The organism is Streptomyces sp. NPDC096176 (genome assembly GCF_044763255.1).
GTDB lineage: Bacteria > Actinomycetota > Actinomycetes > Streptomycetales > Streptomycetaceae > Streptomyces.
The window spans coordinates 509,298-565,389 of record NZ_JBIWFV010000006.1; the positions used below are offsets into that span (position 1 = coordinate 509,298).

Annotated in this window: 53 protein-coding genes (2 of these 53 only partly in view); 35 read left to right on the forward strand and 18 right to left on the reverse strand. The window is 69.7% G+C overall.

The window, feature by feature from the left end; all coding sequences use genetic code 11:
- Both ACIQ7Q_RS19960 and moaA read left to right on the forward strand, forming a co-directional pair.
- Positions 1–1,579 carry the 3' portion of a cation acetate symporter gene (locus ACIQ7Q_RS19960; protein WP_403863407.1) on the forward strand. The gene continues 59 nt to the left of window position 1, outside the view, so the window shows 1,579 of its 1,638 coding nt (coding positions 60–1,638); its start codon lies off the left edge, out of view; its stop codon occupies positions 1,577–1,579.
- Positions 1,580–1,740: 161 nt separating this feature from the next.
- Positions 1,741–2,730, forward strand: a complete 990-nt coding sequence (gene moaA, locus ACIQ7Q_RS19965) for a GTP 3',8-cyclase MoaA (RefSeq protein ID WP_403863409.1) — start codon at positions 1,741–1,743, stop codon at positions 2,728–2,730.
- Here the strand turns inward: moaA and ACIQ7Q_RS19970 are convergent.
- Both ACIQ7Q_RS19970 and ACIQ7Q_RS19975 read right to left on the reverse strand, forming a co-directional pair.
- A complete protein-coding gene (locus ACIQ7Q_RS19970; RefSeq protein ID WP_403863611.1) occupies positions 2,713–2,958 on the reverse strand; it encodes a hypothetical protein in 246 nt (81 codons plus the stop codon). The two genes, moaA and ACIQ7Q_RS19970, sit on opposite strands and share 18 nt — an antisense overlap.
- Positions 2,959–3,161: 203 nt before the next feature.
- On the reverse strand, positions 3,162–3,530 hold the full coding sequence (locus ACIQ7Q_RS19975) for a DUF3099 domain-containing protein (protein WP_403863412.1): 369 nt from the start codon (positions 3,528–3,530) through the stop codon (positions 3,162–3,164).
- A gap of 227 nt (positions 3,531–3,757) precedes the next feature.
- On the opposite strand from ACIQ7Q_RS19975, the gene ACIQ7Q_RS19980 reads away from it, so the two are divergent.
- A complete protein-coding gene (locus tag ACIQ7Q_RS19980; RefSeq protein WP_403863415.1) occupies positions 3,758–4,036 on the forward strand; it encodes a GlsB/YeaQ/YmgE family stress response membrane protein in 279 nt (92 codons plus the stop codon).
- Positions 4,037–4,121: 85 nt separating this feature from the next.
- On the opposite strand, the gene tyrS is transcribed toward ACIQ7Q_RS19980, so the two are convergent.
- The 3 genes from tyrS to ACIQ7Q_RS19995 are packed head-to-tail and all read right to left on the reverse strand — an operon-like array spanning position 4,122 to position 8,363.
- Positions 4,122–5,390 (reverse strand): tyrosine--tRNA ligase, encoded by a 1,269-nt coding sequence (gene tyrS, locus ACIQ7Q_RS19985; RefSeq protein WP_403863614.1) that lies wholly within the window; start codon positions 5,388–5,390, stop codon positions 4,122–4,124.
- Between the two features lie 58 nt (positions 5,391–5,448).
- Positions 5,449–6,843 (reverse strand): metallopeptidase TldD-related protein, encoded by a 1,395-nt coding sequence (locus ACIQ7Q_RS19990; RefSeq protein WP_403863418.1) that lies wholly within the window; start codon positions 6,841–6,843, stop codon positions 5,449–5,451.
- Complete coding sequence (locus tag ACIQ7Q_RS19995; protein WP_403863421.1) at positions 6,840–8,363, reverse strand: TldD/PmbA family protein; 1,524 nt, start codon at positions 8,361–8,363, stop codon at positions 6,840–6,842. The genes ACIQ7Q_RS19990 and ACIQ7Q_RS19995 overlap by 4 nt, the downstream gene beginning before the upstream one ends.
- Before the next feature lie 227 nt (positions 8,364–8,590).
- Between ACIQ7Q_RS19995 and ACIQ7Q_RS20000 the strand changes: the two genes are divergently transcribed.
- The 3 genes from ACIQ7Q_RS20000 to ACIQ7Q_RS20010 are packed head-to-tail and all read left to right on the forward strand — an operon-like array spanning position 8,591 to position 21,257.
- Complete coding sequence (locus ACIQ7Q_RS20000; protein ID WP_403863424.1) at positions 8,591–13,828, forward strand: DEAD/DEAH box helicase; 5,238 nt, start codon at positions 8,591–8,593, stop codon at positions 13,826–13,828.
- Positions 13,825–16,839 (forward strand): helicase-related protein, encoded by a 3,015-nt coding sequence (locus tag ACIQ7Q_RS20005; RefSeq protein WP_403863427.1) that lies wholly within the window; start codon positions 13,825–13,827, stop codon positions 16,837–16,839. Before ACIQ7Q_RS20000 ends, ACIQ7Q_RS20005 begins: the two co-directional genes overlap by 4 nt.
- Positions 16,836–21,257: an Eco57I restriction-modification methylase domain-containing protein gene (locus ACIQ7Q_RS20010; RefSeq protein WP_403863430.1), complete on the forward strand. Its 4,422-nt coding sequence runs from the start codon at positions 16,836–16,838 to the stop codon at positions 21,255–21,257. Before ACIQ7Q_RS20005 ends, ACIQ7Q_RS20010 begins: the two co-directional genes overlap by 4 nt.
- A gap of 70 nt (positions 21,258–21,327) precedes the next feature.
- Here the strand turns inward: ACIQ7Q_RS20010 and ACIQ7Q_RS20015 are convergent, their stop codons facing one another.
- Entirely contained in the window at positions 21,328–21,528 is a 201-nt protein-coding gene (locus ACIQ7Q_RS20015) for a DUF397 domain-containing protein (protein ID WP_403863434.1), read from the reverse strand.
- Entirely contained in the window at positions 21,525–22,379 is an 855-nt protein-coding gene (locus ACIQ7Q_RS20020) for a helix-turn-helix domain-containing protein (RefSeq protein WP_403863617.1), read from the reverse strand. The genes ACIQ7Q_RS20015 and ACIQ7Q_RS20020 overlap by 4 nt, the downstream gene beginning before the upstream one ends.
- A gap of 205 nt (positions 22,380–22,584) precedes the next feature.
- On the opposite strand from ACIQ7Q_RS20020, the gene ACIQ7Q_RS20025 reads away from it, so the two are divergent.
- Positions 22,585–23,004 carry a hypothetical protein gene (locus ACIQ7Q_RS20025; protein WP_403863437.1) on the forward strand — a complete coding sequence of 140 codons (420 nt, stop codon included), beginning with the start codon at positions 22,585–22,587 and terminating at the stop codon, positions 23,002–23,004.
- A 2-nt stretch (positions 23,005–23,006) separates the two neighbouring features.
- On the opposite strand, the gene ACIQ7Q_RS20030 is transcribed toward ACIQ7Q_RS20025, so the two are convergent.
- Positions 23,007–23,750: an NUDIX hydrolase gene (locus ACIQ7Q_RS20030; protein WP_403863440.1), complete on the reverse strand. Its 744-nt coding sequence runs from the start codon at positions 23,748–23,750 to the stop codon at positions 23,007–23,009.
- A gap of 620 nt (positions 23,751–24,370) precedes the next feature.
- On the opposite strand from ACIQ7Q_RS20030, the gene ACIQ7Q_RS20035 reads away from it, so the two are divergent.
- The 8 genes from ACIQ7Q_RS20035 to ACIQ7Q_RS20070 all read left to right on the forward strand — a co-directional run bounded on the left by ACIQ7Q_RS20035 (position 24,371) and on the right by ACIQ7Q_RS20070 (position 29,290).
- Positions 24,371–24,637: a hypothetical protein gene (locus ACIQ7Q_RS20035; protein ID WP_403863443.1), complete on the forward strand. Its 267-nt coding sequence runs from the start codon at positions 24,371–24,373 to the stop codon at positions 24,635–24,637.
- The gene (locus ACIQ7Q_RS20040; protein WP_403863446.1) at positions 24,606–25,133 is read left to right on the forward strand and encodes a DUF6879 family protein; all 528 of its coding nucleotides are present in this window, start codon (positions 24,606–24,608) and stop codon (positions 25,131–25,133) included. The genes ACIQ7Q_RS20035 and ACIQ7Q_RS20040 overlap by 32 nt, the downstream gene beginning before the upstream one ends.
- A gap of 16 nt (positions 25,134–25,149) precedes the next feature.
- The gene (locus ACIQ7Q_RS20045; RefSeq protein ID WP_403863449.1) at positions 25,150–25,998 is read left to right on the forward strand and encodes a helix-turn-helix domain-containing protein; all 849 of its coding nucleotides are present in this window, start codon (positions 25,150–25,152) and stop codon (positions 25,996–25,998) included.
- A gap of 164 nt (positions 25,999–26,162) precedes the next feature.
- Positions 26,163–26,582: an ATP-binding protein gene (locus tag ACIQ7Q_RS20050; RefSeq protein ID WP_403863452.1), complete on the forward strand. Its 420-nt coding sequence runs from the start codon at positions 26,163–26,165 to the stop codon at positions 26,580–26,582.
- Positions 26,576–26,893 (forward strand): hypothetical protein, encoded by a 318-nt coding sequence (locus ACIQ7Q_RS20055; RefSeq protein WP_403863455.1) that lies wholly within the window; start codon positions 26,576–26,578, stop codon positions 26,891–26,893. The genes ACIQ7Q_RS20050 and ACIQ7Q_RS20055 overlap by 7 nt, the downstream gene beginning before the upstream one ends.
- A gap of 155 nt (positions 26,894–27,048) precedes the next feature.
- Positions 27,049–27,216 carry a hypothetical protein gene (locus tag ACIQ7Q_RS20060; RefSeq protein ID WP_403863458.1) on the forward strand — a complete coding sequence of 56 codons (168 nt, stop codon included), beginning with the start codon at positions 27,049–27,051 and terminating at the stop codon, positions 27,214–27,216.
- Between the two features lie 86 nt (positions 27,217–27,302).
- Positions 27,303–28,499 (forward strand): JmjC domain-containing protein, encoded by a 1,197-nt coding sequence (locus tag ACIQ7Q_RS20065; RefSeq protein ID WP_403863461.1) that lies wholly within the window; start codon positions 27,303–27,305, stop codon positions 28,497–28,499.
- The gene (locus ACIQ7Q_RS20070) at positions 28,433–29,290 is read left to right on the forward strand and encodes an aldo/keto reductase (protein ID WP_403863464.1); all 858 of its coding nucleotides are present in this window, start codon (positions 28,433–28,435) and stop codon (positions 29,288–29,290) included. The genes ACIQ7Q_RS20065 and ACIQ7Q_RS20070 overlap by 67 nt, the downstream gene beginning before the upstream one ends.
- Here the strand turns inward: ACIQ7Q_RS20070 and ACIQ7Q_RS20075 are convergent.
- Complete coding sequence (locus ACIQ7Q_RS20075) at positions 29,278–30,135, reverse strand: hypothetical protein (RefSeq protein ID WP_403863467.1); 858 nt, start codon at positions 30,133–30,135, stop codon at positions 29,278–29,280. The two genes, ACIQ7Q_RS20070 and ACIQ7Q_RS20075, sit on opposite strands and share 13 nt — an antisense overlap.
- Positions 30,136–30,358: 223 nt before the next feature.
- Between ACIQ7Q_RS20075 and ACIQ7Q_RS20080 the strand changes: the two genes are divergently transcribed.
- The 8 genes from ACIQ7Q_RS20080 to ACIQ7Q_RS20115 all read left to right on the forward strand — a co-directional run bounded on the left by ACIQ7Q_RS20080 (position 30,359) and on the right by ACIQ7Q_RS20115 (position 37,290).
- A complete protein-coding gene (locus ACIQ7Q_RS20080) occupies positions 30,359–30,811 on the forward strand; it encodes an ATP-binding protein (RefSeq protein WP_403863470.1) in 453 nt (150 codons plus the stop codon).
- 47 nt (positions 30,812–30,858) lie between these two features.
- The gene (locus tag ACIQ7Q_RS20085; RefSeq protein WP_403863473.1) at positions 30,859–33,093 is read left to right on the forward strand and encodes an McrB family protein; all 2,235 of its coding nucleotides are present in this window, start codon (positions 30,859–30,861) and stop codon (positions 33,091–33,093) included.
- A complete protein-coding gene (locus ACIQ7Q_RS20090; protein ID WP_403863477.1) occupies positions 33,090–34,361 on the forward strand; it encodes an McrC family protein in 1,272 nt (423 codons plus the stop codon). Before ACIQ7Q_RS20085 ends, ACIQ7Q_RS20090 begins: the two co-directional genes overlap by 4 nt.
- 50 nt (positions 34,362–34,411) lie before the next feature.
- A complete protein-coding gene (locus ACIQ7Q_RS20095; protein WP_403863480.1) occupies positions 34,412–34,696 on the forward strand; it encodes a type II toxin-antitoxin system Phd/YefM family antitoxin in 285 nt (94 codons plus the stop codon).
- A 5-nt stretch (positions 34,697–34,701) separates the two neighbouring features.
- Positions 34,702–35,088 carry a type II toxin-antitoxin system VapC family toxin gene (locus ACIQ7Q_RS20100; RefSeq protein ID WP_403863483.1) on the forward strand — a complete coding sequence of 129 codons (387 nt, stop codon included), beginning with the start codon at positions 34,702–34,704 and terminating at the stop codon, positions 35,086–35,088.
- Between the two features lie 149 nt (positions 35,089–35,237).
- Positions 35,238–35,957 (forward strand): 3-oxoacyl-[acyl-carrier-protein] reductase, encoded by a 720-nt coding sequence (gene fabG / locus ACIQ7Q_RS20105; protein ID WP_403863486.1) that lies wholly within the window; start codon positions 35,238–35,240, stop codon positions 35,955–35,957.
- A 4-nt stretch (positions 35,958–35,961) separates the two neighbouring features.
- Positions 35,962–36,729: an enoyl-ACP reductase FabI gene (gene fabI / locus ACIQ7Q_RS20110; RefSeq protein ID WP_403863489.1), complete on the forward strand. Its 768-nt coding sequence runs from the start codon at positions 35,962–35,964 to the stop codon at positions 36,727–36,729.
- Positions 36,730–36,843: 114 nt separating this feature from the next.
- Positions 36,844–37,290, forward strand: coding sequence for a hypothetical protein (locus ACIQ7Q_RS20115; protein WP_403863492.1), 447 nt, complete (start codon positions 36,844–36,846; stop codon positions 37,288–37,290).
- Here ACIQ7Q_RS20115 and ACIQ7Q_RS20120 read toward each other — a convergent pair.
- A complete protein-coding gene (locus ACIQ7Q_RS20120) occupies positions 37,253–37,939 on the reverse strand; it encodes a FadR/GntR family transcriptional regulator (RefSeq protein ID WP_403863495.1) in 687 nt (228 codons plus the stop codon). The genes ACIQ7Q_RS20115 and ACIQ7Q_RS20120 overlap by 38 nt on opposite strands.
- Before the next feature lie 95 nt (positions 37,940–38,034).
- Here ACIQ7Q_RS20120 and ACIQ7Q_RS20125 point away from each other — a divergent pair, with 95 nt between their 5' ends.
- The 4 genes from ACIQ7Q_RS20125 (at position 38,035) to ACIQ7Q_RS20140 (ending at position 40,471) form a co-directional block, all read left to right on the forward strand.
- Positions 38,035–39,315 (forward strand): CynX/NimT family MFS transporter, encoded by a 1,281-nt coding sequence (locus ACIQ7Q_RS20125; RefSeq protein ID WP_403863498.1) that lies wholly within the window; start codon positions 38,035–38,037, stop codon positions 39,313–39,315.
- A 4-nt stretch (positions 39,316–39,319) separates the two neighbouring features.
- Entirely contained in the window at positions 39,320–39,436 is a 117-nt protein-coding gene (locus tag ACIQ7Q_RS20130; RefSeq protein WP_086025608.1) for an SGM_5486 family transporter-associated protein, read from the forward strand.
- Between the two features lie 200 nt (positions 39,437–39,636).
- Positions 39,637–39,846, forward strand: coding sequence for a hypothetical protein (locus tag ACIQ7Q_RS20135; RefSeq protein WP_403863500.1), 210 nt, complete (start codon positions 39,637–39,639; stop codon positions 39,844–39,846).
- Positions 39,847–39,919: 73 nt separating this feature from the next.
- Positions 39,920–40,471 carry a SixA phosphatase family protein gene (locus tag ACIQ7Q_RS20140; RefSeq protein ID WP_403863502.1) on the forward strand — a complete coding sequence of 184 codons (552 nt, stop codon included), beginning with the start codon at positions 39,920–39,922 and terminating at the stop codon, positions 40,469–40,471.
- 76 nt (positions 40,472–40,547) lie between these two features.
- Here ACIQ7Q_RS20140 and serB read toward each other — a convergent pair whose 3' ends face one another.
- Positions 40,548–41,774, reverse strand: a complete 1,227-nt coding sequence (gene serB / locus ACIQ7Q_RS20145; RefSeq protein WP_403863504.1) for a phosphoserine phosphatase SerB — start codon at positions 41,772–41,774, stop codon at positions 40,548–40,550.
- A 319-nt stretch (positions 41,775–42,093) separates the two neighbouring features.
- Between serB and ACIQ7Q_RS20150 the strand changes: the two genes are divergently transcribed.
- A complete protein-coding gene (locus ACIQ7Q_RS20150) occupies positions 42,094–44,646 on the forward strand; it encodes an FHA domain-containing protein (protein ID WP_403863507.1) in 2,553 nt (850 codons plus the stop codon).
- Positions 44,647–44,759: 113 nt separating this feature from the next.
- On the opposite strand, the gene ACIQ7Q_RS20155 is transcribed toward ACIQ7Q_RS20150, so the two are convergent.
- The 3 genes from ACIQ7Q_RS20155 to ACIQ7Q_RS20165 form a co-directional block, all read right to left on the reverse strand.
- Complete coding sequence (locus ACIQ7Q_RS20155; RefSeq protein WP_403863510.1) at positions 44,760–45,473, reverse strand: transglycosylase SLT domain-containing protein; 714 nt, start codon at positions 45,471–45,473, stop codon at positions 44,760–44,762.
- A gap of 262 nt (positions 45,474–45,735) precedes the next feature.
- Positions 45,736–46,845, reverse strand: a complete 1,110-nt coding sequence (locus tag ACIQ7Q_RS20160) for an S-adenosylmethionine:tRNA ribosyltransferase-isomerase (protein ID WP_403863512.1) — start codon at positions 46,843–46,845, stop codon at positions 45,736–45,738.
- Positions 46,842–47,540 carry an SDR family NAD(P)-dependent oxidoreductase gene (locus ACIQ7Q_RS20165; RefSeq protein ID WP_403863515.1) on the reverse strand — a complete coding sequence of 233 codons (699 nt, stop codon included), beginning with the start codon at positions 47,538–47,540 and terminating at the stop codon, positions 46,842–46,844. The genes ACIQ7Q_RS20160 and ACIQ7Q_RS20165 overlap by 4 nt, the downstream gene beginning before the upstream one ends.
- Before the next feature lie 223 nt (positions 47,541–47,763).
- Between ACIQ7Q_RS20165 and ACIQ7Q_RS20170 the strand changes: the two genes are divergently transcribed.
- From ACIQ7Q_RS20170 to ACIQ7Q_RS20180, 3 genes are all read left to right on the forward strand, one after another.
- The gene (locus tag ACIQ7Q_RS20170) at positions 47,764–48,909 is read left to right on the forward strand and encodes a GAF domain-containing sensor histidine kinase (RefSeq protein WP_403863518.1); all 1,146 of its coding nucleotides are present in this window, start codon (positions 47,764–47,766) and stop codon (positions 48,907–48,909) included.
- Positions 48,902–49,546 (forward strand): response regulator, encoded by a 645-nt coding sequence (locus tag ACIQ7Q_RS20175; RefSeq protein WP_403863521.1) that lies wholly within the window; start codon positions 48,902–48,904, stop codon positions 49,544–49,546. The genes ACIQ7Q_RS20170 and ACIQ7Q_RS20175 overlap by 8 nt, the downstream gene beginning before the upstream one ends.
- 139 nt (positions 49,547–49,685) lie before the next feature.
- On the forward strand, positions 49,686–49,934 hold the full coding sequence (locus ACIQ7Q_RS20180) for a chaplin (RefSeq protein WP_403863524.1): 249 nt from the start codon (positions 49,686–49,688) through the stop codon (positions 49,932–49,934).
- Between the two features lie 155 nt (positions 49,935–50,089).
- Here the strand turns inward: ACIQ7Q_RS20180 and ACIQ7Q_RS20185 are convergent, their stop codons facing one another.
- Positions 50,090–50,890, reverse strand: a complete 801-nt coding sequence (locus ACIQ7Q_RS20185) for a hypothetical protein (RefSeq protein WP_403863526.1) — start codon at positions 50,888–50,890, stop codon at positions 50,090–50,092.
- Positions 50,891–51,044: 154 nt separating this feature from the next.
- On the opposite strand from ACIQ7Q_RS20185, the gene ACIQ7Q_RS20190 reads away from it, so the two are divergent.
- The 4 genes from ACIQ7Q_RS20190 (at position 51,045) to ACIQ7Q_RS20205 (ending at position 54,378) form a co-directional block, all read left to right on the forward strand.
- On the forward strand, positions 51,045–51,836 hold the full coding sequence (locus ACIQ7Q_RS20190; RefSeq protein WP_403863529.1) for an ABC transporter ATP-binding protein: 792 nt from the start codon (positions 51,045–51,047) through the stop codon (positions 51,834–51,836).
- 74 nt (positions 51,837–51,910) lie between these two features.
- Complete coding sequence (locus tag ACIQ7Q_RS20195; RefSeq protein ID WP_403863532.1) at positions 51,911–52,339, forward strand: NfeD family protein; 429 nt, start codon at positions 51,911–51,913, stop codon at positions 52,337–52,339.
- Positions 52,340–52,562: 223 nt separating this feature from the next.
- A complete protein-coding gene (locus ACIQ7Q_RS20200; protein WP_403863535.1) occupies positions 52,563–53,525 on the forward strand; it encodes an SPFH domain-containing protein in 963 nt (320 codons plus the stop codon).
- 79 nt (positions 53,526–53,604) lie between these two features.
- On the forward strand, positions 53,605–54,378 hold the full coding sequence (locus ACIQ7Q_RS20205; protein ID WP_403863536.1) for a sulfite exporter TauE/SafE family protein: 774 nt from the start codon (positions 53,605–53,607) through the stop codon (positions 54,376–54,378).
- An 80-nt stretch (positions 54,379–54,458) separates the two neighbouring features.
- Here the strand turns inward: ACIQ7Q_RS20205 and ACIQ7Q_RS20210 are convergent, their stop codons facing one another.
- The 3 genes from ACIQ7Q_RS20210 to ACIQ7Q_RS20220 form a co-directional block, all read right to left on the reverse strand.
- Positions 54,459–54,983 (reverse strand): HNH endonuclease, encoded by a 525-nt coding sequence (locus ACIQ7Q_RS20210; RefSeq protein WP_403863539.1) that lies wholly within the window; start codon positions 54,981–54,983, stop codon positions 54,459–54,461.
- A gap of 203 nt (positions 54,984–55,186) precedes the next feature.
- Positions 55,187–55,723 (reverse strand): YbhB/YbcL family Raf kinase inhibitor-like protein, encoded by a 537-nt coding sequence (locus tag ACIQ7Q_RS20215; RefSeq protein ID WP_403863541.1) that lies wholly within the window; start codon positions 55,721–55,723, stop codon positions 55,187–55,189.
- 54 nt (positions 55,724–55,777) lie between these two features.
- Positions 55,778–56,092: the end of a sporulation protein gene (locus ACIQ7Q_RS20220; RefSeq protein WP_403863544.1), read on the reverse strand. Its footprint extends 468 nt past the window's final position; only the last 315 of its 783 coding nucleotides appear in the window; its start codon lies off the right edge, out of view — the gene reads right to left on this strand; it ends in the stop codon at positions 55,778–55,780.

Consider the following 56,092-nt stretch of genomic DNA (forward strand, 5'->3'; position numbering starts at 1 on the left):
CATCACCCTCTTCGCGGCCTTCGTCGTCGCGACCCTTTTCATCACCGTCTGGGCCGGCCGGCAGACCAAGGACGCCGCCGACTTCTACGCGGGCGGCCGCCAGTTCACCGGCTTTCAGAACGGCCTCGCCATTTCCGGCGACTACATGTCCGCCGCCTCGTTCCTCGGCATCGCCGGGGCGATCGCCCTCTACGGCTACGACGGTTTCCTCTACTCGATCGGCTTCCTGGTCGCCTGGCTCGTCGCCCTGCTGCTCGTCGCCGAGCCGCTGCGCAACTCCGGCCGGTACACGATGGGCGACGTCCTCGCCTACCGGATGCGCCAGCGCCCGGTCCGTACCGCCGCCGGCGCCTCCACCATCGTCGTCTCGATCTTCTACCTGCTCGCGCAGATGGCGGGCGCGGGCGTCCTCGTCTCGCTGCTCCTCGGCATCACCAGCGACGCCGGGAAGATCGCGATCGTCGCCCTGGTCGGCCTGCTGATGATCGTCTACGTGACCATCGGTGGCATGAAGGGCACCACCTGGGTGCAGATGGTCAAGGCCGTCCTGCTCATCGCGGGCACCCTGCTGATCACCTTCCTGGTGCTGTGGAAGTTCAACTTCAACATCTCCGACCTGCTCGGCGAGGCCGCGGCGAAGAGCGAGGTCGGACAGAAGGGCAATGCCGACGCCTTCCTCGAGCCCGGCCTCAAGTACGGCGTCGACGGGATGACCAAGCTCGACTTCATCTCCCTCGGCATCGCCCTCGTCCTTGGCACCGCCGGACTCCCGCACATCCTGATCCGCTTCTACACCGTGCCCACCGCGCAGGCCGCACGTAAGTCCGTGAACTGGGCCATCGGCATCATCGGGGCCTTCTACCTCATGACCATCGCGCTCGGCTTCGGCGCCGCCGCGATCGTCGGGCCCGCCGAGATCAAGGCGTCCAACCCGGCCGGCAACACCGCGGCCCCGCTCCTCGCCCTGCACATCGGCGGCGTCGACTCGACCTGGGGCGCGATCCTGCTCGCCGTGATCTCGGCGGTGGCGTTCGCCACGATTCTCGCCGTCGTCGCAGGACTGACGCTGGCCTCCTCGTCGTCGTTCGCCCACGACATCTACGCCAACGTCATCCGCAGGGGAAAGGCCACGGAGAAGGAGGAGGTCAGGGCCGCACGCTGGGCGACCGTCTTCATCGGCATCGTCTCCATCGCCCTCGGCGCGCTCGCCCGCGACCTGAACGTGGCGGGTCTCGTCGCGCTCGCCTTCGCGGTCGCCGCCTCCGCCAACCTGCCCACGATCCTCTACAGCCTGTTCTGGAAGAGGTTCACCACACAGGGCGCCCTGTGGTCGATCTACGGAGGCCTCGCCTCCTCGGTGCTCCTGGTGCTCTTCTCGCCGGTCGTCTCCGGAAGCACCACCGCGATGTTCCCGAGCGTCGACTTCGCGTTCTTCCCGCTGTCCAACCCGGGACTCATCTCCATCCCGCTGGGATTCCTGCTCGGCTGGCTCGGCTCGATCCTGAGCAAGGAGAAGCCCGACGAGGGCAAGTACGCCGAGCTCGAGGTCAAGTCCCTCACCGGCATCGGCGCCCACTGAGGAGGAAACCGACACACGCACGTCAGCGGCCGCGTCGTAGGGTCCTACGACGCGGCCGCTGCCCACCTCGTGGCAAACGGCCCTCTGGATTTGTCAGCGCTGTCGCGTAGGCTCGCAGTGGCGAGATTCTGTACGACTTCCGGATGGGGAGGGGGCCCACAGTGCTCATCGACACCTTCGGCCGTGTGGCCACTGACCTGCGCGTTTCGCTCACGGACCGGTGCAATCTGCGGTGTACGTACTGCATGCCGGAAGAAGGCCTGCAGTGGCTGGCAAAGCCCGATCTGCTGAGCGACGACGAGATCGTCCGGCTGATCCGTATCGCCGTCACCGATCTCGGCATCACCGAGGTCCGCTTCACCGGCGGCGAGCCGCTGCTGCGCCCCGGACTGGTCGGCATAGTGGAGCGCTGTGCCGCCCTCGAGCCCCGCCCCCAGATGTCCCTCACCACCAACGGCATCGGGCTGAAGCGCACGGCGGCCGCCCTGAAGGCCGCCGGCCTGGACCGGGTCAACGTCTCGCTGGACACCCTGCGGCCCGACGTCTTCAAGACCCTCACCCGCCGCGACCGCCACCACGACGTCCTGGACGGCCTCACAGCCGCCCGCGAAGCCGGCCTCACCCCCGTCAAGGTCAACGCCGTCCTGATGCCGGGACTCAACGACGACGAGGCGCCCGACCTCCTGGCCTGGGCCGTGGAGAACGATTACGAGCTGCGCTTCATCGAGCAGATGCCGCTCGACGCACAGCACGGCTGGAAGCGTGACGGAATGATCACCGCCGGTGACATCCTCGAGTCCCTGCGCACCCGTTTCACCCTGACACCGGAAGGCGACGCCGCGCGCGGCTCCGCGCCCGCCGAGCGGTGGGTCGTCGACGGCGGACCGCAGCGGGTGGGCGTCATCGCCTCCGTCACCCGCCCGTTCTGCCGCGCCTGCGACCGCACCCGGCTCACCGCCGACGGTCAGGTACGCACCTGCCTCTTCGCCACCGAGGAGACGGACCTGCGGGCCGCGCTGCGCTCGGAGGCGCCCGACGAGGAGATCGCCCGCATCTGGCGGCTGGCGATGTGGGGCAAAAAGGCGGGATCCGGCCTCGACGACCCGTCGTTCCTCCAGCCCGAGCGGCCCATGTCAGCCATCGGCGGCTGACCCGGCCCCCTTACCGCGCTCCCACTCCTCCAGCGTCACGACATCCTTCAGGAAGCCGCGCACACCAAGGAACTGCGAGAGGTGCTCCCGGTGTTCGTCGCAGGCCAGCCATGTCTTGCGGCGGTCGGGGGTGTGCAGCTTCGGGTTGTTCCAGGCGAGGACCCAGACGGCGCCTGTGCGGCAGCCCTTGGCCGAGCAGATCGGGGATTCTTCACTCACCGGATGCATCACCGGATCATTGTCCCAGCATGGCGACGCCGAGCAGCCACGGGGGGAGCTGCCCGGCGTCGGTCCGTCGCTCCGACGGGGGATGCGGAGCGCGTAGGCAGTATGTCACGGGTAACAGGGTGCGGTGCACCGGAACTTCATGATTGATCTGAGCTTTTCCTGAGCTTTGCGGAGCCTCCCGGCCCCGCCGCCCCGGCCCGCCGTCAGCTCTGCCCGGCCGCCGGACGCTCCCGCTCGAAGGTCCCTGTCTCCGTTTCCCCCGCACTGTGCGCCCCGGCCGACTCGATCATCGGACGCTCCGGTGGCGGAAGGTACGTCGACGGCAGCGAAGGGGCGTTCTCCCGGCCCGCGTTGGCGATGACAACCGCGATGTACGGCAGCAGAATGCCGAGCGCCAGCGCCACGATCGCCACATGACGCTCCACGTTCCACAGCACGGCCGCGAGGATCACCGACACCGTGCGGACCGACATCGAGATCACATAGCGGCGCTGCCGGCCGCGCACATCGTCGGCGAGGCCCCGGCGTGCTTCCGTGATCCGGAAGACCTCTGCTCCGTCGTGCTTCCGCATCGCTGTCCACCACCCGATTCCCGCGCCGGACGTTCCCGGACATCCCCTGCTTCGACCCCATCCACGGTACGCCCGGCCTGCGCCGTCTTCGAGAGCGGGCCGGCCCCACGACTGCGTGGCCCGTCTGCGCCGTCAGCCGTACGGCGTCCCCCGACATGCGCCGTACGGCTCACGGGCCGACACTGGCGACGTAACTGCTCACGCAGAGGCCGTACAAGGAGGCACCCATGGGCTGGTTGTGGGCGATCATCGTGGGATTCGTGCTGGGCCTGATCGCCAAGGCGATCATCCCGGGCAAGCAGCACAGTCCGCTCTGGCTGACCACCATCTTCGGCATCATCGGCGCCGTCATCGGCAACGCCGTCGCCCGTGGATTCGGCATCGCGGAGACCAGCGGTATCGACTGGGGGCGGCACGCGCTCCAGCTCGTCGCGGCCATCATCGTCGTCTTCCTGGGAGACATGGCCTACAGCTCGGTCCGCGGCAGAAAACGACACCGCGTCTGACACCACATGGCCGACCCCACACACGGCCGAGGCCGGGCGGGCACTGAGCCCGCCCGGCCTCGGCCGTGTCACGTCGCGTTGTCGGTCAGCCGGCCGTGACCTCGACCGCCGCCAGGTTCTTCTTGCCCCGGCGCAGCACCAGCCAGCGCCCGTGCAGCAGCTCGTCCTGCGACACCACGGCGTCCTCGGCGGTCACCTTCACGTTGTTCACATAGGCGCCGCCCTCCTTCACCGTGCGGCGGGCCGCGGACTTGCTCGGCGCCAGACCGACCTCGGCGAACAGATCGACGACCGGCAGCAGCTCTCCGACCCGGGCGTGCGGCAGCTCGGCGAGCGCCGCACGCAGCGTCGCCTCGTCCAGATCGCCCAGCTCGCCCTGCCCGAACAGCGCCTTCGAGGCGCTGATCACCGCGGCGCACTGGTCGGCCCCGTGCACCAGCGTCGTCAGCTCCTCCGCCAGCGCCCGCTGGGCGGCGCGCGCCTGCGGGCGCTCCGCGGTCTGCTTCTCCAGCTCCTCGAGCTCCTCGCGGCTCTTGAAGCTGAGGATGCGCAGGTACCGGTTGATGTCCCGGTCGTCCGTGTTCAGCCAGAACTGGTAGAACGCGTACGGCGTGGTCATCTCCGGGTCGAGCCAGAGCGTGCCGGTCTCGGACTTGCCGAACTTGGTGCCGTCGGCCTTGGTCATCAGCGGGGTGGCCAGGGCGTGCACCTCGGCGTCGGGCTCCAGGCGGTGGATCAGGTCCAGGCCCGCGGTGAGGTTGCCCCACTGGTCGCTGCCGCCCTGCTGCAGGACGCAGCCGTACCGCCGGTACAGCTCCAGGAAGTCCATGCCCTGCAGCAGCTGGTAGCTGAACTCCGTGTAGCTGATGCCCTGCTCGGACTCCAGACGCCGCGCGACCGAGTCCTTGGTGAGCATCTTGTTGACACGGAAGTGCTTGCCGATGTCCCGCAGGAACTCGATCGCGGACATGCCCGCGGTCCAGTCCAGGTTGTTCACCATGACCGCGGCGTTGTCACCCTCGAACGAGAGGTACGGCTCGATCTGCGAGCGCAGCCGGTCCACCCACTGCGCGATCGTCGCCGGGTCGTTCAGCGTGCGCTCCGCGGTCGGCCGCGGGTCGCCGATCTGGCCCGTCGCCCCGCCCACCAGCGCCAGCGGCCGGTGACCGGCGAGCTGGAGTCGGCGCACGGTCAGCACCTGCACCAGATGCCCGACGTGCAGGCTCGCCGCGGTCGGGTCGAAGCCGCAATAGAACGTGACGGGACCGTCCGCGAGCGCCTTGCGCAAAGCGTCCTCGTCGGTGGACTGGGCCATCAGCCCGCGCCACTTCAGCTCGTCGACGATGTCCGTCACGTCTCTCATGTCTCCTTCGGTGAGTGCGTCCGCGACTGAACCACGGACCCACCCGAGGTTATACGCCCTGGCTGATCGAACTCATATTGAAATCCGGCACCCGCAGCGGGGGCATCGCGGCCCGGGTGAACCAGTCGCCCCACTCACGCGGCAGCGTCTTCTCGGTGCGCCCGGCCTCGGTGGTCCGCGACAGCAGGTCGACGGGCGACTCGTTGAAGCGGAAGTTGTTGACCTCCCCGACGACCTCCCCGTTCTCCACCAGATACACGCCGTCCCTGGTCAGACCGGTCAGCAGCAGCGTCGCCGGGTCCACCTCCCGGATGTACCACAGGCAGGTCAGCAGCAGGCCGCGGGCCGTGGCGGCCACCATCTCGTCCAGTGATCGCTCACCGCCGCCGTCCAGAAGCAGGTTCCCCGTGCCCGCTGCGACCGGCAGGCCGGTCAGGCCCGCGCTGTGCCGCGTGGTGACCAGGTGCTCCAGTTTCCCTTCCCGTACCCAGTCCGTCGGCCCGAGCGGCAGGCCGTTGTCGAAGACGGAGGCGTCGTCGCCGGAGGAGTGCGCGATCACGAACGGGGCGGACTCGAGCCCCTGCTCGTTCGGGTCGCTGCGCAGGGTCAGCGGCAGCGGGGACAGAGTCTCCCCGACGCGGGTGCCGCCGCCGGGCTTGGAGAAGACCGTGCGGCCCTCGGCGGCGTCCCGGGCGGCGGAGGACCACAGCTGGTAGATCAGCAGATCGGCCACCGCGGTGGGCGGCAGGAGCGTCTCGTACCGCCCGGCGGGCAGCTCGATCCTGCGCTCCGCCCAGGCCAGCCGCTGCGCCAGCTCGGCGTCCATGGCCGCCGGGTCCACGTCCTTGAAGTCCCGCGTCGAGCAGCCCGCCCAAGCGGAGCGGGCCCGGTCCGGAGACTTGGCGTTCAGCTCGAGGGTGCCGTTGGGCTGGTCGTGCCGCAGCCGCAGGCCCGTGGAGGTGCCGACGTACGTGGACGTCATCTCGTGGTTGGCGAAGCCGTACAGCTCACGGCCGCCTGCCCTGGCCCGGGCGAAGGCCTCGCCGAGCGCGGGCGCGAAGTCCGCGAACACGGCCGAGGTGGTCTCCGGGGGCGCGTCCGTGAAGTCCGGGGACGCCGGAGTGCCTTCAACGAGCGGCTGGGCGTCCTCGGCCGGCCCCGCTGCGCGGGCCGCGGCCTCCGCGGCGCGCACCAGCGGCTCGAGGTCGGCGGCGGTCACGGCGGACCGGGACACCACACCGGATGCAGTGCCCTCCGAGCCGTCGACGGTGGCGATCACGGTGAGGGTACGGCCGCGAGTGACGCCGTTGGTCGTCAGCGCGTTCCCGGCCCAGCGGAGGTTGGCGGACGACTCCTCGTCGGCGATGACGACGCAGCCGTCGGCCGTGGACAGCTCGAGAGCCCGCTCGACGATCTCGTGCGGCTTGCTGGTACGGGGGCTCATCGCCCGGCCTCCTGCGTCGTGTTGAGGATGTTGACGCCCCGGAAGAGGGCGGAGGGGCAGCCGTGCGAAACGGAGGCGACCTGGCCGGGCTGGGCCTTGCCGCAGTTGAAGGCGCCGCCGAGCACATAGGTCTGCGGGCCGCCGACCTGCTCCATCGAGCCCCAGAACTCGGTCGTCGTCGCCTGATACGCCACGTCCCGCAGCTGCCCGGCCAGCCGGCCGTTCTCGATGCGGAAGAATCGCTGGCCCGTGAACTGGAAGTTGTAGCGCTGCATGTCGATCGACCAGGACCGGTCGCCGACCACGTAGATCCCGCGCTCGACCCCGCCGATCAGGTCCTCCGTCGACAGTCCGCCCGGGTCCGGTTGCAGCGACACGTTCGCCATCCGCTGCACCGGGACATGAGCGGGGGAGTCGGCGTACGCGCAGCCGTTGGAGCGGCCGAGGCCGGTCAGCTTCGCGATCCGCCGGTCCAGCTGGTAGCCCACGAGCGTGCCGTCCTTGACCAGGTCCCAGCTCTGCGCCTCGACGCCCTCGTCGTCGTAGCCGATCGTCGCGAGGCCGTGCTCGGCGGTCCGGTCACCGGTCACGTTCATCACGGAGGAGCCGTATGCCAGCTTCCCCAGCTGGTCGAAGGTCGCGAACGACGTCCCCGCGTACGCGGCCTCGTAGCCGAGCGCCCGGTCCAGCTCGGTGGCGTGGCCGATCGACTCGTGGATGGTGAGCCACAGGTTGGACGGGTCGACCACCAGGTCGTAACGCCCGGCGTCGACGCTCGGTGCCCGCATCTTCTCCGCGAGCAGCGCCGGGATCTGCTCCAGCTCCGCGTCCCAGTCCCAGCCGGTGCCGCGCAGATACTCCCAGCCGCGGCCCGCCGGGGGCGCGATCGTGCGCATCGAGTCGAACTCGCCGGTCGTCTCGTCGACGGCGACCGCGGTGAGCTGCGGGTGCAGCCGTACGCGCTGCTGGGTGGTGACGGAGCCGGCCGTGTCCGCGTAGAACTTGTTCTCGTGGACGGTCAGCAGCGAGGCGTCGACGTGAGCCACCCCGTCGGCCCGCAGCAGCCGGTCGCTCCACTCGGCCAGCAGCGCGGTCTTCTCCTCGTCGGGCACGGTGAAGGGGTCGATCTCGTACGACGAGACCCACGTCTTCTCCGCGTGCACCGGCTCGTCCGCCAGCTCCACCCTCTCGTCGCTGCCTGCCGCCGCGATCACCTTCGCCGACAGCTTCGCCATCGCCACCGCCTGGCCCGCGACCCGCGCCGCGGCGTCCATGCTCAGATCCACCCCGGACGCGAAGCCCCACGCACCGCCGTGCACGACGCGCACCGCGTACCCGAGGTCCGTGGTGTCGGAGGAACCGGCGGGCTTGGCGTCCCGCAGCCGCCAGGACGCACTGCGTACGCGCTCCAGCCGGAAGTCGGCATGCTCAGCCCCGAGCGCACGGGCGCGGGCGAGCGCCGCGTCGGCTAGCGCCCGGAGCGGCAGCGCGGTGAACGTCTGATCGATGTCGTGGGGCACGGCTGATTTTCCTCCAGGCACTCACCGGGGTCGCTACGGCACGCAGTGAATCATGGTGCGGGGGCACCGTGTCCGGTATTACGTACGGCACCGGGCATGTGGGCCGACCATTCCCGGGAAGAGGCACTACCCGGGGCAGTAGGCTGTCCCGGTTGCCGTGCGCTCCCGACACGTGGCGGAGCTCGGCCGCAGTGTGAGGGAGCGAGATCAAGGGGGCCGAGCCATCGATGGACGTCTTCGGTGTTCACCACGACCTCATCGCCGAGTACGAGGCGTTCACCAGCTCCCTCGTCGCCGTGCGGGACCCGGACATCGAGACTCACCTTGCCGGTGAGCGCGAACGCAAGACCCGCTGGCCCGACCCCAAGCTCGCTCTGAACCCCACCTTCCGCAGCGCCGGAACCGTGGCGGCGATGTGCGACGAGGGGCTGCTCCATCCGATGTGCCGCGACTACTTCCGGCACAAGAAGCACCCGAACGACCCCGGGAGCCGCACGCTCTCCCTCCACCGGCACCAGCGTGAAGCCATCACCGCGGCCGATCGCGGCGACTCCTACGTGTTGACCACGGGCACCGGCTCGGGCAAGAGCCTGACCTACATAGTCCCGATCGTCGACCGGGTACTGCGGCACCCGAATCCCGACGGGATCTCGGCGATCGTCGTCTATCCCATGAACGCGCTGGCCAACAGTCAGCTCCACGAGCTGGAGAAGTACCTCACGTGGGGTGTCCCCGACGGCAGCCGCAAGGTGACCTTCGCGCGGTACACCGGCCAGGAGGACTCCGAGCAGAAACTCCAGGTCCTGCGGAACAAGCCGGACATCCTACTCACCAACTACGTGATGCTGGAGTACCTCCTCACCCGCCCCGACGAGCGGCGGGAGCTGATCGGCGCCGCCCGGGGCCTGCGCTTCCTCGCCCTCGACGAGCTGCACACCTACCGCGGCCGCCAGGGAGCCGACGTCGCCCTCCTCGTCCGCCGGCTGCGGGACGCCTGCGAAGCGCCCGACCTCCAGTGCATCGGGACCTCGGCCACGATGGCCACCGGCGTGACCTTCGCAGAGGCCCGCGAGGAGATCGCCAAGGTCGCCACACGCCTCTTCGGCACGGAGATCCGGCCGGACCGCGTCATCGGCGAATCTCTGGAGCGCTCGACCGACCCCGGTCCTGACGCCGTGCCCGGGGTTCACCCCCGTGAGCCCCTGGCCGACGCGGTGCGCCGCGCTGCCGCCACGCCCCACGAGCTCCCGGCCGAGTACAACGCCCTGAGCCGCGACCCCCTCGCGGTCTGGGTCGAGGACACCGTGGGGCTGGCCGTCGAGGAGCCCAGTGGCCGGCTCGTCCGCCGCCCTCCGCTCACGATTCCACAGGCGTCCGCCCTGCTCGGTGACGCGAGCGGGGAGCCCGCCGAGGTCTGTCACCGGGCCATCGAGACCGTGCTGCACGTCGGCGCGAAAGCCAAGCACCGGGAACTGGAGAGGCCCCTGTTCGCCTTCCGGCTGCACCAGTTCCTGTCCAAGGGTGACACCGTCTATGTCAGCCTCGAACCGCCCGGCCACCGCCACCTCACCAGCCAGTACCAGACCCGCGTCCCCGACCACCGCGACAAGCCGCTCGTCCCCCTGCACTTCTGCCGTGACTGCGGCAAGGAGTACCTGGTGGTCACCCGCCCCGCCGAGCACGAAGGCATGGTGTTCGAGGCCCGGGAGGACCCGGACGCCCCGGCCGCCGACGGCGACGGATTCCTCTATGTCAGCGGCGACCGGCCCTGGCCCGACGCGCATGACGAGGACGCCGTGTTCCGGCGCCTCCCGGCGAGCTGGGTCGAGACGGACGACGACGGCCGGTCGACGGTCCTGAAGGCCCGGTCCGGTGATCTTCCCGAGGAGGTGTGGATCGGCCCGGACGGCCGGGCCACGGAGCCTGGCACGGGCCTGCGGGCCTGGTGGATCGCCGCCCCGTTCCGCTTCTGCCTGCACTGCCGCACCTCGTACGAGCAGCTGCGGCTCAAGGACCTCGCCAAGCTGGGCACCTTCTCCGCGGAAGGCCGCAGCTCCGCCGTCTCCCTGATCAGCTCTCGCGTCGTACGGTCCCTGCGCGAGCAGCCAGACCTGACGAAGAAGGCACGGAAACTCCTCACCTTCGTCGACAACCGGCAGGACGCCAGCCTCCAGGCCGGACACTTCAATGACTTCGCCCTGGTGAGCCAGGTGCGCGGTGCCCTGTACCGGGCCCTGGAGACCGCGGGGGAGCAAGGACTGACCTACGACCGGCTGCCCCAAGCCGTGTTCGACACCCTCGCCCTCCCGCTGGAGACCTATGCCAGGGTGCCGACCGCCAAGTTCCACCAGCGCGACCTCGCACACTCCGCTCTGCGTGAGGTACTCGCCTACCGCGTCTACGCCGACCTGGAGCGCGGCTGGCGTGTCACCATGCCCAACCTCTCCCAGACCGGCCTGTTGCGCTTCGACTACACGTCCCTCGCCGAGATTGCGGAAGATCCCGAGTGCTGGGAGGGCTGCCATCCACTCCTCACCGGCGACACGGCCGCCCACCGCGGGCAACTGGCCCGTGATCTCCTCGACGAACTGCGGCGCTCCCTCGCCGTGGAGGTGGAGTGCCTCACTCAGGAGGGATTCGACCGGCTCGGCAGTATCAGCGAGACGCATCTCGTCGCCCCCTGGGCCCTGTCCGCACGTGAACCGCGGGTTCGTTCCCGCCTGGCCTACGCGGGCCGCGGTCAGACCGGCGCGGCGGCCGACACCGTGCACCTCAGCGGTCTCGGCGGATACGGCCGCTACCTGCGCCGCATCGGCCAGTTCGCCGCCCTCCCCGGCCAGGCGGGCAAGCGCATTCCGGTCGCCGACGCCGACGCGGTCATCCGCGATCTGATGCGGGTGCTGCGTGAGTGCGGGCTGCTCGCCGTCGTCCAGGAGGAGCGTGACGGCTCCTACGGCCACCAGCTGCGCGCCTCCGCCCTGCGCTGGCTCCCCGGCGACGGTACGAGGCCCGAACCGGACCCGGTGCGCAAGGTGACCGACGTGGAGGCCGACGTCCGCGTCAACCCGTACTTCCGCGATCTCTACCGCGCCGGGGCCGCCGGGCTCACCGGCATAAGGGCGCACGAGCACACAGCACAGGTGGACTCCACGACCCGCCGCCTCCGTGAGGACGCGTTCCGTGAAGGCGACCTGGAGATCCTCTACTGCTCGCCGACGATGGAGCTGGGCGTGGACATCGCCGAGCTGAACGCGGTCGGGATGCGCAACGTCCCGCCGACCCCGGCGAACTACGCCCAGCGCTCCGGACGTGCCGGCCGCAGTGGCCAGCCGGCGCTCGTCACCACCTATTGCTCGACCGGCTCCCCTCATGACCAGTACTACTTCCGCCGCCCGGGTCTCATGGTGTCCGGCAGCGTTACTCCGCCCCGGCTCGACCTGGCCAACGAGGAACTGATCCGTTCCCACGTCCACTCGATCTGGCTCGCCGAGACGGGCGTCCACCTCGGCAGCCGCCTCACTGACGTGCTCGACGCGGAGACGGCGGACGCGGACGGCCGGTGGCCGCTGGACCTGCTGCCGCGGGTACGCGACGACCTTGACAGCGAGACCGCCCGGTTGCGCGCCATCAGCCGCGCCACCGAGGTCCTCGCCCCCCTACGTGACGAGCTCTCGGAGTCCTCCTGGTGGTACGAGGGCTGGGTCGAGCGCACCGTCCGTCAGGCGCTCGGCAGTCTCCACGAGGCCTGCGAGCGCTGGCGCCGTCTGTACCGCACCGCACGCAGCGAGGTCGAGCAGCAGCACCGCCGGGCCAACGACCTCTCGCTCAGCCGCAGGGACCGCGACCGCGCGGCAGGCCGGCGTGCCGAGGCCGAGAACCAGCTGAAGCTGCTGCGCAACGAGGCCGACAGCGCGTCGTACAGCGACTTCTACACCTACCGATACTTCGCCTCCGAAGGGTTCCTGCCCGGCTACTCCTTCCCCCGCCTGCCCCTCGCGGCCTACGTCCCCGGCGAGCGTTCCGCCGGAATGTACGGGCAGCGCAACGGCGCCTACATCCAGCGCCCCCGCTTCATCGCGATCGGCGAGTTCGGGCCCGGCGCGCTGATCTACCACGAGGGCAACCGCTACACCATCGACCGCGTGACCGTCCCGATGGGCGACCGACCCGGGCAGGTGGCGACGAGTGACGTCAGGCTCTGCGAGGCCTGCGGCTACTGGCACGACCGGCTCGAGGGCGCCGACCGATGCGAGAACTGCGCCGTCCCGCTCCACCGCACCCTGCCGAAGCTGATGCAGCTCACGCAGGTGCACGCCGAGCCCCGCCGCCGGATCTCCTCCGACGAGGAGGAGCGCCTCAAGCGGGGCTTCCACCTGCGGACCGTCTACCGGTACTCGCCCGGCGGCGTGTACCAGGCCCAAGTACGCGGCGCGGACGGGGCGCCGCTGGCGGAGGTCGCCTACGGGGACTCGGCGAGCGTCCGTGTCCTCAACCTCGGCTATCGCAAACGCGACGCACAGGACCGATCGGGCCAGGGGTTCTGGCTGGACCCGGTCACCGGCAGGTGGCTGTCGGAGAGCAAGGCGGCCCGCCTGGCCCAGGAGGAGTCCGCGGAGGAGGAGTCGCTGGCGTCGTTCGACCGGGCGCAGCGCACCCTCCAGGTCATCCCCTATGCCCAGGACACCAAGAACATCGCCGTGATGAGGCTGGCCGAGCCGGTCGACGACATCACCGCGGTCTCCTTGCGCTACGCGCTGGAGCGCGGGATCGAGGCGCACTTCCAGCTGGAGGACTCGGAGCTGGAGAGCGAGGACCTCCCCGACGCCGAGAGGCACGGCCGGACCCTCTTCGTCGAGAGCGCCGAGGGCGGAGCGGGCGTGCTGCGCCGCCTGTACGACGACAAGAAAGCCCTCGCCCTGGTGGCGCGGGAGGCCCTGCGGATCATCCACTACGACGAGGACGGCAAGGACCTCGACCGGGCGGACGGCGCGGCCGAGCGTTGCGAACTCGGCTGCTACGACTGCCTGTTGTCGTACTCCAACCAGGGCTTCCACCGGCGCATCGACCGGCACCGGGCCGCGCCGTGGCTGGTGGCACTGGCCCGGTCCCTGACGAGGGACGAGTCCCGCCCGGAGCCTTCGACGGCACCCGCTCCTCACCGGCAACCGGTACCGGACACACCCGTCGAGGCGTTCGTACGCCTCCTCGCGGACGGCGGCCACCGCACCCCCGACGAGACGGCCACCGGGGTCGCGGACGTGGTCTACCACCTCCCCGGCGCCGAGGTCGCGGTGTTCCTGGAGTACGACGGCGCCCGCCGGCTCGGCGAGCAGGACGAGTACCGCATGATGGACGACGGCTGGCTGGTGATCAGGGCCGGAGCCGAACCCGACTGGAAGGACACCGTGCGCGCATACCCGGACGTCTTCGGCATCGGCCGCGACCACAGGGGAGGCGACCGATGAGTGCCACGGTCGAGCGTGCGCCCGGCACCCTGGTGCGCGCCCGGGACCGCGACTGGGTCGTCCTTCCGGGCACCACCGAGGATCTGGTTCTCGCCCAGCCCCTGGACGGGGACCGGGAGTTCGTCGCCGCCCTCTTCCCCGACGAGGTCAGCGAGCCGGGCTTCGGCCGTCCTCCCGCCCTGCCCGGCGAAGCCGGTGACTTCGCGTCCGCCTCGCTGCTGCGCACCGCTCTGCGCATCGCCTCCACCGCGGGCGCGGGCCCCTTCCGCTCACTCAACGCCGTCGCCGTCGAGCCGCGCCGGTACCAGCTGGTGCCGCTCATGATGGCGCTGCGCATGGACCCCGTACGCCTCCTGATCGGCGACGACGTGGGCATCGGCAAGACCGTCGAGTCGGCGCTGATCGCCAGGGAACTCATGGAGCAGGGCTCCGCCCGCAACATGACCGTGCTCTGCTCGCCCTCGCTCGCCGAGCAGTGGCAGCGCGAGCTGCGCGACAAGTTCGGCATGGACCCCGAGCTGGTCCTGCCGTCCACGGCCGCACGCCTGCAGAAGGCGATCGACGACCCCGACCGGTCGATCTTCGACCACTATCCGGTCACGGTGGTCTCCACCGACTTCATCAAGCAGGACGAGCGCCGCGACACGTTCCGCCACCACTGCCCGGACGTGCTGATCGTCGACGAGGCGCACACCTGCGTGGGAACGGGCGGCAACGAGCAGCAGAAGCGGTACGAACTGCTCTCCGCGCTCGCCGACCGCACCGAACGCGACCGCCACCTCATCCTGGTCACCGCCACCCCGCACAGCGGCGACCCGCAGGCGTTCGCGAAGCTCACCGGTCTCCTCGACCCTTCCCTGCGCACCCTGGACACCACCCGGTCCGCCGACCGCGACAAGCTGGCCCGCCACTTCGTGCAGCGCCGCCGCCACGACATCAAGCGGTACGTCGGCCAGGACACGCCCTTCCCCGAGGACCGGGACACCCAGGACGCCCTCTACCGGCTCGACACCGACTACGCCCGCTTCGTCGCCGACATCCTCGCCTACACCCGCCATCAGGTACGCGGCGCCGACGGCGACCACCACCAGCGCATGTCCTGGTGGACGGCGCTCACCTTGCTGCGCTGTGTCCTGTCCTCGCCCGCCGCGGCCGCCGCGACCCTGCGCACCCGCTCCCTGATTGCCGCCACCCGCACCCCGGCCGAGGCCGACAAGCTGGGCCGGGCCGCCGCCTTCGAACTCACCGACGACGAGACCGCCGAGGGCATGGACGTGGTGCCCGGCTCGCTCCCCGACGAGGACAGCGCCACCCCGGGCAAGCCTCCCAAGGGGCGCACGAGCGAGGCCCAGGCCCTGGCCGACTTCGCCGACCGGGCGGACGCCCTCGCCGGCCCCGAGACCGACGCCAAGCTGCGCACCCTCGTCGACCGGGTCAAGCGGCAACTGGTCGACGGCTATGACCCGATCGTCTTCTGCCACTACATCCCGACCGCCGAGTACGTGGCCCGGCACCTCAAGGAGGAACTGGGCCGCAGCGCCAGCGTGGAGGCGGTCACCGGCACCCTGCATCCCGACGCCCGGCAGGCCCGCGTCGACGAGCTGACCGCCCGGCGCGGCCGGCACGTCCTCGTCGCCACCGACTGCCTCTCCGAGGGCGTCAACCTCCAGGAGCACTTCGGCGCCGTCATCCACTACGACCTGTCCTGGAACCCGACCCGCCACCTCCAGCGCGCGGGCCGCGTCGACCGGTTCGGCCAGCCCCGCCGCCGTGTTCGCGAGATCACCGTCTACGACACGGACACCGGAATCGACGGCCTCGTCCTGAAGGTGCTCATCCAGAAGCACAAGGACATCGCCGACCAGACCGGTGTGGCCGTCCTCGTCCCCGACCAGGGCCGGGGCGTCCTCGAAGCCCTCGCCAGCGCGCTGCTGCTGCGCGGCCGGCAGCCGGAGGGCCAGCTCACTCTCGACTTCGAGGACGACCCCGACTTCGGCCGGGCCCGCGAGGCCCTCCACAAGGAGTGGGAGTCGGCTGCCGAACGGGAGTCGAAGGTACTCACCAAGTTCGCCCACTCCGGTCTGCGGCCCGAGGAGGTGGAAGCCGAACTGGACGCGCTGCGCCAGGCGTTGGGCGACCCCGGTGACATCGCCACGTTCACCCGCGAGTCCCTGGCCCAGCTGGGCGCCCAGCCGATCGGCGACGCCCGCGGCCGGGGCTTCAAAGCCCCCGTCGACCCGCTGCCCACCGGCCTCAAGCACGCCCTCGGCTTCTACGAGGACGCCGACCAGAGTGCCGCACCGGGCGGAGCGGCCAGGGCGAAGGCCAAGGGCCGCGCCAAGACGGCCGCCCGCGACCTCGTCTTCCGCGAGGACCTCCCCGTCGCCCGCGGCGAACACGCCCTGTCCCGCACCGACCCGGCGGTGCGCGCCCTCGCCCGCTACCTCCTCGACGCGGCCGTCGACACCGGCCTGCCGCCCGAGGAACGCCCCGCCCGCCGCCTCGGTGTGATCCGCACCGCCGCCGTCGACCGCCGCTCGGTCCTGCTGCTCGCCCGCTACCGCTTCCGCCTCACCCTTCCCGGCCGCACGGTCACGGACGAACCACGCGTCCTGGTCGCCGACGACGCCCAGGTCCTCGCCTGGCGCACCGGTGACGACGGCAGCCGCGCCTGGCTGTCCGACGAGGAGACCGCCGCCCTGCTCACCGCCACCCCCGACCTCAACACCCTGCCCGCCCTGCGCGACCAGCAGGCCGCCCGGGCGGCCGACGAGCTCGGCGACGACGAGATCAACGGCCACCTGAAGGCCCGCGGACAGCTCCTCGCGGACCGCCTCCGCGACGCCCACCAGCGGGTCCGCGAAGCCGCCGGCCAGCGTGGCCGCGAGCGCGGCGCCGCCGCCGTACGCCGCATCGACGTCCGACCGTCCGGCAAACCCGACCTGCTCGGCGTGTACGTGTACCTCAGCGCCCCGGCCGCACAGCAGCCCGCCCCCGGAGGAGACCGGTGACCGCCCTCGCTCCCGACCGCCTCCCCGCCTCCGCCGCCGTACGCGTCGAGGGCGGCCTGCTCTCCGCCGACCTCCTCGCCAAGATCCGCGCCGGCGACCCCGAACTGCCCGGCAGCGCCCCCGCCGACTACGGGCTCGGGCGCGGCGTGCGCATCGAGGACGCCGCGAGCCGCAAGTGGAACGCGCTGCGCGCCGCATACACCTCGCTCCAGGAGGAGCTGAAGGAACTCGACGGCAAGACCGACCCGACGAAGGCGACCCGCGTCTGGCTGCTCACCCTCCTGGAGGAGCTGGGCTACGGCCGCCTCGCACCCCGGCGCGGCGGCATCACGCTGCCCGGCCGTGAGCCGTACCGGGTCAGCCACCAGTGGCAGGACCACCTCCCCGTCCACCTGCTCGGCTGGACCACCCCCTTGGACCGCTGGTCGGCGGGCAGCGCCCGCGTGCCGCAGTCGATGATGCAGGAGCTGCTCAACGCCTCCCCGGACCACCTGTGGGGCATCCTCTCCAACGGCAAGGTGCTGCGCCTGCTGCGCGACTCCACGGCCCTCGTCGGTTCCGCCTACGTCGAGTTCGACCTCGAAGCCATCTTCGGCGGCGGGGACTTCTCCGACTTCCTGCTGATGTACGCCCTGCTCCACGCCTCCCGCCTGGAACTGGTGCCCAAGCCGGAGAAGAAGCGCCGGGGCGCGTCGGCAGCCGCGCCGGAGGACGAGGAAGAGGCCGACGAGGAGGGCGAGGACGAGGGGGACGTCCTTGCGGCACCCGACGAACTCCCGCTGACCCCCGCGGACTGCCGCCTCGAATGGTGGCGCGACTTCGCCGTCGAGACCGGCATCCGTTCCCGCAACCTCCTGCGCGACCAGGTCGCCAAGGCGCTGAACGTCCTCGGCACGGGCTTTCTCCAGAACAACCCGGCCCTCGCCGAGGCGATCACCGCCGGAGGCCGCCGTGCCCTCGACGACTTCCACCACGAGCTGCTGCGCCTCGCCTACCAGCTGATCTTCCTCTTCGTCGCCGAGGACCGGGATGCGCTGCTCGTACACCCCGGCCGCAAGGCCACCAAGGCGGAGGCGAAGGCGAACCAGGCGGCCCGCGAGCGCTACGCCCGCTACTTCTCGACCGCCCGCCTGCGCCGGATCGCCTCCCGCCGGAAGGGCGACCACCACACCGACCTGTGGCAGGGCCTCAAGCGGGTCCTCGACGCCCTCGGCACCATCGGCGGGGAACCCACGCTGGCGCTGCCCGAACTCGGTGGCCTCTACTACCTCCCCGAGCCGGACGAGATCGACCAGGACGGCCAGTCCACCCGCCTCCCCTGCAGCCCGGAGCCGCTGCGCGCGGCGAAACTCCCCAACGAGCGCCTGCTGGAAGCGGTGCGCCTGCTCTCCCGCATCAAGGACAAGGGCCGCACCACCCGCGTCGACTACCGGCATCTGGGTGCCGAGGAACTGGGCAGCGTCTACGAGTCCCTGCTGGAACTCGTCCCCGCCCGCGAGCCGGAGAACGAGCTGTTCGAGCTCAAGGACCTCGTCGCCGGCAACAAGCGCAAGCTGACAGGCTCCTACTACACCCCGTCGTCCCTCATCGAGAAGCTCCTCGACAACGCGCTCGACCCGGTCATAGAGAAGTACGCCGCATCCGGTGTCCCGGACCACCTGCTGCGGATCAACTTCGTCGACCCGGCCTGTGGATCGGGCCACATGCTGGTCGCAGCCGCCCGGCGCATCGCGCTGCGGTACGCGGGGATGCACCACGGAGAGAGCCAGCCGGCGCCGGAGCTGGTCCGCGAGGCGATGGCCAAGGTCGTACGCCACTGCGTCCACGGCGTCGACATCAACCCGCTCGCCGCCGAACTGGCCAAGGTGTCGCTGTGGCTGGAGTCACTCACCCCCGGTGAGCCGCTCGCGTATCTCGACGACCGGATCAAGACGGGGAACGCCCTGCTGGGGGCGACGCCCGCAGTCCTCGAGCAGGGCGTCGTCCCGGACGGCGCCTTCGAGAAGCTGGAGGGCGACGAGCAGAAGGTCGTCACCGAGCTGAAGCGGCGCAACGACCAGGAACGGAAGGGCGCGTCGCAGCTCCCGTTCAACGAGGCGGTCGTACGCACCAGCATGGCGACGGTGCGGGTGGAGGCGGAGAAGGTAGCGAAGATCGGAGACCACAGCCTGGACGAGGTCCGCCGGCACGCCCGCGCGCACCGGGAGTTCGAGAAGCAGCCCGAGCTGCGGCACATGAAGCGGGTCGCGGACGTGTGGTGCGCGTCGTTCCTGTGGCCCAAGCACAAGGGCGCCCCCACGGCGATCACGACGGACGTGCTGCGGGCCGTGGAGAAGGACAAGGAGGACGGGCCGCTGGAGGACGAGGCGGCCGAGCTGATGCTCAAGGACATCGTCCGCCGCAACCAGTTCTTCCATTGGCACCTGGAGTTCCCGCGTGTCTTCCGGGTGGAGGACTCCGACGCCGAGGACTTCAACCCGGGGACCGGCTGGCAGGGCGGCTTCGACGCGGTGCTGGGCAATCCGCCGTGGGAACGGGTCAAGATCCAGAAGAAGGAGTGGTTCGCGGCGCGCGACGAGAACATCGCCGCGGCGGCCACGGCCAGCATCCGCGACCGCATGATCGAGGCGCTGGCGACGAGCCTGGACGAAGAGGGCCGCCCGAACGAGGGTGACCGCGGGCTGTACGCGGAGTACCAGTTCGACCAGCGGGAGTCCAAGGGCCAGGTCGCCATGTACCGGAAGGCGGGGCTGTTCCCGAAGACCGGCTTCGGTGACGTGAACACGTACGCGGTCTTCGCGGAGAAGGCACGGCAGCTGATCGGCCCGGAGGGCATGGCGGGACTGGTCCTGCCGACGGGGATCGCCACGGACAAGACGACGGCGGCGTTCTTCTCGGATCTGGTGGAGAAGCGGCAGATGGTGGCCGTGCTGGACATGGAGAACGAGGAGAAGCTGTTTCCGGCGGTCACGAACCGTGTGGCGTTCTGCCTGTTCACCATGGCGGGCCGTGATCTCGCCGAGCATCACCCGGTTGTGCGGCTTGCGTTCCGGGCGCGGCGGCCGGATCAGCTGGATGCTCGGGAGTTCACGCTGGACGAGGAGGGGTTCAAACGGATCAATCCGAACACGCGGACGGCGCCTGCCTGCGAGAGCGCTGAGCATCTGGGCGTGCTGGAAGCTGTGCACGAGCAGGTCCCACTGTTGCGACGGCACGTTAGTGGTGGGCCTGCGGACCCTTGGCGGCTGGGTTCGGCGCCCTTTATGCGTATGTGCGAAAATACCAATAGCTATCGCAAGTTGGAGGCTCTCGCCGTCGATCACCGGCGATGCGGCACGGTATTTACGGATGGCGCGGCTCGCTACCTTCCTCTTTACGAGGGCCGGATGCTGCACCAATACGACAGTCGTTTCGCCACGTACGAGAACGCGACCCAGGCGCAGATCAACAAGGGGACGTTGCCCCGGCTCGACACAGATGCTCACCAAGATCCCGCGTCCTTGCCTCTGCCTCGGCGCTGGGTCGCTGAAAGTGAGGTTGAGGGCAATCTCGCCGAAAACCTGGCCAAGCAACGTCAGGCCTGGACGCACAATTGGTTGATGGGCTGGCGCGACATCTGTCGATGGTCAGACGAACGGACGGTGATCGCGTCCGTGTTGCCGAGGACTGCAGTAGGCCACAAGTTTCCGTTGATGTTCCCCCCGAAGTGGCCGGAAATGTTGCTAGCTAACCTCAGTAGCAGAGTGCTGGACTTCGTGGCTAAGCAGAAGTACACCGGCGCTTCCCTGGTGTACTTCGTACTTGAGCAGCTCCCGGTCCTGCCCCCCACCGTCTATGACCTTTCAGCCCCCTGGACCGAAGACGCCCTCCTCGCCGACTGGATCCGCCCTCGAGTTCTCGAACTCACCTACACTTCGTACGAGATGGCCCCCTGGGCGAAGTACCTCGGTGACGAGGGCCCGCCCTTTGTGTGGGACGAGATGCGCCGGTTCCTGATGCGTGCGGAGTTGGACGCCGCGTACTTCCACCTGTACGGGATCGAGCGCGCGGACGTGGACCTGGTCCTGGACAGCTTCCGAGCGTTCAAGAACAAGCAGCCCGCTGTCTTCGAGGACACCAAGAACGAGATTGTCCGTGTCTACGAGGCGATGGCCGAAGGACGGCCCTTCACCCACCCCTCCCTTACCCCGCCTCCCGCTCAGGGTCCGCGCCACCCTCCAGGCACCAGCCCGCTGACCCGCGTCATCCCGGCAGGAGGCCCCCCGAAGCGCCCGACCGCACCGGCGGCCAAGAAGAAGCGCCGAGGCAAGTCCGCGCCCGACCAACTGGGCGGAGGCCTGTTCGGCCTGGACGAGGTCGAGGGCGCCGACATACAGCTCGGCATGCTCAACATGTTCGGCGAGGACAAAGAAGAGTAGGGCGCTGGTGCAGACCAACGGGCGGGCACGGGATCTTCTCCCGTGCCCGCCCGTGAACATCACATACGGTTCAGACGTGCAGAGGTGAGCCTGCAGCGAGGGCTGCGAACGCCGCCCATGCGGCAGGCGTGACGACGAGAGGGCTGATGCCCGTGTCCTTGGAGTCGCGGATGTGGACCGCCTCGGGACGCAGGGCGACCTCGACGCAGTTGTCGTTCTCGCTGCCGCTGTAGCTGCTCTTGAACCAGCTCAGCTCGTCGGTGGTGCTCATAGGGCTCCTCGCATCTGTTCCAGCAGCTTCACGGTAGCCCGGCAGTCCAGGGCTTGTGAACGCAGCTTGCCATAGCGTTGGAGCAGGACGCTCACGTCCTTGGGTGCGGAGATCAGGCTGCTTGATCGCTGCCCTTCGGTGTAACCGATCCACTGGTGAGCAGGCGTCTCGGCCAGGTACAACTGACCGTCGATGCCGCAGTGCTCCTCCTGGATTGTGGGCATGATCTGGATCTCGACGTTGCGTCGCACGCTCATCTCAATGAGGTGGCTGATGACTTGCCTGGTCACTTCGCGTCCCCCCATACGTCGCTCCAGGACACCCTGTTCGATGACGAAGCTGAACGCGGTGTTCTGGTTGACGGAAATGAGGTGTTGTCGGTCCAGCCGAGACGTGACCTCGCGTTCGATCTGCTCCTCGGAGGCTGGCGGAAGCCGCCGGTCGAAGATTGCCCGGATGTATCCCTCCGGCTGCAACAACCCTGGAACCGCCCGGCACTCGTAAGCGTAGAGGGAGATCGCCTCCTCCTCGATCTCCGCCCACTGTCGAAACCAGGACGCCAGCACCGCCCTCCGCGTCAGGCTCTTCGCCGCCGCCGTCAGGACCTTGTGCGCGACCGGTCCCAGTACCTCCTCGGCCCGCGCGGGCAGGTCCACCGGCGGGAACCGCTTGCCCTGCTCGATCTTGGCGACGTACGCGGCCGAGTACCGCACCCGCAGGGCGAACTCCTCCTGCGTCAGGCCGGATTCCTCCCGCAGCGCCTTCAGGACCACACCGAAGGTCTTGAGACTGTCCGAGAGTTCCGCCTCGCTGCCGTTCGTGCCGCCGTTTCCGCCGTGGTCCGCCCTCATCGCCGCCGCGCCTCCCGTGCTCACGTGTCCAGGCGTTGCTCAACCCCGCTCAGCCCACCCAAGGTCACGGGGAGTTACCCACCCAGTCCGAGTGTGCACTGATACAGCCACGCCTGTATGGGTGTCGTGCCGTTAGGGCCGAGAGCGGCCCGTAAACCCCCGTGGTTGCTGGAGGTGGTCGGGCAGCCAGGGCTCGAACGGAGTCGTGCAGTACTGCAAAACGATCGACCCTCATGCGCACGATGGCCATGCAGGGTCTCAAGCTGCACCGCCCCGAGCACTGCCTGGACCTGGCAGAGACCGGCAGTACGAGACCCTGGGCGACCACTGGGCCGCCGCCGAGCAGTACGCACTGGCAGCCACGGCCCGCCCTGCGGACACCTACGTCCACATCGTCTCCTTGGACCTGGTCGCGGGCGCCGAGATGCACCTCAAGCGCGGCAACATCGAGCAGGCGTGCGCCACCTGGCACCGGGCCATCGACCACATGGGCGGTGTCCGCTCGGCCCGCATCCGCAAGGCGGTGTCCCGCATGCGCGGCGACCTGGCACGCTTCCGTGCCCCTGGCCTGCTGTGCGTCGCGGAACTCGACGAACGGGGACGCGACTTCCTCGCCCGTGTCTGACCTCAGCGGCGCCCGGAGAAGCAGCGGCGGACGATCGGCTCCAGGTAGTCGGCATGAGGACCGGACAGACCGGCAAGTTCGTCTGCTGAGCGCACCAGGGCGATGGCGTCGAGTTCAGGTTCGCGGCCCTGGGCGCGTTCGGCTGCCGCGGCAGCGGTGAAGTCCGCACGCAGCGTTACCTCGGGAAGGAGCGGTGCCCGGTAGGTCAGGCCGACGCTGCCGTTCCCGCCGCGGGTGACGATCCACAGCTTCAGGTCCTCGGGGGGTACGCCATTCCCCAACTCCTCGAGCAGCTCCCGCGCGGCCTGGCCGGCCAGTGCCGGCTCGTCCAGTACCGTCCCGTCCGGGGGAGGCTCCACAGACCCCCCTGGCAGCTGCCAGCGGCCCGGGGCGGCCGTGGAGGGCGACATCCTCGCTGCCAGCACACGGCCGTCGTCGGTCGGCTGGACGACGTTCACGAACAACGAGGGCAGCGCGGCGGCGCCGGGAACGCGACGCAAGGCGTAGTGCCGGTACGTCACACGCACCCACGACAGACGCAGAACGCGCGGCCCGGTCCACTCCAGACCTCCACAGGCCACCACCGGCCCGTCGAAGAGAGCGGGGTTGGCCCGCACTGCCATGTCCCACACCCGGTCCCGGGCCTCAGCATCCCGGGACGGCACCGGCGGCTCCGCGGCTTCGGCCAGCAAGAGCCGGTCAACCTCGAAGAGGTCAACGCCCACGGGGGGCGGCGTCTCGGTCACCGGCCCATCGTAGGACCCGCTGCGATCGGCGTCCCGCCGTCCGACACGACTGGCCGACCACCTGGGAGAACACGGGCCGCCTCGCAAGGGCACGGGGAGTTACCCACCCAGTGCAGGGTGTGCACCGGTACAGCGGTGCCTGTATGGGCGTCGTGCCTGTTGGGACGGGAGCAGGGCCCGGAACTCTGGGGCGCATGCCGGCATCACATGCCCAAGAGGATGTAACCGTAAGTGTGTTCGCCCAGGGCTTCTCCGCATCACGCGCCTGGCGTGCCCCGAGCGCGAAACCGGACCGCGGATGAGGAGCGCAACCTGCTGCGGTTGCTTCGACTACGCGGCGGGGCAGCCAAGTTCAGGATTCGTGCGACTCGGGTAGCGCGTCTTCACGGCGCGGACCTGCCCCGCGATGAGGCAGGCGCGCTCCGCGGCGTGGACAGGCACGAGGAACTGGAGCACGCGGCGGCGTGACTGCAGAGGTGCGTCGAGTGACCGGTGGACTGCAAATCCGCGTGACCAAGCCATTCTGACGCGGAGAACGCCTCGCTCCCTTGACCCGCCACAGCCGCTCGGGAAGCGTCGCAACGCAAGAACTCGCAACCGACTTGGAACGGGAGGGCACCATGGCCCTAGAGTTCGTGGGAATCGACCCGGAGACCACCGGAGGTGGCTCGCCGACCGTGTGGGTGGAGGAAGGGACGGCCGACCTCGTCCTCCAGGGCGAGGAGGCCGACAAGCTGCTGAAGGCCCAGGTGAGCGAGACGGAATGGGTCGCCGGACACGACACGGGAATCCCCGCGCATGAGACGGTGATCCGCATCCCCGCCCGCATGGTGCCGATTCTGAGGGAGGCGTGTGATGTCGCAGAACGGCGTGCCGGACTTCGCTGAGCTGCTGCGGTCCGCCGAGCGCACCGCCGTCCATCTGGAGATGCGCGACGTCTACAGCGTCGGCGATGAGAGGGACAGCTTCGAGGAGTTCCTTCGGACCGGTCGGACCGACCTCGACCCCGATTCGCCGTTCTGGCAGGGCTGGACCCCGCTGGTGCGCGAAACCGTCGCCAGGGGCGTCCAGATGCGCCGGGCCCGGATCGTCTCCGAGCCGGTGACCGATTACATCCGGTGGGAGCACGCCCTGACCGCGGTCAACGTAGCCGTTGGTGAGCAGGTCCGCTGGCTCCTCCGTCGTCTTGCCTCCGACATCGCCCTTCCCGGAAACGACCTGTGGCTGATCGACGACCGGCGAGTGATGTTCCACTGGTTCACCGGGGACGGCGACTGGGCAGGACATGAGTTCAACGAGGACCCCGACGTGGTGAAGATGGTCGTCACCGCGTTCGAGGCTGTGTGGGAACGCGGCATCGACCACGAGAAGTTCACCGTCTGATCCCGCGCACGGCCCCATGCCCGCCTCCCCCTCGTCCAGCGCCCAGGCGGCGCGTCAAGCACTCGCGAAGCGCTTGCAGCACCTTCGTCAGGACGCCGGTCTCACCGGGAAGGAGCTCTCCTCCCGGTGCGGCTGGCACCCGGCGAAGACGACCCGCGTCCAAAAGGGCGAGGCCGCGCCCACCGACGCGGACATCAGAGCCTGGTGCGCGGCCTGCGGAGCGGAGGACCAGACAGAGGATCTGATCGCCACGGCGAGGGCGGTCGACTCCATGTATGTGGAGTGGCGGCGCATCCACAAGAACGGCATGCGCAAGGTCCAGCAGGACTTCTCCACCCTCCACGAGCAAGCGGCCATATGCCGCGTGTACTGCTCCAACGCCGTTCCCGGGTTCTTCCAGACCGCCGACTTCGCCACCGCCCTCATGCAGTCGATCACTGACTTCCAGGGAACCCCCAACGATGTCGCCGAGGCCGTCGCCGCCCGCCTCGCCCGTAGCCGGTTCCTGTACGAGGGAGGCCATCGCTTCGTCGTGCTGTTGGAGGAGTGGGTTCTGCGCTCGCGGATCGGCGACCGGGAGACGATGGCCAACCAGCTCCGGCACCTGCTTGACGTCCTGCCACTGCCCTCGGTCTCGCTCGGTGTCATCCCCTTCACTGCCCAGCGCGTCATCTGGCCCTTGGAGGCGTTCTACGTCTTCGACGACGCCCACGCCGTGGTCGAGACCCTGACCGCTGAGATCAACATCAGGCAACCGCGCGAAATCGCCGACTACCGCGCGGCGTTCGCCGAACTCGCGAAGATGGCCGTCTACGGCGACCACGCTCGCCCCCTCATCAACTCGGCGATCAACGCCCTCAGATGACGTTCCGCAATAACCCGCAATTTCGTTGAGCCCGATCTCACGGCCTTCGTACGGTCGTTGACGTCGCCGGAAGGCCAGGCTCCCCGTGCCGGCGGCAGCGGAGAAGAGGCCCAGCCCCACGCCCCCGTAGCCGGGCTGGGCCGTCCCATCGGAGGGATGACCCCGTGACGACGACCGCCGCCGGACCCGCCTCGATCGGCGCACCCGGCTACCGCGAGACGATGCCGTGCGAGCCGGAATCCGCACGCCGTGCGCGCTTGCTCATCAGTGCCGCCCTCAACATCTGGGGCATAGGCAGCCTGGTGGACACGGCCACGCTGGTCGTCTCCGAACTCGTCGGCAACGCCGTCCGGCACACCCCGTGCCGTCTGTTCCGGGTCACCGTCAGCCGGCCCGCACCGCACCGCGTGAGGATCGCGGTCACCGACAAGTCGCGCACAGTCCCCGACATGACCAGCCCAGCCGACGACGCCGAAGAAGGGCGCGGCCTGTTCCTTGTTGACGTGCTGAGCGTCCGGTGGGGCTGCGACCGGCACCGCTGGGGCAAGACGGTCTGGGCGGAGCTGGAGGTCCCCACGTGCTGACCCTCCGGCTGCTTCCCGAAGACGAACTGGACGGCAACCCGGCGCAGTGCGTCGAGCTGGCGGTGCCCCGACGCGGTGGTGACACGATCACTGTGACATCGCTGCGTCTGACGCCCTCCGACCTCGTCCGGCTGCGGGCCCAGGCCGACCTGGCTTTGGGCGAGATCCGTGCGGAAGTCCTCCGCGCCGAGGCTACGTGGCGTCAGCTCCTCGGGGGCTGGTTCGAGGAGAGCCGGGCGGCCGTCGACTCGCTCACCCCTGACGTGGCGCTCCTCACCCGCGTTCTGGAGGGCCTGCGCACCTCCCTGTAACCCACAGACTCCCGTCCGACGACCGAAGGACAGCGCCGGCCGGGAACGGCGCCGGGGGACTGCCCCCGAGGTGCCCCGGCGCCATGCACATCACAGCTCCATCAGACGAGCCCGGCCGGGCATGGCCGGGAGAACCGAAGAGGAAGGAGCACGAGGTGGCAGAGAGCACGACACCGCCGCCGGCTCGCAGTGGCCTCCTGGTGGCGGTAGAGGAACTGACCGCCGTCCACGACCGGTACGACAGCCTCCGGTCCGACAACGCCGGCAGTTCCGGCGATGCCCCGTGGCCGGGCGGTGACGGCAACCTGACCGACATCGAGTAGCACCGGGCGGCGTGGGGTTCGCGCGGTCCGCCGTGCGGGCCCCCGCCGCAGCTGCGTCACGTGGTCGAACTCATGAGGAGGCAGTGATGGAACACCAGTTGATCAAAGCCATCGAGACGGCCCTCGGGTGGAACGGAGTGGACGAGCTCGGCAAGGGCTTCGTGCGGGGAAGCATCGACGACCCCGCCCTCGTCTCCCGCATCCTGACCCCGAACCGCTTGCTCGACATCGCCATGCGCAGGAGCCTGAACCGCCCGCAGTTCCGGTGCTTCCAGAAGGGCGAGGAAGTCCACCCGGCCATCTACTACACCGACACCGTCAGCCCCCGGGGCCAGAGCATCCCCATGGTCAACATACGCAGCCTGGGCAGGCTGCTGGGGGAAGGCGCGACGCTCATCCTCGATCAGGTCAACGTCTTCGACCCGACGATGGAAGTCGCCTGCCGGACATTGCAGTGGTGGTCCCACGAGAGGGTGCAGGTCAACGCGTACCTGACGACGAACGACGCCGCTGGCTTCCCGCTGCACTGGGACGACCACGACGTCCTGATCATCCAGCTCGCCGGCGAGAAGGAGTGGGAAGTACGCGGAACCTCCCGCAAAGTCCCCATGTACCGCGACTCCGACCCCAACAACACTCCGGCCGAAGAGATCGTCTGGTCCGGCGTCATGAAGACCGGCGACGTGATGCACATCCCCCGGGGGCACTGGCACCAGGCGACCCGCAACGGCCACGGATCGGGGAAGAGCCTGCACGTCACGTTCGGGATCACCAAGCGCACGGGAGCGAGCTGGCTCGCATGGCTGGGCGACTGGTGCCGAGAGCACGAGATTTTCCGGCACGACCTGGATCGTGCGCACGGGAGCGGCACTCAGGCCCTGACCGAGGCAGCCGTCCGGCTGATCGGCGAGCGCTCACCGGCCGACTTCCTTGCCGCGTACGAACAGGCGACGGCGCTCCCCCGGCACGTGCCGTTCCTCGACATCCTGGGGCCGCTCGACGCCGTGGTGTGCACCACCCACTTCCCTCCCCGGATCCGAGAGAACGGCGAGACCGTCGACGTCGTGGCCTCGGGGAAGAAGATCACCTTTACGGCCAAGGCCGTGCCCGCGCTGCGTCTGCTGTTGAGCGGCAGGCCGGTCCCGCTGGAACAGGCGGCGGCCGTCGTCGGGGCCGAAGTCTCGCAGGTGGCCGAGATCCTGGTGAAGGAGGAGATGTGCGCACCGCTGACTCCCGAGTTGTCCTCGGGCTACACCGGTCTCGTCACGAACGCCGTCTCCTGACCGGCGCCCTGGATCTTGGCGTCGCCGCGATCGACACCAGCACCAACTACCTCGGTTTCCGCTCTCATGAGGTCTTGGCCCGGGTGGCCGGCGATCTGCTGCCGAAGTTCACGCTCTCCACGAAGGTGGGCTACTTCCCGAGGGCGGACCGGTCGGAACACTCCCTGGACCCCACTCGGCTGTATGGGGCCGTAGAACAGGCGGCCCGGGACCTCGGACGAGAGCCGGACGTGGTTTTCCTGCACAACCCGGAGCACTCGCTCCAAGAAGCCGTCCCTCACAACCAGGATGTTCTGGCTTTGGCATGCGCCGCCCTCGCCGACGCCGCGGCGAAGGGATTGTGCGAGGCCTGGGGCATTGCGTCCTGGGACCCGTCACCCCTGCCGGAGCTGATCGACGCGACCACGCCGAAGCCGTCCGTCCTCATGGTCCGTGCCGGCCTGCTGGTCGGCATCAGAACACTCGACGCCGCGGATGCCCTCGCTGAGGCGTTGAGCATGGGCGGCGGCATGGTGTGGGGCATGAGCCCCTTCGGAGGCAGCACGGGCGCCCCCGTGTGGGACAGGATCGACCCCCGCGTCTTCCTCCGAGGCGGTGCCGGACTCTCCCGCGTGCAGGCGGCCTTCCGGGCCGCCTACCGCCTCCCCCAAGTCGACAGCGTTGCCGTGGGTACCGGCGAACCCGCCCATCTGGGCGAACTGATCGGTGCTCTGGTTGGCGAGGTCGACGAGCAGGCGATCCGCCAGTACCGGAGCCTCCTCCGAGGCCGGTCGCCCGGTCAGCCCGTCTGAAGCTCCGCGACGACCTGGTCGGCCGTGCGGCGTGCGGGCTCCAGCCGAGGGTCCTTGGGGTGCGCGTCCGGCCCGAGGATCTTCGAGCACACGAACAGCGTCATCAGCTTGCCGTCCCGGCTCTCGAAGTCACGGCGCCGCTCTTGCCGTACGCGATCGGCCAGAGCCGGGACGGCAAGCGAGCTTCCCCACAGCGAAGCGGAGTCCAGCCCGCGCGGCGCGTTCCCCCAGTCCTCCCAGTCGAAGAGACAGAACGTCGGCGCGGTCATGTTGGCCCAGTTGAGATCCGCGTGGGCCGGCACCCACCGCTCAACGGTCGTGTCGAATCCACCAGCGAACGCGTCACGGATGAACTCGGTGACGAGGGCCTGCGTGATGGTGAGGGTGTCCGGGGTGGCGACGCGCCTCGTGTCCTGAGCCGCGAGCTCGTCCAGCGAGATGTTGAACGCCTTCCACCACTCGTCCGGCAGCGTCGGGTCCTCGCTCAGTACGGCGGTGCCGATCGGCGTCCCCGACAGAAGCTCTGTCTCGTCGGCCCGCCACATCACGGGCTCGGCCGCATCCCGCCAGACCACGCACCCCTGCCATGCGGGTTGAGCAATGCCCTTCAGCCGAGCGGCACACTCGGTGCCGTTCCACCCCTGAACGCCGATCTTGTCGAGCCCTCGCCGCTCGATGCGCACCCATGTGTCACGATCCGTCCGCGCCCCGACCGAACGGCGCTTACGCATAGCCGTATCCCGGTCCAGGCGGGTCCGAAGTGACCGCTCCACGCGATCAAGAACCTCGTCAACAGGTTCAACCCGCAGGTCAACGGCACGGGCCACGGATACGGAGAGCGCCATAGGCGTGACCGTAGCACTGGGCGACTACGCACACGCTCGTGTCGGTCGATGCGGCGGCCCGGGCGATGATTCGTCATGCGCCCACGAGACCGCTCCGTTCTGTGACGAGCAAGCAAATGTCACGGGGAGTTACCCACCCAGTCCAGAGTGTGCACCGGTACAGCGGTGCCTGTATGGGAGTCGTGCCTGTCGGGGTGGGAGCAGAGCCCGGAACTCTGGGCCCATGCCAGCATCACAGGCCCAAGAGGCCGTAACCGTAAGTGTGTTCGTCCAGCGCTTCTCCGCCACCCGCCGAGGGGCCCGCCTCGCGCGCCGGCTCGCCACGCACCATCTCGACCTCTGGCACCTGCCGTACGGCAGCCCGGCCTCCGACACCGTCGCCCTCGTCGTCGCGGAACTCGCGTCCAACGCCGTCCTCCACGGCCGCGTTCCCGGGCGCGACTTCGAGCTGCGGCTCACGTACGACCGGCCGGCCGGCCTCGTCCGCGTAGAGGTGTCCGACACACATCCGGCGCGCCCCGGATTCCACGGCCCGGCGGCTCACGGCCCTGCCGACGCCGACGGCGGCAGAGGCCTGCTCCTCGTGGAGGCCGTCGCCGAACGCTGGGGCGTGGCCGACCGAACGGGACCGGGTAAGACCGTGTGGGCGGAGTGCGATCTCGGCCAGTGTCGGTAGCGCCAAGTAGGCTTGTACGCCTGCCGAGTCGACGAAGATTGGACGCCGTGCCCACCATCAGCACCGTCGTTGCCCAGACCCTGCACAAGGCCGCCACCGTCCTCCGCCGTGACGCCCCGCAGGACGGCATGGTTTTCGGGGAACTGTGGGACAGGGTTCACGCCTTGAGCCCGCAACTCGAGGCGGACTGGGCGAGCGCGGTGCGCGAGTCCCCGCAGGCGAACAACACACCGTTCAAGGGCTACGTCAACCGGAACGCGAGCAGCCTCGTCAGGGCCGGATGGCTGTACCGGGGCAACCGCCGCTGGCAGCTGACCGGTCTCGGCCTCGACGCACTCGACCGCTGGCCGGACCCGGTCGACTTCTACGGGGAGGCGGGCCGGCGCTACCGGCGGTGGGAGCGGCAACAGCAGTCCGTCTCCCTCGCGGCCACCGCGCTGGAACAGCTTCCCGACAGCGGGCACTGGGTGGTCCTGGAGGAGTTGGCCGCCGAGTTCGGCGTGGACCCCGGCGTGCTCGGGCCCGTGCTGCGCGGCACCCGCTCACCGGGCTGGTATCTGGCACTCGGGGAGGACGGTCAGGCGGGGGCACGGCTGCCGATGTGGCCCTTCGAGCGCGACCAGTGGCGCGCGCTGCTCAGCGAGGAAGGCCTTCTCGACGAAGGCCGCAGCAGCCTCGACACCGTCCGCGCCCTGCCCGACCGGCGGCTGCCGGTGTGGGAAGCACTGGTGGCGGCGAAGCAACCCCTCGACGAGGCGGTGACCGTCGACGAGACGCCCCGCCAGCTCTGGATCATCCGAGGGGTCGACGCTGTCACCGGTGTCCCCCTCATCCGTGGACCGTGGCGCGACGACTCGATGGTCACGCTCGATGCTGGGTTCCCGCCCGCGAGCCTGGCAGGCCGTGACCCCGGCAGTGTCCGCAGGGCCGTCGAGACGGCTCTCCCCACCGCCGGCCCCGCCCGCAGGGAGGACGTCGCCCGGGAACTCGACGCCTTCCTCAACCGGATGCGGAAGGGCGACATCGTACTGTCCACCGACGGCTTCGAGACCTACGTGGGAGTGGTCCGCAGCTCGGCCACCCACACCGCGGAGCGCTGGGAGCGCCGTGTCGACTGGCGCAACCTGCACAAGCCCCTGGACTTCCTCAAGGACCTGCCCTCCGGGCTCTCCGGCGTCGTCCAGGACGCGGACTCCCAGATCCTGGAGGCCACCGAGTACGCCGAGACCGTCCTCGCCCTGATCGGGGACATGCCGCGCACCGCCTCGCTGCCCACGGGCCCGGCTGTCCTGCCCGACGCCACCGCCGAACTGGCCGCCGCGCTCCACATGCCCGACACGACATGGCTCCAGGACTGCGTCGAACTCCTGCGCTCCACCCCGCAGCTGATCTTCCACGGGCCGCCCGGCACCGGCAAGACGTACACCGCGCTCGCCCTCGCCCGCCACCTGGCCGGCGCATCCAGCGCCACCAACGTACGCCTCGTCCAGTTCCACCCCGCCTACGCCTACGAGGACTTCTTCGAAGGCATCCGTCCCCGCCTGGGCCGTAAGAAGGACGGCGACACGGACGGCCAACTCGGCTACGACCTCGTCCCGGGCCCGCTGCGCAAGCTCGCCGACGAGGCGGAGCGGCGCCCCGCCGAGGTCTTCGTCCTAGTCGTCGACGAGATCAACCGAGGCCATCTAGCCAAGATCTTCGGCGAGCTGTACTTCCTGCTGGAGTACCGCACCGAGCGCGTCCATCTCCTCTACGGTTCCGACGACGGTCGGGGCTTCCGCCTCCCGCCCAATCTCTACATCCTCGGCACCATGAACACCGTCGACCGCTCCGTGGCGTACATGGACGCCGCCATGCGCCGCCGCTTCTCCTTCATGGAACTGCACCCGGAGACACCGCCCGTCCAGGGAGTGCTGGCCTCCTGGCTGGCCCGGCGCGCGGAGGAGCAGGGCGGCGACCCGACCGCCCATGACGACTCGTACGTCCGCCTGCTCGGCGAGATCAACCGGCTCCTCGCCGAGAGCAGCCCCGGCGACCGCTCGTTCCGCGTCGGCCCCTCCTACTTCATGCAGGACCTGGCCCACGCGGGCGACGGGGCACTCGAACGCCTCTGGAGGACGCAGATCATCCCGCTCCTCACCGAGCACCACTGGGGCGACGGTATCGACGTGGAGGAGGTCTACGGGCTCCCCGTCCTGCGCGAGCGTCTGAACATCCCGCCGCCCCCGGCCGACGACGCAGCCGGTGACGCGGACGACATCGCCGACCCCGCGAGCCAGTGACCGCCCGGCACACCCAGCCCCGCCACTGCCGGGACGGAGCCCTGCGGATCGGGCTCGCGGAGGGCGGCGGCTGGACCACCTGGGACCTCACCCCGGCGCAGGTCGCTACGCTCGCCGACCACGAAGGTCTCCTACGGATGCACCCGGAGACGGCCACCCGCTGGCGGCTGAGGGCCAAGGACCAGGTGGGCTCCGTACGCCTCGGTTCCGGTGGCGGCACGGTTCAGCTGACCATCACCCCCAAGGTGCCCGTCGACCGTCTGCTCCACCTCGTCTCGTACGCCCCGGACCGCGCCCGCTTCGACCCGCGCCCCGTTGCCGCCGACCCGCGCCCCGATCTCCTCCCCGCGCTCGCGCACGCCTTCGTCTCCGCCGCCGACCGGGCCCTGCTCCACGGTGTCCTGCACGACTACCGGGAGACCGACGACACGCTCCCCGTCGTGCGCGGCCGCATCCGGCACGCCGACCAGCTACGCCGCAGACCGGGGGTCCCCGTACCGCTGGAAGTCACCTACCACGACCACACTCCCGACATACCGGAGAACCGGCTTCTCCTCGCCGCTGCCCGCCGCCTGCTGCGGGTCCCCGATCTGAGTCCCGCCGCACGCTCCGCGCTCCAACGGCTCGTCGCGCGACTGGACGGCGTACGGCAGCTGCCCACCGGAGCCCCCGCCCCTGACTGGTCCCTGAACCGGCGCAATGCCCGCTACGGGCATGCTCTCCCCCTGGCCGAGCTCGTCCTGCGCAGCTCCTCCTACGAGTTCGGTGACGGACGGCAGATCGCGGTCGACGGAATGTTGGTCTTCATGTGGCAGCTCTTCGAGGCGTACCTCGCCCGGGCTGTCGGTGAAGCCCTTCGGGTCCGTATCGGGGGTCGACCTGAGCCGCAGGACCGGAACTTCCACCTCGACGCCAAGAAGAGGCTGGTGCTCAAGCCCGACCTCGTGCACTACGCGCCCTCGCCGCACGACGGGGTGCTGAGGCAAGCGGTGGTCCTCGACGCCAAGTTCAAGACCAAACCCGCGCGGGACGACCTCTACCAGATGACGGCCTACTGCGTCCGGCTGGGTCTGACGGAGGGGCACCTGGTCTATGCGTCGGGGCGTCCGAACGTGGTCGAGGTGCCTGTGGGGGAGGGGCGGTTGCGCATCTGGCGGCACACCGTGGACCTGGCCCGCCCTTGGCGAGAGCTGGAGGCAGCCATCGCGGAGCTCGCGGAGAAGATCGACACCGCACGCGCGGCGTCGGCAGGTCGCCTGGCGCCGTAGGTACAATCCCAGGGGTGTAGGCACATGCCCACGCCATGGAGGGAGACCCGATGAGCACGATCTCGGTCCGTGAGTTCTCGTACAACCCCAGTGCCGTCTTCGCCCGTGTCGAGAAGGGCGAGGCGATCGAGGTCACCCGGCACGGCAATGTGATCGCGATACTGTCACCGGCCGGCAGTCCCATGGAGCGGTACGCGCACCTGGTGGCGCAGGGGAAGATCAAGCTGAAGCCGGTCACCGCCGCCGACCGCCACAGCATGCCGCACTACCAGGTGCCGGACGACGTCGACCCCGTGGCGCTGTTGCTTGCCGAGCGCGAAGAGGACGACCGTTGATCTACATGGACACGTCCGCCCTGGTCACCTGGATGACCCGGCGGAATCACTGGGGTGCGTTGGACGCCTTCCTTCAGGAGCGGGCGACGGAGCCGCTCGCCACCAGCACGCTCGGTTTCGTGGAGACCGTACGGACCCTGGACCTCATGGGGCATTTTCCGAAGATCATGGAGGACCTGGACGCCCGGATCACCGAGATCCTCCTCACCCGGGAGGTGCGTGACGGAGCGGCGTTGCTCGTCGGGCGCCTGAGGACATTGGATGCGATCCATGTGGCCAGTGCCCTGTCGCTGCGGGATGACCTGACGGCTCTGGTGTCCTACGACCGCAGAATGCTGGAGACCGCTCGGACGGAAGGCCTGCCCGCTTGCGCACCTGGTATGGAGGACTGAGACCCGGGTCCCTTCTGTAGGGACCCGACAGGCACCGCATCGTGGCGCTGTCAGGGCCCGATTCCCCGTGCGGCGGGTCGGACCGATAGGTTTTCGACGTAGTCGCCTGCATCCCAGGCACTCCTGACCACTGACGAAAGGGTGATCCGTTGAGCCGCTCGGTTCTCGTCACCGGAGGAAACCGGGGCATCGGCCTCGCCATCGCCCGCGCTTTCGCCGAGAACGGCGACAAGGTCGCCATCACCTACCGCTCGGGCGAGCCGCCCGCCGAGCTCGCCGAGGCCGGGTGCCTCGCCGTGCGGTGCGACATCACCGACGCGGAGCAGGTGGAGCAGGCCTACAAGGAGATCGAGGAGAAGCACGGCAACGTGGAGGTGCTGGTCGCCAACGCCGGCATCACCAAGGACCAGCTGCTGATGCGTATGTCGGAGGACGACTTCACCTCCGTCCTCGACACCAACCTCACCGGCACGTTCCGGGTCGTCAAGCGCGCCAACCGCGGCATGCTGCGTGCGAAGAAGGGCCGCGTCGTCCTGATCTCCTCCGTCGTCGGGCTGCTGGGCTCGGCCGGGCAGGCCAACTACGCCGCCTCCAAGGCGGGTCTGGTGGGCTTCGCCCGCTCCCTGGCCCGTGAGCTCGGCTCGCGGAACATCACCTTCAACGTCGTCGCGCCCGGTTTTGTCGACACCGACATGACGCAGGCGCTCACGGACGAGCAGCGCGCGGGCATCGTCTCGCAGGTGCCGCTCGGCCGTTACGCGCAGCCGGAGGAGATCGCCGCCGCCGTGCGCTTCCTCTCCTCCGACGACGCGTCGTACATCACTGGAGCCGTCATCCCCGTTGACGGCGGATTGGGCATGGGTCACTGATCACATGAGCGGAATTCTCGAGGGCAAGCGCGTCCTGATCTCCGGTGTGCTGATGGAGTCCTCCATCGCGTTCCACACCGCGAAGGTGGCCCAGGAGCAGGGCGCCGAGGTCATTCTGACCGCCTTCCCGCGGCCCACCCTGACCGAGCGCATCGCCAAGAAGCTGCCGAAGCCCGCGAAGGTCATCGAGCTCGACGTCACCAACGACGAGCACCTGGCCCGTGTCGAGGACTTGGTGCGCGCTGAGCTCGGCGGCCTGGACGGTGTCGTCCACTCGATCGGCTTCGCCCCGCAGGACGCCCTCGGCGGCAACTTCCTCAACACGCCGTTCGAGTCGGTGTCGACGGCGATGCACGTCTCGGCGTTCTCTCTCAAGTCGCTGACGATGGCCTGCCTGCCTTTGATGCAGCAGGGCGGCTCGGTCGTCGGTCTGACCTTCGACGCGCAGTTCGCCTGGCCGCAGTACGACTGGATGGGCCCGGCCAAGGCCGCGCTCGAGGCCACCAGCCGCTACCTCGCCCGTGACCTCGGCAAGCGACACGTGCGGTGCAACCTGATCTCGGCCGGCCCGCTCGGTTCGATGGCCGCGAAGTCCATCCCCGGCTTCTCGGACCTGGCGAAGGTGTGGGACGAGCGCTCCCCGCTCGAGTGGGACATGGCCGACCCGGAGCCTGCGGGCCGCGGTGTCGTCGCGCTGCTCTCCGACTTCTTCCCGAAGACGACCGGCGAGATCGTCCACGTCGACGGCGGCGTACACATCATGGGCGCCTGACCAGCAGACACGTAATTCGTGGACGCCCCGCCGACCGCATCCGCGGTGGGCGGGGCGTCCCCCGTTCGGCCCAGTGTCGACCCCGCGAGTGGGCGGTCCCCACCGGGGGCGGCGATGCTGGAGGAGCAAATCTTCCTTGTGGTGCTGTTGCGGCGTGCGCGCCGCAGCCCGGCCGAGGAGGTCCTGCTCGTGCGTACGAAATGGCGCAACGCCTCCGTACTGGCCGCCGTGACGGTCCTGCTGGGGGCGATCCCCTTCGCCACACTCCAGCTCCGTCAGGAGTCGCAGGACCCGCGGCCGGCGCCGCCGCCGAACTACCAGGCCCGGTGCAGCACCGTCGTCGCAGGTTCCCGGGTCACCGCCTACTGTCACAACCCGTTCCCCGGCGCCGACCGGGTGCAGCTCCACGTCGAGTGCGACCGCTGGTGGGACGTGGACGCGGACACCGCGCCCGTGCTGCTCCGCCCCGCCGGATACGGCGAGCTGTCCGGGCGGTGCTGGAAGGAGATCCGGTCGGTCTGGGTCAGCCACCAGCCGGTGAAGGCCGGCGCAGACACATGAACGGATAGCCGGCCGCCTCGGAGGCCGCCGTGTCGCCGTCGCCCGCGCGGATCGCCTCTACCAGCCGTGCGTGGTCCATGTGGTTCTCGGGGCGCAGCTCCTGACCGATGTCGTCGCGCAGCCAGTCGCGCATCAGATCGCCCAGATCCGCGTACAGCCCGGTCAGCACCTCGTTGTGGGACGCGGCGACCACGGCGAGATGGAAGGTCGCGTCGGCCGCCACGAACGCCTCGGCGACGCCCGAGTCCCATGCTTCCTCGCGCCGGGCCAGCAGCGAGTCCAGCTGCTTCAGATCCCGTTCGGTACGCCGCTCGGCGGCCAGCCTGGCGGCGGACGACTCCATGGTGGAGCGCAGCTCGGCGATGTGCCGGGGGTCGGCGTCGGCGAAGCGGCGGTGCATGACGCCCGCCAGCTCGCTCGTCGCCACGACGTACGTGCCCGAGCCCTGCCGGATGTCGAGGAGCCCGTTGTGGGCGAGCGCGCGTACCGCCTCCCGCACGGTGTTGCGGGCGACGCCGAGCTGCTCGACCAGTTCCGGCTCGGTCGGAATCCGCGAGCCGACGGGCCACTCGCCCGAGGTGATCTGCTTCCGGAGCTCGGCGATCACTTGGTCGGAGAGCGCGGAACGCCGGGGAGAGGACAGCGCCATGGTGCTCCTTGTCGTCAGGCGTCCGCCCGACGCCCGTGCAAGACGTTCGTTCGGGATTGGACAACCAATCATCCCATGATTCTATGATGGGTCCCATGCTCGACGAGACCCGCACCCTCGGCCCCGCCACCATGGCCCCTGCTCCCCAGGAGTCTGCCGCCCGTCGGCGCCCCGTGTGGGTCACCCGCCTCGTCGTCGTCGGCATCGTCCTCGCCGCGCTCAATCTGCGTCCCGCCATCACCAGCCTCGGAGCCCTGCTGGAAGAGGCCCGTACCGGGCTGCACATGAGCGGCAGTGTGGCCGGGCTGCTCACCTCCGTACCGCCGCTCTGCTTCGCCGTCTTCGGCGTGGCCGCACCCCGGCTCGCCCGCCGCTTCGGGCCCGGCGCCGTGCTCTGCGCCGGTATGGCCGCCATCGCCGCAGGACTCGCCGTACGGCCCTTCGCGGGCAACACCGCCGGGTTCCTCGCCGCCACCGCGCTCGCCCTCATGGGCATCGCCGTCAGCAACGTGCTGATGCCGGTGATCGTCAAGCGGTACTTCCCCGACCGGGTCGGCTCGATGACCGGCCTCTATTCCATGGCGCTCGCGCTCGGCACGTCCGTGGCGGCGGCCGCGACGGTGCCCATGACCGCCGCGCTGGGCGGCAATTGGCGCACCGGCCTCGCGGTGTGGGCGGCGCTGGCAGCCGTCGCCGTCCTGCCCTGGCTCGGGCTCATCCGTGACCGTGACGCCGGCGAAGGCAGTGCCTCGGGGCCCCACGACGCCGACCCGGCCGCTCCCGCGCCGCGTATCACCCGCAGCCCCACGGCATGGGCGCTGGCCTGCTTCTTCGGGCTCCAGGCGACCGGCGCCTACATCACGATGGGCTGGATGCCGCAGATCTTCCGCGACGCGGGCGTCTCCGCCTCGACCGCGGGTGTGCTGCTGGCCGTCACCATGGTCATGGGCGTACCGCTGGCGTTCGTCATCCCCCGGCTGGCGACCCGGATGAAGCAGCAGGGCCCGATCGCCGTGGCCCTCGGCCTGTGCGGACTGACCGGCTACGTGGGACTGCTGCTGGCGCCGGCGGCCGGAGCGTGGGCCTGGGCGCTGCTGCTGGGCATCTCCAACTGCTCGTTCCCGCTCGCCCTCACCATGATCGGCATGCGGTCGAGGACGGGCGCGGGCGTCGTACGGCTCTCCGCTTTCGCCCAGTCGACCGGCTATCTGATCTCCATCCCCGGCCCGCTGCTGGTGGGCGTGCTGTACCAGCACAGCGGCGGCTGGGGCCTGCCGATCGGGCTGATGGCGGGGCTACTCGTCCCGCAGATCGCGATGGGCGTGCTCGCGGGCAGGGACCGGACGATCGAGGACGAGACCCGGGTGCGAGACTGACACCATGCCTGTGCTCGATCCGAACCCCCAGAACGGCCAGAAGAAGCTCCTCGGGATCTTCGGCCTGATACTCCTCATCGGCGTGGTCATCTCGATCATCGCGACCATCGCCGCGCCGTGACACCGCGGCCGGCCCGCCCGGGGGTGCCGCGCGCACAACCGGGCGGTGCCGGCCTTTGCAACATTGAGTCCTGGGTGGTGCCTGCACCACCATCCCCTAGGGGGGCAGGGTCAGGGTGAAGTGGGTGGCTCACCGGATGGGCGCCACCGTTCATGATCCGTACGTTTGAGGTACTCGACCTCAGACCAACGGAGGCGGCCATGCCGGCCCACGCGCACACCCGGTCCCGTCCCCAGGCCCCGGTCGTCGTCGGGGTCCGGCTGCCCTGGTGGGCGATGGCGCTCCCGGCCGTCGCCTTCTGCACGCTGCTGATGCTGATCGCCGGTCCCGGGCAGGCGCACGCCGTGTCCGGCGCCGCCTCCGCGGTCGGCGAGTTCCTCCGGCTGATCCTCCGCACCCTGGCCGGTTGACGGGGTCACCCAGGACGGGTGAGCACCTCAACACCCTGCGCCTGATGGCTCAATTCATGCGAAGCTGGGTTGCATGAGCGCCGCTGTGTCTTCCGGGGGGACACCCCCCGGACCTCCCGAATCCCGCAGGATCGTTCTCCTCCGGCATGCGAAGGCCGACTGGCCCCAGGTGTCCGACCATGAGCGCCCGCTCGCAGAGCGTGGCCGCAAGGACGCCCCCGTGGCCGGGCGCCGGCTGGCCGAGACCGGCATCGACTTCGATCTGGCCCTCTGTTCGACCGCGGCCAGAACCCGCGAGACATGGAAGCTCGCGGTGCACGAGCTGCCGCACCGCCCGAGGACCGTGTACGAGGAGCGGCTGTACGAGGCCTCCCTCGGCGACCTGCTCGCCCTGCTCAACGAGACCCCGGACGATGTGAACGACCTGCTCGTCATCGGCCACAACCCCGGAATGCACGCTCTCGCCGACGCCCTCGCGGGCGGGACCGAGGGGGACGCGCTGTCCCGCATGACCCGTGACGGCTTCCCGACCTCGGCGTTCGCCGTCGTGTCCTTCACCGGATCATGGAAGTCCGTGGAGCACGGCGTCGGCACACTGCTCGACTACTGGACCCCGCACGACTGACCTGTCACCGCACAGGGCGGGTCCCCGGCGGTGTGCCGGGCCCGCCCTTTTCTGCCTCCTGCGCGCGACGGGGCCGTCAGTGCTCGCCGGTGCCGCCGTCGGCGGCCTCGACCTCTTCACGGGTGATGCCCAGCAGATACAGCACCGTGTCCAGGAACGGCACATTGACCGCCGTGTGCGCGGCCTTGCGCACGACGGGCTTGGCGTTGAACGCGACACCGAGCCCCGCGGCGTTCAGCATGTCCAGATCGTTCGCACCGTCGCCGATCGCGACGGTCTGCGCGAGCGGAACTCCTGCCTCGGCCGCGAAGCGGCGCAGCAGCCGCGCCTTGCCCGCCCGGTCGACGATCTCGCCCACGACGCGGCCGGTGAGCTTCCCGTCCACGATCTCCAGCGTGTTCGCCGACGCGAAATCGAGCCCGAGCCGCTCCTTCAGGTCGTCGGTGACCTGCGTGAAGCCGCCGGAGACGACGCCCACTTGGTAGCCGAGCCGCTTCAGCGTACGGATCAGGGTGCGGGCCCCCGGGGTGAGCCGTACCTCGGTGCGCACCTTGTCGACGATGGAGGCGTCGAGACCCTCGAGCAGCGCCACTCGAGCATGCAACGACTGCTCGAAGTCCAGCTCGCCGCGCATCGCCGCAGCGGTCACCTCCGCGACCTCGGCCTCGCAGCCGGCGTGCGCCGCGAAAAGCTCGATCACCTCGTCCTGGATGAGCGTCGAGTCCACATCCATGACCACCAGCCGCTGCGCCCGCCGGTGCAGCCCCGCGGAGACGACGGCCACGTCGACCCCGATCTCTGCGGCCTCGATGGCCAGCGCGGTCCGCAGCGGCTCGGTCTCCACACCGGAGACGGCGAACTCCACAGCGGTGACGGGGTACTTGGCGAGCCGGAAGATACGGTCGATGTTGCCGCCGACATCGGCGATGGTGGCCGCTATGGCCGCAGTGGACTCCGCGGTGAGCGGGTGCCCGAGCACGGTCACATGCGAACGTCCGCTGCCTCGCGGCCGGTTGTCGCCGGTACCGGAGATGATCTCGGCCTGCAGTTTCAGTGAGTCGGCCCAGCTGTGCACGGTGGCACGCAGGTCGCCCTCGGAGGTCCCGCCCACGCTCGGCGCGGTGACGAGGGCGCACAGCACGAGGCGGCCCCGGGACACGACCTGCTCGATGTCGACGACATCGACGCCGTACGCGGCGAGGGTGTCGAAGAGCCCGGCGGTGATCCCCGGGCGGTCCTTCCCGAAGATCTTGACGAGAAGGGTGGGGACGTCGGCGTTGGGAGGGGGCTGCGATGCGCTCATGGTGCTACCACCGTATCGGGCCACGGCCCGTAGGAGACGTCCCGTCCCGCCTGACGGACAGGCCATCCGCCCAGTGGCCGGGACCGGCACGTTCGGACCGATTGGCCTGGATTATTCGGTTCACACATGATCCCTGACCACTCGTGGGTGATCGTCGCCTTCGGAGGTGGTCGCCGCCGTCGCCGAACGTACCGACTCCGTACCGAACGAGGTCTTCACGAGGCCCGACTTTCGGATACGGGACCGGGCCTGAAATAGTTCCCCACGATGTTCGCCTTCCCTAAACTCCCGGCGACGGGGGAAGCTCGGGGGACAACTAGTGGGGCATGGAGTGCCGGAACTCGTACTGGAATTGAACGGAAGGACCTGGACGCTCGATCCGTCCCGGTCGTACAGCCTCGGACGCGATCCGCAGGGCGATGTGGTGATCGACGACGCCAGAGTGTCGTGGCGGCACGCCACGATCAGCTGGGGCGGGCGTAGTTGGGTCATCGAGGACCACGGCAGCACCAACGGCACGTACGTGCAGGGGCAACGAATCCATCAGATGGAGATCGGCGCGGGGACGGCCGTCCATCTGGGCAACGCCACCGACGGTCCCCGACTCGCTCTGAGCGGCGCCGGTGCGGTGGCCGGCGCGGGCGCCTACAGCGCTCAGGCCGCCGCCCCGCAGCAGATGGCCCAGCAGGCTCCGGCGCACCAGGCCGCGGCCCAGCAGCCGCAGCAGGGCTGGCCGCAGCCCCCGGCTCAGCAGCAGCCGCCCCAGCAGGGCTGGCAGCAGCCTCCGCAGGCGCAGCAGCCGCAGGTGCCGCACCAGCAGGGCGCGCAGAAGGCACAGGGTGCTCCGCCCGTCCACGGCGACCGCAGCCCGACGACTTTCCACCAGTTGGCGCTAGGGCGCGTGATGCGCATCGGTCGTGCGCTCGAGAACGAGTTGGTCGTCTCCGACCTCCAGGTCTCGCGCCACCACGCCGAGTTCAGCGCGCACCCCGACGGCCGCTTCGAGATCCGGGACCTCGGATCGCACAACGGCACGTACGTCAACGGTCAGCCGATCGCCAAGTCCGGCACGGTCCTCATCGGCCCGAACGACATCGTCGGCGTCGGCCACTCCACCTTCCGTATCGTCGGCGGACAGCTCGAGGAGTTCGTCGACACCGGTGAGGTCTCCTTCTCGGCCCGGCACCTCACGGTGACCGTCGACGGCGGCAAGCAGATCCTCCGCGACGTCTCCTTCGGTGTCCCGGAGAAGTCGCTGATCGGTGTCATCGGCCCGTCCGGCTCCGGGAAGTCCACCCTGCTCAAGGCGCTCACCGGCTACCGGCCCGCCAACCAGGGCGACGTCCTCTACGACAACCGCAGCCTCTACAAGCAGTTCGCAGAGCTGCGCCAGCGCATCGGTCTGGTTCCGCAGGACGACATCCTGCACAAGGAACTCACCGTCCGTAAGGCGCTCAAGTACGCGGCCAAACTCCGCTTCCCCGGTGACACCGCCGAGGCCGAGCGCGAGGCCCGTATCGGCGAGGTGCTGCGCGAGCTGAAGCTCGACATCCACAAGGACAAGAAGGTGACCTCGCTCTCCGGCGGCCAGCGCAAGCGCGTCTCCGTGGCCCTGGAGCTGCTGACCAAGCCGTCGCTGATCTTCCTGGACGAGCCGACCTCCGGCCTCGACCCGGGCATGGACCGTGACGTCATGCAGCTGCTGCGGGGTCTGGCGGACGACGGCCGTACGGTCCTCGTCGTCACCCACTCCGTGGCCGAGCTCCAGCTGTGCGACAAGCTGCTCGTCATGGCGCCCGGCGGCTCCGTGGCGTACTTCGGCCCGCCGGAGGAGGCGCTCAACTTCTTCGGGTACAGCACCTGGGCCGACGTCTTCTCCGCGTTCGAGAACTACCGCGACTACGACTGGGCGGGCCGCTGGCGCGGTTCGCAGCACTACCAGATGTACGCGGCGGACATCGACGCCGTCGCCGCGCAGTCGGTGAACATGCCGCCGCCGCAGCAGATGCGCCCGCCGAAGCCGCAGAGCTGGGGCGCCCAGCTGCTGACGCTGATCCGCCGCTACTCCTCGGTGATCGCGTCCGACAAGGGCTTCATGGGCCTGATGGTGATCCTGCCGGCCGTCCTCGGCCTGGTCAGTGTTGTCATCCCGGCGGACTTCGGTCTCGCCGCCCCCGACGACGGCAAGTCGAGGTTCAACGGCGACGCCGGGACGATCATGCTGATCCTCGCGGTCGGCATGTGCTTCTCCGGCGCGGCGAACTCCGTACGAGAGCTGATCAAGGAACGGGTCATCTACGAACGGGAACGCGCCACCGGCCTGTCCCGCTCCGCGTACCTGATGTCCAAGGTCATAGTCCTCGGCCTGATCACCGCCTTCCAGGGCGTGATCATCTGCGGCATCGGCTTCGCCAGCCGCGACCTGCCCGCAGAGGGCCTGATCATGCCGCCGGCCGTCGAGATCTGCCTCGTGGTGATCGCTCTCGGCTTCACCTCGATGATGTTCGGCCTGGTCATCTCCTCGCTGGTGAAGACCGCCGAGAAGACCATGCCGCTGCTGGTCATGTTCGCGATCGTCCAGGTCGTCTTCACCGGCATCCTCTTCCAGGTCTACGGCTCGCCCGGCCTGGAGCAGTTCGCCTGGCTGATGCCGTCCCGCTGGGCCATCGCCGGCGCAGGTACGACGCTCGACCTGTCGCACCTGATGCCGCCGTGGGACCCGAAGAACCCGACCGACCTCGACCCCCTGTGGGAGCACTCGGCCGGCCAGTGGGGACTCAACATCACCGTCCTGCTCGCCATCGGCGTCATCTGCGGCATCGTGGTCCAGCGACTGCTGCGCCGCCACGAGCCCGAGGTCATGCGCAAGTAACGCACGTCACGCACTGACACAACGACGCCGAAGGGCGCACCCTGCGCGGGGTGCGCCCTTCAGCGTCTGTTTCATGTCCGCCGGATTGTGCCGCCGGCGCGGCTCAGCAGGCCTCAGTAGGCGCTGTTGACGTTGTCCATCGAGCCGTAGCGGTCGGCCGCGTAGTTGCAGGCGGCGACGATGTTCGCGACCGGGTCGTACTGGTCCTTCTTGGTGCCCGGGACGTGGTAGGCGTCGAAGGTGGGCTTGATGACCTGCAGCAGGCCCTTCGACGGGACGCCGTTGATGGCGTTGATGTCCCAGTTGTTGATGGCCCGCGGGTTGCCGGAGGACTCACGCATGATGTTGCGGTGGATGCCCTCGTAGCTGCCGGGGATGTCGTGCTTCTTCATGATGGACATGGCCTCGCGGATCCAGCCGTCCAGGTTGTTCGGGTAGGTCACCTTGGCCGGCTTGCGCGCGGCGGAGCGGCTGGCGGCCTCGTCCTTGGCGCGCTTCTCGGCGGCGGCCTCGGCGACGGCCTTCTTCTCGGCGGCGGCCTTCGCCTTCGCCTCGGCCTTGGCCTTGGCCTGGGTGGCCTTGAACTGGGCCTCGAAGGCGGACTGCTGGCCGGTGATGCGCTCCTGAACAGCCGCGACCTGCTTCGAGTCGGCCTTCCAAGCCACGGGGGCTGCGGCGACTGCCTCGGTCCGGACGCCGGCCTCGGCGTCGCCCGAGGGGGCGAGCGTGAGGGCGACCGTGGCGGCGGCGACGGCGGCGACGCCGGCGACGGCGGTCTTGCGGCTCTTGATTCGGCGGCGGATCTCGGGGGTGATGAACGCGGACATACAGACGTACCTCTTCGAATAGCGGAAAGTCGCCTCAGGCCGGATCGGCTCTGCGCTGTTCGGAAGCGACGTCGGCAATTCTTAGCTGGCGCAAAATGCCCTGGCAAAGGTGTGACGTACGATCTGAGGTAGTGGATCGCTTGTTCCCAATGTCCGGTTTCGCCAACGCTGTCCGTGGTCACATGCCCCTTTTGTATCAACTAAAGAGTCTCGTAAGTGACGTGCGCCCTATGCGCGGGCTCACATCGGCTGAGTAACAGCATCACCACATGTTGCTAGAGCAATCCGATGAGTGACGCTTCTCCTCGGGCAGGAGGAGATGCACGTCGCCGAACTCGTGCCAGAGGTAGCGCTGCCGCACCGCCTCGGCGTAGGCGCGGGCCAGCGCCACCCGCCCGGCTACCGCCTCGAGCATCAGCAGATGTGACGCCTCCGGCTCGTGCAGTCCGGTCAGCAGACCGTCCACCGCCAGCACTCCGCGCCGGGGAGTGACGACCAGATCCGTCCAGCCGGCGTGCGGACGCACCACGCCCTCACCGTCCACGGCCGACTCCAGGGCCCGCACGGCCGTCGTGCCGACCGCCACGATCCTGCCCCCGGCGGCGCGTGCGGCGTTCACCAGCCAGGCCGTCGTCGCCGAGACCTCGAAGCGTTCCGGATACGGCGGCTCATGCGCCTCCGTCGACGCCACGCCCGTGTGAAGGACGATCGGAGCGAACTGCACCCCCCGGCTCACCAGGCCCGCCACCACGCGCGGGGTGAAGGGGCGCGCGGCGCTCGGCATCTCCGCCGAACCGGAACCGTCGGGGGAAGGGAGCGCGAACACCGTTTGGTAGGCGGACAGAGGCTGGTCCCGCGTCGTGTACCCGTAGCGGATCGGCCTGCCGTACCGCCGCAGCAGCCGCGGCACGTCCACCGACACTGCCGCCCACCACAGCCGCTGCGAGCCGGCGACGAGCGGCGCCTCCAGGACGAGCCCACCGCCGCCGGGCACCCGTACGACGGCTCCCGCCGGGCCCCCGGGCCGCGGCAGCGTGCTCCCCGAGCCGTCCGGCCGGCGCACCTCCACCGCCCAGCGCCCCCGGTCGCCGCGGGTCGAGAAGTGCACGACGACCGCCTCGCCGCCGAGCCGCCCGTCGACCGCGGCGGCCAGCGTGGTCGACGTGTTGACGACCAGTACGTCGCCTGCGCGCAAGCGGTCGGGCAGCTCACGGAAGTGGTGATGGGAGACGCCCGTCCCCCGCGAAATCAGCAGCCGCACGTCGTCGCGCCCCGACCCGCGCTCCTCGGCGGGCACCCGCGCGGACAGGCCGTCCGGCACACGCAGCGCGTCCAGTACGGACGGGCCCGCTTCCTTTGGCCCGGCCCTCATCGGGTCTCCAGCAGCGCCCGTGCCGCATAGCGGCCGCCGGCCGGCCGCTCAGCGAGCAGCCGCAGAAACGCGGGGACGACGGACTCGGGCGAAGGGCGCTCGTCCTGGTCGTCGGGCACGGCCGCCGTGTACAGATCCGTCTGCATGTCACCGGGGTCGACGCTCCACACCCGCAGGCCGGGCTCCTCAACCGCGAGAACGGCGGCGAGATGGTCCAGCGCGGCCTTGGACGCCCCATAGCCGCCCCACGTCTCGTACGCCTCCACCGCCGCGTCCGAACTGACCGTGACGACCGCCCCGCCTTCCCGCGACGCCCGCAGCAGCGGCAGTGCCTCCTGTACGAGACCGAGAGCCGCGACCACGTTGGTCTCCAGCGCCGCCCGCAGCCCCGCCACCGGCAGCTCCTCCAGCCGCACCAGCGGCTCCGCACCCAGCGCGCTCGCGTTGCTGACCAGCAGGTCCAGGCCGCCCAGCTCGCCTGCCGCGGCCACCAGCTCCCCGTGGTGTGCGGGGTCCGTGACGTCCCCGGGCACGGTGACGACCCTGGTTCCGTACCGCCCGGCGTGCTCGGCGCTCTCCTTCAGTACGTCCGCGGTCCTGGCGCCGAGCACCAGATCCCAGCCCTGTTCCGCGAGCGCCGCCGCCAGGGCGCGCCCCAGCCCCTTCGAGGCCCCGGTGATCACTGCTACCGACATCGTGTCCATCCCCTTGTGTCGTGCTGTCCGCCGACTGTGTGCTGTCCGCGGTCGCCGCCGGTGCGGCCTGTACGGATGAGCCCAACGTAGGAACGCCGTCCGGACCGCCGCGTCGGGCACGAGGACCTTCTGGGCCAGGCACTTCGACCTACGTCCGCAGCCCGAGGCGGATGCGGTCCCCGGTCGGATACGGACTGTCACACCCCGCCGGTACGGTGAGGTCATGAGTCACCGACCCGGGTCCGGCCTCGCCGCCGTGAGCACCGCACTCCTCGCGATGAGCCGGCATCTCGAGGCGCGCGACGTGCTGAAGACGATCGTGGCCTCGGCGCGCGAGCTGCTGGACGCCGAGTACGCGGCGCTGGGCGTGCCCGACGACCACGGAGGCTTCGCGCAGTTCGTCGTCGACGGAGTCAGCGACGCCCAGTGGAAGGCGATCGGACCGCTCCCGCGTCAGCACGGCATCCTCGCCGCGATGCTCCACGACGCGAAGACGGAGCGGCTCGCGGACGTCCGCAAGGACCCCCGCTTCGAGGGCTGGCCGTCCGCGCACCCGGACATGTCCGATTTCCTCGGCCTGCCGATCAAGGACGGCGACGAGATCATGGGCGCCCTGTTCCTCGCGAACAAAAGGTGCCCCAAGCCGGACGGCGGCTGCGGCTTCACCGAGGACGACGAGGAGCTGCTCGGGATCCTCGCTCAGCATGCGGCCATCGCCCTCACCAACGCCCGCCTGTACGAGCGCAGCCGCGAGCTCACCATCGCGGAGGAGCGATCCCGCCTCGCCCACGAACTGCATGACGCCGTGAGCCAGAAGCTCTTCTCGCTGCGGCTGACCGCCCAGGCAGCCGCGGCCCTCGTGGACCGCGATCCGGGCCGGGCCAAGGGCGAACTGCAGCAGGTCGCGGCGCTCGCCGCGGAGGCCGCGGACGAGCTGAGGGCCGCCGTCGTCGAGCTGCGCCCCGCCGCGCTCGACGAGGACGGCCTCGTCAACACCCTCCGTACCCACATACAGGTCCTCGACCGTGCTCACGACGCGCGAGTCACCTTCGACACCACCGGTATCCGGGCCCTGCCGGCCGCTCAGGAGGAGGCGCTGCTGCGGGTCGCACAGGAGGCCCTGCACAACGCACTGCGTCACTCCGGCGCGGAGTCGGTGGACGTGGTGCTGGTCCGCAGCGGACAGGGCGCCGTCCTGTCCGTCACCGACGACGGCAAGGGCTTCGAACCGAAGGCGGTCCGCCGGGCCGGCCGCCATCTGGGTCTCGTCTCGATGCGGGACAGGGCCGGTGGCGTCGGCGGCAGACTCACCGTCGAATCGGCGCCCGGCCAGGGCACCACGATCGAGATGGAGGTCCCCGGTGGCTGACACCAGGATTCGCGTCCTGCTGGTCGACGACCATCAGGTGGTGCGGCGCGGGCTGCGTACGTTCCTCGAGATCCAGGACGACATAGAGGTGGTCGGCGAGGCGGCTGACGGCGCGGAGGGCGTGGCCCTCACCGAGGAGCTTCGGCCCGACGTCGTCCTCATGGACGTCAAGATGCCGGGCATGGACGGCATCGACGCCCTGCGGAAGCTCAGGGAGCTGGCCAACCCGGCCAAGGTCCTGATCGTCACCAGCTTCACCGAGCAGCGCACGGTCGTCCCCGCCCTGCGCGCGGGGGCCTCCGGCTACGTGTACAAGGACGTCGACCCGGACGCTCTGGCCGGCGCCATCCGTTCCGTGCACGCCGGCCATGTGCTGCTGCAGCAGGAGATCGCGGGCGCGCTGCTCTCCGACGACGAACCGGGCGGCGGCACGGGCCGGGGCAACAGCCTCACGGAGCGGGAGCGCGAGGTGCTCGGCCTGATCGCGGACGGGCGCTCCAACCGGGAGATAGCGCGGGCGCTGGTCCTTTCGGAGAAGACGGTCAAGACCCACGTCTCCAACATCCTGATGAAGCTCGATCTGGCGGACCGGACGCAGGCGGCACTGTGGGCGGTGCGGCACGGAATGGCGGGCTGAGTGGAGCGTCACGTTCCGATACGAGATTCATACTGTCGGGTGTATGTCACCCACACGGCGCATCCTGATCCGCTTGTGAGCGTTCTCCATGGCGTGCTGCGGCGGCCGGCCGCAGCGAATGCTCAGGAGGAATGACAAAGTGAAGAACCTGAAGAAGGCTGCTGCCCTCACCATGATCGCCGGCAGCCTGGTCGCCGCGGGCTCGGGTGTCGCGTCGGCCACCACCGGCGGTGCCCACGCCCACGGCGAGGCGGTCAAGTCCCCGGGTGTCCTCTCCGGCAACCTGATCCAGGCGCCGATCCACGTCCCGGTGAACGTGGTGGGCAACACGGTCAACGTGGTGGGCCTGCTGAACCCGGCGTTCGGCAACAGCGGCTACAACGGCTGACGCGTCGTCTTGATGCCCTACGGCCCCCGAGCGCTGCGCCGCCCGGGGGCCTACGCGTATCTGCTCTCCGTGCGGTACTTCAGGGCGCTGCCCATGGTTCCCGCGCCTGGTTCCCGCGCTGTGACCCGGAGTCGTGGGCGGCTCACGCCGGGGCCTCAGCCCCGCCCCCGCCCCCGCTCCCGCTCCTCCACGTAGGCGTTGTACGCCGCCACCTGCGCCCGTCGCGCCACACGCTCCACCGGTCGCAGCGCCTCACCCCGCGCCGCCATCTCCGACGCGCTCACCGCACCCCCGTGCCCGTTCTCGTAAGCCAACGAGACCAGCAGCCCGATGCGCTGCGCCAGTTCCAGCACCCGCACGGCCCGCGGCGGATACCCGGGCGCCAGCGTCTCGCCCGAGCCGCCCCGTTCCGCCCGAGCCCGGTACGCGTCCAGCGCCGCCTCCGCCACCGGACCCGACGCGGCCACGTCGAGCCGTGTCAGCGTCGCCGTCGCATCCCGCAGGGCCTCAGCGAGTTCGCGTTCCGCCTCGCCGAGCGACGGCACGTCCGCGGGCGGGGCCTCCCGTACCGGCAGGCAGTGCCAGACGACCTCCACGTGCAGGTCGTCGGCCGGGCCCGCCTCGTGGACCTCGGGCACCAGCCCGTACGCCGCACCCGTCGCGACGACGGCTTCCTCCGCATCGAGCGCCCGCGCATTGAACTCGGGCGGTCCGCTGAGCCCCAGCGGGTGGCCCGCGGAGGGCAGCGCGACCCGGAAGCCGGTCACGCCGAGCGCGCGCAGGCGCCCCAGCGCCAGTGTGAGCCCGACCGGGGCACTCTCACCGGGCAGACCCTCGACCCGGTGCACCGCGTCGTCGCCGACGATCGTGTGCGCGGCGCCGTCCGGGGAAACAAGTCCGGCCAAAAGGGCGTTTCCCCATGCGGCCAGCCGTCCTGAGCGTGGTTCCGAAAGCATGGCCCCAGCCTAGGGACCGGGCCGGGCGACTGGAGCACTCACCCGGTGGCGTAGATTTCCCTGGGTGGTGTGCCCACAGGTGCACCAGGTGCACAAAAGAACCCGAAACGCACCCGAACACCTCAAGACGATTGCATGGGGAGACTACGCGCTCATGAGCGATGTACTGGAGCTGGTGGACGTATCCGTGGTCCGCGACGGACGCGCTCTGGTGGACGACGTCTCCTGGTCGGTCAAGGAGGGTGAGCGCTGGGTCATCCTCGGCCCGAACGGCGCGGGCAAGACCACCCTGCTCAACATCGCCTCCAGCTATCTCTTCCCGACCGCCGGCACGGCGCAGATCCTCGGCGAGCGCCTCGGTGGCGTCGACGTGTTCGAGCTCCGGCCGCGGATCGGCATGGCCGGAATCGCCATGGCCGAGAAGCTCCCCAAGCGCCAGACCGTCCTGCAGACGGTGCTCACCGCCGCGTACGGCATGACCGCGACCTGGCACGAGAACTACGACGAGGTCGACGAGCAGCGCGCCCGTGCGTTCCTGGACCGCCTCGGCATGACCGAGTACCTGGACCGCAGGTTCGGCACGCTCTCCGAGGGCGAGCGCAAGCGCACACTGATCGCCCGCGCCATGATGACCGACCCCGAGCTGCTGCTCCTCGACGAGCCGGCCGCCGGTCTCGACCTCGGTGGCCGTGAGGACCTGGTCCGCCGCCTCGGACGGCTCGCCCGCGACCCGTACGCCCCCTCCATGATCATGGTCACGCACCATGTCGAGGAGATCGCGCCCGGCTTCACCCACGTTCTGATGATCCGTCAGGGCAAGGTCCTCGCCGCCGGTCCGATGGAGACCGAGCTGACCTCACGCAACCTCTCGCTCTGCTTCGGGCTGCCGCTTGTCGTGGAGCGCAACGGCGAGCGCTGGACCGCCCAGGGCCTCCCGCTCGGCTGACGGTCCGGAGACGGATGGGGCCGACCTGTTTCGCCCCCTGTCCCGGGCGCGTCCGGCGGACCTACCATGCCCATGTGGACATCGATGCATGGGTGTGGTGGCTGATCGGCGCGGTCGGACTGGGCATTCCGCTCGTGCTGACCGCCATGCCGGAATTCGGAATGTTCTCCGCCGGAGCGGTGGCCGCGGCCGTCGTCGCGGCCGTGGGCGGCGGCACAGTGGCCCAAGTGCTCGTATTCGCCGCCGTGTCGGTGGCGCTCATCGCCGTCGTGCGGCCCATCGCGATGAGGCACAGATCCCAGAGTCCCCAGTTCGCCAGCGGCGTCGACGCCCTGAGGGGCCGTCAGGCCGTTGTACTGGAACGGGTCGACGGCAATGGGGGCCGGATAAAGCTCGCCGGTGAGATCTGGTCCGCCCGCGCCTTCGACACTGCCATGGCCTACGAAGAGGGCCAGCAGGTCGATGTCGTCGAGATCGACGGAGCGACGGCCGTCGTCATGTGACACCCCGTCATCAGGCCCCGCCCAGCCGCCTCGTCGACCGCTCCGAACAACCACCCCGGCATCCGCACCGTCCATCCCCGTCCACCGACCGGACGACCGGGTCGGTCGCCCCGAAATCGACGCGACACGGCCGGTCGGAACGGACGAACGGCCCACAGCACAGCCCGTGTTCTGGGAAACTGATCATCAGACTCATCCGGCAGCGAAGGGCACAGGGAACGCGATGCAACCGATCATCATCGTCCTGATCATTCTGGTGGTGCTGGTCTTCATCGCCCTGATCAAGACGATCCAGGTCATCCCACAGGCCAGCGCCGCCATCGTCGAGCGCTTCGGACGCTACACCCGCACCCTCAACGCGGGTCTGAACATCGTCGTGCCGTTCATCGACTCGATCCGCAACCGCATCGACCTCCGTGAGCAGGTCGTCCCCTTCCCGCCCCAGCCGGTGATCACCCAGGACAACCTGGTCGTCAACATCGACACTGTCATCTACTACCAGGTCACCGACGCCCGCGCCGCGACCTACGAAGTCGCCAGCTACATCCAGGCCATCGAGCAGCTCACCGTCACCACGCTCCGCAACATCATCGGTGGCATGGACCTCGAGCGGACCCTCACCTCCCGCGAGGAGATCAACGCGGCCCTCCGCGGCGTCCTCGACGAGGCCACCGGCAAGTGGGGAATCCGCGTCAACCGCGTCGAGCTCAAGGCCATCGAGCCGCCGACCTCCATCCAGGACTCGATGGAGAAGCAGATGCGCGCCGACCGTGACAAGCGCGCGGCGATCCTCACCGCGGAAGGCATCCGGCAGTCGCAGATCCTCACCGCCGAGGGTGAGAAGCAGTCGGCGATCCTGCGCGCCGAAGGTGAGGCCAAGGCAGCCGCCCTGCGCGCCGAGGGCGAGGCCCAGGCGATCCGTACGGTCTTCGAGTCCATCCACGCCGGAGACGCCGACCAGAAGCTCCTCGCCTACCAGTACCTCCAGATGCTCCCGAAGATCGCCGAAGGCGACGCCAACAAGCTCTGGATCGTCCCCAGCGAGATCGGCGACGCCCTCAAGGGACTCAGCGGGGCGATGGGCAACTTCAACCCGATGGCGGGCATGGGCGGCGGCTCCGTACCCAAGCAGACCGGCGGCAACGGTAACGGTACGGAACGACGCGAGCAGCCCCCCATCGACTGACGCGCGCACCACTCATGCATGATCGGTGAGGCCCCTCGACCTTCATGGCGGGGAGGCGACTCACGGACCATGTAAGGAGATGGCGTTGTCCATCTGGGAAGCACTGGCGGTGTTCGCGGCCGGCGTCGGAGCCGGAACGATCAACACCATCGTCGGCTCCGGCACCCTGATCACCTTCCCGGTGCTGCTCGCCACCGGCCTGCCGCCGATCACCGCGAACGTCTCCAACGCCCTCGGTCTCGTACCCGGCTCCATCAGCGGAGCCATTGGCTACCGCGCCGAACTGCGCGGACAGACCGGCCGGGTCCTCCGTCTCGGCCTCACCGCCCTCGTCGGCGGCCTGGCCGGCGCTGTTCTGCTTCTCGCCCTGCCCTCGGACGCGTTCGACACCATCGTCCCCGTACTGATCGCCCTGGCGCTGGTCCTCATCATCGTCCAGCCACGCCTCGCCGCGGCGGTCCAGCGGCGTCGCGAAGCACAGGGCACCGAACCGCATCCCCACGGCGGCTCCGCCCTCCACACAGGCCTGCTGTTCGCGAGCGCGTACGGCGGCTACTTCGGCGCCGCCCAGGGCATCCTCTACCTCTCCCTCATGGGACTGCTGCTCGACGACAACCTCCAGCGCATCAACGCCGTCAAGAACATCCTCGGCGCCGTGGTCAACGGGGTCGCCGCTGTCTTCTTCCTCTTCGTCGCCGAATTCGACTGGACAGCCGTCCTGCTGATCGCGGTCGGGTCCAGCATCGGCGGCCAGCTCGGCGCCAGGATCGGCCGCAAGCTCAAGCCCGGCGTGCTGCGCGCCGTCATCGTCGTCGTCGGAACCGTCGCCATCGTCCAGCTGCTGCTGCGCTGACACGACGAGGCCCGCCCCCGGCGCAAGGGAGCGGGCCTCGTCGTCATGTCCTACGCGGCGGAGTCCTGCGCCGCAGTCTCCTACGCGGCGGAGTCCTGCGTCGCGGGCTGCGCCGACAGCCAGTCCGGCAGTGCGGCACGCTCACCCGACCGGAGGCCGAGCAGCATCGCCTCTGCCGGCGACGGCACGAACGGCTGGTGCAGCAGCGGCATACCCGCCTGCTCCGGCGTACGGTCGGCCTTGCGGTGATTGTCCTCGGCGCAGGAAGCCACCGTGTTCAGCCAGCTGTCTGCACCGCCCCGCGACCTCGGCACCACATGGTCCACCGTCGTGGCGCGCCGACCGCAGTAGGCACACCGGTGCTGGTCACGCACCAGCACACCCCGCCTCGACCACGGGGCCTGTCTTCGGAACGGCACCCGTACGTATCTGCAGAGCCTGATCACCCGCGGCACCGGAAGATCCACCGCGGCCGCACGCACACGAAGCGCGGGATGGGACTGCTCGACAACGGCCTTGTCCTGGAGCACCAGCACCACCGCACGGTTCAGCGTCACCGTCGACAGCGGCTCGAAGCTCGCATTGAGCACCAGTGTGTCCCGCATCCTGCCCACCTCCGTTCGCCCCGCCCAGCTCCCGTCGGCGGGCATCAGGCTTGGATCAACTCTGGCCGGGCGCGCCAAGATGGACAACGCAATATCTGTGCCTTGCCGGGGGAGGACACCAGGACCCCCGGCAACAAAACTGCCCTGCCCTGGTCTCTCCAAGACCAGGGCAGGGCAAACTCCGGACGAACTCTCGGCTTGCCTCAGCTCTGCGCGGGCGTCTCGTACTCGCCGATCAGGTGTGCACGAGCAATCGTGTGGAAACGCAGGTTGAAGCCGACGACCGCCGGTGACACATCAGCACCGGGCCCGAGCTTCTCGCTGTCCACCGCGTACACGGTGAAGACATAGCGGTGCTTCTCGCCGGCCGGGGGAGCAGCGCCTCCGAAGTCCTTCGAGCCGTAGTCGTTACGGACATGGACCGCGCCGTCGGGCAGCCCCTCGAACTTTCCGTTCCCCGCGCCTGCCGGGAGCTCCGTCACCGACGCGGGGATGTCGAAGAGCACCCAGTGCCAGAAACCGCTGCCGGTCGGTGCGTCCGGGTCGAAGCACGTCACGGCGAAGCTCTTGGTCTCCGCCGGAAAACCCTCCCAGCGCAGATGCGGCGAGGTATCGCCCCCGGCCTTCACCTGGGAGTCCTTCAGCACCGACCCCGGCTCGATGTCGTCGCTCACCAAGGTGAACGAAGGCACCGCCGGATGAAAGTCGTGGGGAAGCGGAGCCCTCTTGAGCTCGGTCACGTCAAACCCTCCGATTCGGCCGTCCTGCTTCTGTTGCCTTCTTCCGCCCCGAGACTAGAGCCAGTTGCGACGCCCGCCGACATCCGCCAGCCACTGGTTGAGGTATGCCGCCCAGTCGGTCGACGCGAAATCGTGGTGGCCCACCTTGAAGGCCTTGTACGAGTCGCTGCTCTCGCTGAACAGACCCGGCTTCTTGTCCATCTCCAGGACGACGTCCATCTCGCGGTCGTCGGCGACGAACGTCAGCTCGACCTGGTTCAGGCCGCGGTACTGCTGCGGCGGCAGGAACTCGATCTCCTGGTAGAACGGCAGCCGCTGGCGCGTCCCTCGGATGTGGCCGCGCTCCATGTCGGCGCTCTTGAACCGGAA

Bases quoted from the DNA above. Each gene is read 5' to 3' on its own strand.
- ACIQ7Q_RS19970 (WP_403863611.1), bottom strand. From the start codon at position 2,958: ATGCATCCGGTGAGTGAAGAATCCCCGATCTGCTCGGCCAAGGGCTGC.
- ACIQ7Q_RS19975 (WP_403863412.1), bottom strand. From the start codon at position 3,530: ATGCGGAAGCACGACGGAGCAGAGGTCTTCCGGATCACGGAAGCACGC.
- ACIQ7Q_RS19980 (WP_403863415.1), top strand. From the start codon at position 3,758: ATGGGCTGGTTGTGGGCGATCATCGTGGGATTCGTGCTGGGCCTGATC.
- ACIQ7Q_RS19990 (WP_403863418.1), bottom strand. From the start codon at position 6,843: ATGAGCCCCCGTACCAGCAAGCCGCACGAGATCGTCGAGCGGGCTCTC.
- ACIQ7Q_RS20000 (WP_403863424.1), top strand. From the start codon at position 8,591: ATGGACGTCTTCGGTGTTCACCACGACCTCATCGCCGAGTACGAGGCG.
- ACIQ7Q_RS20005 (WP_403863427.1), top strand. From the start codon at position 13,825: ATGAGTGCCACGGTCGAGCGTGCGCCCGGCACCCTGGTGCGCGCCCGG.
- ACIQ7Q_RS20015 (WP_403863434.1), bottom strand. From the start codon at position 21,528: ATGAGCACCACCGACGAGCTGAGCTGGTTCAAGAGCAGCTACAGCGGC.
- ACIQ7Q_RS20020 (WP_403863617.1), bottom strand. From the start codon at position 22,379: ATGAGGGCGGACCACGGCGGAAACGGCGGCACGAACGGCAGCGAGGCG.
- ACIQ7Q_RS20035 (WP_403863443.1), top strand. From the start codon at position 24,371: ATGGCCCTAGAGTTCGTGGGAATCGACCCGGAGACCACCGGAGGTGGC.
- ACIQ7Q_RS20040 (WP_403863446.1), top strand. From the start codon at position 24,606: ATGTCGCAGAACGGCGTGCCGGACTTCGCTGAGCTGCTGCGGTCCGCC.
- ACIQ7Q_RS20045 (WP_403863449.1), top strand. From the start codon at position 25,150: ATGCCCGCCTCCCCCTCGTCCAGCGCCCAGGCGGCGCGTCAAGCACTC.
- ACIQ7Q_RS20065 (WP_403863461.1), top strand. From the start codon at position 27,303: ATGGAACACCAGTTGATCAAAGCCATCGAGACGGCCCTCGGGTGGAAC.
- ACIQ7Q_RS20075 (WP_403863467.1), bottom strand. From the start codon at position 30,135: ATGGCGCTCTCCGTATCCGTGGCCCGTGCCGTTGACCTGCGGGTTGAA.
- ACIQ7Q_RS20080 (WP_403863470.1), top strand. From the start codon at position 30,359: ATGCCAGCATCACAGGCCCAAGAGGCCGTAACCGTAAGTGTGTTCGTC.
- ACIQ7Q_RS20095 (WP_403863480.1), top strand. From the start codon at position 34,412: ATGAGCACGATCTCGGTCCGTGAGTTCTCGTACAACCCCAGTGCCGTC.
- ACIQ7Q_RS20100 (WP_403863483.1), top strand. From the start codon at position 34,702: ATGGACACGTCCGCCCTGGTCACCTGGATGACCCGGCGGAATCACTGG.
- fabI (WP_403863489.1), top strand. From the start codon at position 35,962: ATGAGCGGAATTCTCGAGGGCAAGCGCGTCCTGATCTCCGGTGTGCTG.
- ACIQ7Q_RS20115 (WP_403863492.1), top strand. From the start codon at position 36,844: ATGCTGGAGGAGCAAATCTTCCTTGTGGTGCTGTTGCGGCGTGCGCGC.
- ACIQ7Q_RS20120 (WP_403863495.1), bottom strand. From the start codon at position 37,939: ATGGCGCTGTCCTCTCCCCGGCGTTCCGCGCTCTCCGACCAAGTGATC.
- ACIQ7Q_RS20125 (WP_403863498.1), top strand. From the start codon at position 38,035: ATGCTCGACGAGACCCGCACCCTCGGCCCCGCCACCATGGCCCCTGCT.
- ACIQ7Q_RS20130 (WP_086025608.1), top strand. From the start codon at position 39,320: ATGCCTGTGCTCGATCCGAACCCCCAGAACGGCCAGAAGAAGCTCCTC.
- ACIQ7Q_RS20135 (WP_403863500.1), top strand. From the start codon at position 39,637: ATGCCGGCCCACGCGCACACCCGGTCCCGTCCCCAGGCCCCGGTCGTC.
- ACIQ7Q_RS20140 (WP_403863502.1), top strand. From the start codon at position 39,920: ATGAGCGCCGCTGTGTCTTCCGGGGGGACACCCCCCGGACCTCCCGAA.
- serB (WP_403863504.1), bottom strand. From the start codon at position 41,774: ATGAGCGCATCGCAGCCCCCTCCCAACGCCGACGTCCCCACCCTTCTC.
- ACIQ7Q_RS20155 (WP_403863510.1), bottom strand. From the start codon at position 45,473: ATGTCCGCGTTCATCACCCCCGAGATCCGCCGCCGAATCAAGAGCCGC.
- ACIQ7Q_RS20160 (WP_403863512.1), bottom strand. From the start codon at position 46,845: ATGAGGGCCGGGCCAAAGGAAGCGGGCCCGTCCGTACTGGACGCGCTG.
- ACIQ7Q_RS20165 (WP_403863515.1), bottom strand. From the start codon at position 47,540: ATGTCGGTAGCAGTGATCACCGGGGCCTCGAAGGGGCTGGGGCGCGCC.
- ACIQ7Q_RS20170 (WP_403863518.1), top strand. From the start codon at position 47,764: ATGAGTCACCGACCCGGGTCCGGCCTCGCCGCCGTGAGCACCGCACTC.
- ACIQ7Q_RS20185 (WP_403863526.1), bottom strand. From the start codon at position 50,890: ATGCTTTCGGAACCACGCTCAGGACGGCTGGCCGCATGGGGAAACGCC.
- ACIQ7Q_RS20190 (WP_403863529.1), top strand. From the start codon at position 51,045: ATGAGCGATGTACTGGAGCTGGTGGACGTATCCGTGGTCCGCGACGGA.
- ACIQ7Q_RS20200 (WP_403863535.1), top strand. From the start codon at position 52,563: ATGCAACCGATCATCATCGTCCTGATCATTCTGGTGGTGCTGGTCTTC.
- ACIQ7Q_RS20205 (WP_403863536.1), top strand. From the start codon at position 53,605: ATGGCGTTGTCCATCTGGGAAGCACTGGCGGTGTTCGCGGCCGGCGTC.
- ACIQ7Q_RS20210 (WP_403863539.1), bottom strand. From the start codon at position 54,983: ATGCGGGACACACTGGTGCTCAATGCGAGCTTCGAGCCGCTGTCGACG.